Source organism: Pseudomonas spelaei (assembly GCF_009724245.1).
Lineage (GTDB): Bacteria > Pseudomonadota > Gammaproteobacteria > Pseudomonadales > Pseudomonadaceae > Aquipseudomonas > Aquipseudomonas spelaei.
The window spans coordinates 288,358-345,784 of the sequence record NZ_WNNK01000001.1; the positions used below are offsets into that span (position 1 = coordinate 288,358).

Here is a 57,427-nt window from a genome sequence, read left to right on the forward strand (position 1 = left end):
GCCGAGGACAGCTCGCGCCTCTACATCGAAATCAACAAGCTGATTCCGCGCCTTGAGCAACATATCGAGGAAGTGGAAGGCGTGGTGACCAAAGAAGGTCACTACTCCATCGACGAGAAGACCCGTCAGGTCGAACTCAACGAAGCCGGTCACCAGTTCGTCGAAGACATGCTGACCCAGATCGGCCTGCTGGCTGAAGGCGAGAGCCTGTACTCGGCGCACAACCTGGGCTTGCTGACCCACGTTTATTCCGGCCTGCGTGCCCACAAGCTGTTCCACCGCAACGTCGAATACATCGTCCAGGACGGCCAGGTCGTGCTGGTGGACGAACACACCGGTCGTACCATGCCCGGTCGCCGTTTGTCGGAAGGCCTGCACCAGGCGATCGAAGCCAAGGAAGCGCTGAACATCCAGGCCGAAAGCCAGACGTTGGCCTCGACCACCTTCCAGAACTACTTCCGTCTGTACAACAAACTGTCCGGCATGACCGGTACAGCCGACACCGAAGCGTTCGAATTCCACCAGATCTATGGTCTGTCGGTGATGGTTATCCCGCCGAACAAGCCGCTGGCGCGTAAAGACTTCAACGACCTGGTGTTCCTGACCGCCGACGAGAAATACGCAGCCATCGTCGCCGACATCAAGGAATGCATGACCCAGGGCCGTCCAGTGCTGGTGGGTACTGCCACCATCGAAACGTCCGAGCACATGTCGAACCTGCTGAACAAGGAAGGCATCGAGCACAAGGTCCTTAACGCCAAGTTCCACGAAAAAGAAGCCGAGATCATTGCCCAGGCCGGTCGCCCAGGCGCACTGACCATCGCCACCAACATGGCCGGTCGTGGTACCGATATCCTGTTGGGCGGTAACTGGGAAGTGGAAGTGGCTTCTCTGGACAACCCGACGCCTGAGCAGATTGCCCAGATCAAGGCCGACTGGCAGAAGCGTCACCAGCAAGTGCTGGAGTCCGGAGGCTTGCAGGTGATCGCCTCCGAGCGTCACGAATCGCGCCGTATCGACAACCAGCTGCGTGGCCGTGCCGGTCGTCAGGGTGACGCCGGTTCCAGCCGTTTCTACCTGTCGCTGGAAGACAGCCTGATGCGTATCTTCGCCTCGGACCGCGTGAAGAACTTCATGAAGGCCCTGGGCATGCAGTCCGGTGAAGCGATTGAGCACCGCATGGTGACCAACGCCATCGAAAAGGCCCAGCGCAAGGTTGAAGGTCGCAACTTCGATATCCGTAAGCAATTGCTGGAGTTCGATGACGTCAACAACGAACAGCGTAAAGTGATTTATCACATGCGTAACACGTTGCTGGCCGCCGACAACATTGGTGAAACCATCGCCGACTTCCGCCAGGACGTACTCAACGCAACGGTCAGTGCCCACATTCCACCACAATCGCTGCCTGAGCAGTGGGACGTGGCCGGTCTGGAAGCCGCGCTGAAGAGCGACTTCGGGGTCGACTTGCCGGTCCAGCAATGGCTCGACGAAGACGACCACCTGTACGAAGAAACCCTGCGCGAGAAATTGATGGTCGAGCTGTTGGCCGCGTACAACGAGAAAGAAGAGCAGGCGAGTGCCGAAGCACTGCGCACCTTCGAGAAACAAATCGTACTGCGCGTGTTGGACGACTTGTGGAAAGACCACCTGTCGACCATGGACCACCTGCGTCACGGTATCCACTTGCGTGGCTATGCCCAGAAGAACCCGAAGCAGGAGTACAAGCGCGAGTCGTTCACGCTGTTCTCCGAGTTGCTGGATTCGATCAAGCGCGATTCGATTCGTGTCCTGTCTCACGTACAGGTGCGCCGCGAAGACCCGATCGAAGAAGAGGCTCGCCTGCGTCAGGAGGCCGAATCCTTGGCTGCGCGCATGCAGTTCCAGCACGACGAGGCCCCAGGCCTTGAGCAGCCGGAAGTGTTGGGTGAAGAGGTCGATGTGGCCTTGGCTCAAACCCCGGTTCGCAATGAGCAGAAGCTGGGCCGCAACGAACTGTGCTGGTGCGGTTCGGGCAAGAAGTTCAAACACTGCCACGGCGAAATCAACTAAGATTTTCGCCTGACGCTGCAGCACCCCGCGCCGCGACCGGCATCAGCCGTCGCGGCGTTTTGCCATTTAATCACCGTCGATAACGACGGCGCAGACATCACATATTTTAAGGAGCGCATTCATGGCTGTTGGTCTTGGTCCTTTGCCCACGTTGCACCCGGTGGCCGGTTTTGAACTCGGTATCGCTTCGGCCGGCATCAAGCGTCCGGGGCGCAAGGATGTGGTAGTGATGCGCTGTGCCGAAGGCTCGACCGTTGCGGGTGTGTTTACCCTGAACGCGTTTTGCGCTGCGCCTGTGATCCTGGCCAAGCAGCGTGTGGAAGGCCAGGTGCGCTACCTGCTGACCAACACCGGCAATGCCAATGCCGGTACCGGTGAACCCGGCCTGGTCGCCGCCGCTCGCACCTGCGCCAAACTGGCGGAGTTGACCGGTGTTGATGCCAATCAAGTGCTGCCTTACTCCACCGGCGTGATCGGTGAACCGCTGCCCGTGGAAAAAATCGAAGGTGCGCTGCAAGCCGCACTGGATGACCTGTCCGTAGACAACTGGGCAGCAGCGGCCACCGGGATCATGACCACCGACACCTTGCCCAAGGGCGCGAGCCGCCAGTTTGTGTATGACGGCGTGACCATCACCGTGACCGGCATCAGCAAGGGCGCGGGGATGATTCGTCCGAACATGGCGACCATGCTCGGCTACATTGCCACCGACGCCAAAGTCTCCCGCGACGTGTTGCAAAACCTGATGCTGGACGGAGCCAACAAGTCGTTCAACCGCATTACTATCGACGGCGACACGTCGACCAACGATTGCTGCATGTTGATCGCTACCGGTAAGGCCGACTTGCCGGAAATCACTTCGTCCAACGGCCCGTTGTTCGCGGCGTTGAAGCAAGCAGTGTTCGAAGTGTGCATGGACGTGGCCCAGGCCATCGTGCGTGACGGCGAAGGCGCCACCAAGTTTGTGACCGTCGAAGTCAACGGCGGCGGCAATCACCAGGAATGCCTGGATGTGGGCTATACAGTGGCCCATTCGCCGCTGATCAAGACGGCGTTGTTTGCTTCCGATCCGAACTGGGGTCGCATTCTGGCCGCCGTTGGCCGGGCCGGTGTCCCGAACCTGGACGTGAGCAAGATCGACGTGTTCCTTGGTGACGTATGCATCGCCAGCCGTGGTGCGCGTGCCGAGACCTACACCGAGGCCCAGGGCTCGGCGGTGATGCAGCAGGCAGAAATCACCATCCGCATCGAACTGGGGCGCGGTGAGTGCAGTGAAACCATCTGGACCACCGACCTGTCCCACGAGTACGTGAAGATCAACGCGGAATACCGCACCTGATACGGCCGGTTTAGAGGAGGCAGTACGGTGAAACGAGTTCATGTAGCAGCAGCGGTCATCCGTGGCATCGACGGCAGGATTCTGCTGGCGCGCCGCGCGGATACCCAGCATCAGGGCGGGCTCTGGGAGTTTCCTGGCGGCAAGGTGGAGGCCGATGAGTCAGTGGCGACTGCGCTGGGCCGAGAGCTGCAGGAAGAGCTGGGCATTCAGGTCATCACAGCCCGGCCGTTGATCAAGGTGCAGCATGACTATCCAGACAAACAGGTGTTGCTGGATGTCTGGGAAGTCTCGGCCTTTACCGGCGAGCCTCATGGCGCAGAGGGGCAGCCCCTTGAGTGGGTGGCCCCACGGGATCTGGTGAACTACGAATTTCCGGCGGCCAATGCGCCGATCGTCTCGGCTGCACGTCTGCCGGGTGAATATCTGATTACGCCGGGCGAACTGGAAACGCCGACGTTGTTGCGTGGCATCCAGAAAGCCATTGCGGGCGGCATCAAGCTGGTCCAACTGCGGGCACCCAACGGTTATGACCCGAAGTACCGCGACCTGGCGGTGGACGCTGTGGGCCTGTGTGCCGGTAAGGCACAGCTGATGCTCAAGGGGCCTTTTGAATGGCTGGGGGATTTCCCATCGGCCGGCTGGCACATGACCTCGGCGCAACTGCGCAAATACGCCAGCAAAGGCCGGCCATTGCCCAAGGATCGTTGGTTGGCGGCGTCTTGCCACAATGCTGAAGAGCTGGCTCTGGCAGAGTTGATGGACGTGGATTTTGTCACCCTGTCGCCCGTGCAGCCGACGCAGACTCATCCCGATGCGCAGCCGTTGGGTTGGGAGCAGGCGGCGCAGTTGATTGCCGGCTTCAGCAAGCCGGTGTTTCTGTTGGGTGGGGTAGGGCCTGCTGAACGGGAACAGGCCTGGGAAGCTGGGGCTCAGGGTGTCGCGGGGATTCGGGCGTTCTGGCCTGAGGTCTGAGGTGTAATCAAGGGCCTCTTCGCGAGCAAGCCCGCTCCCACATTTGACCGAGTACCAGCGGTGGAATGCAGTCGAATGTGGGAGCGGGCTTGCTCGCGAAGAGGCCGGGTCAGGCACTGACTAATCTGCAGGTGATCAGTGCGGCTTGGCCGCCGCCTGCCACAAAACCTCCGCAACCCCCTGACGCTTGGCAATCACCCGCGCAGCCACAAACAGCAAGTCCGACAACCGGTTGATATACGCCAGCCCCACACCCTCCAGCGGCTCAACCGCATTCAAATGCTGGCACCGTCGTTCCGCGCTCCGCGCCAGGCTTCGACACACATGGGCCTGGGCAATCAGTGCCGAACCACCCGGCAGGATGAAGTTCTCCAGCGGCCCCACCTCTTCATTCCAGCGATCAATCGCCGCTTCCAGACGGTCGACTTCAGCCGCATTGAGCGCCTTGTACACCGGCATCGCCAACTCACCACCGAGGTCGAACAAGCGGTGTTGGCAAGGCGCGAGCACCTCGATCACATCCTTCAACCCTGGGTGCTGGCCGCTCTGTTCTTCCAGGCTTGCCAGCAGCAAACCCAGCTGGCTGTTCAGCGTATCGACTTCGCCAATCGCCTCCACGCGTGGATGATCCTTGGGCACACGACGTCCGTCTCCCAGGCCGGTTTCGCCCTTGTCGCCGGTACGGGTGTAAATCTTCGACAGGCGAAAGCCCATGGTTAGCGCTCCAGTTGAATGAGTTCGTTGGGTGGCAGCTGGCTGCCGGCCAGGGGTAAACGCAAGGTGAAGCAGGTGCCTTGGCCCTGTGTCGATTGCACTTCCATCTGGCCCTTGTGATTGTTGGTGATGATGAAGTAGGAGACCGACAGGCCAAGCCCGGTACCCTGGCCGATTTCCTTGGTGGTGAAGAATGGCTCGAAGGTGCGTTTGCGCACGTTTTCGCTCATGCCGATGCCATTGTCTTCCACCTGAATTTCGGCCCATGGCGGATTGAGTCGAGTGCGCAGGATGATGCGTCCCGGCTCACTGTCATCTGCACGCTGGTGAATGGCCTGGGCGGCGTTTTTCAGCAGGTTGAGCAACACCTGCTCCAGCTCATTGGCGGTACCGGGCACCGGGCCCAGGTGCGGATCGAACTGGCGGATGATTGCCTGGCCCTTGAAGTCGAAGCCGATGGCCAGGTCGAAGTCATTGCCGGCAATGTCCACTGCCTGGTCGATCAGCGCCGGCAAGTCGCACGGTGCCATCTGGCGGTTGCTGCGGCGGCTGAAGCTGAGCATATGGGTGACGATCTTCGCCGCCCGTGCACCGGCTTGTTGAATGCCGTCGAGCAGTTTCGGCACTTCGCGGCTTTGCAGGTAGCGGTTGACCATGTCCAGCTCGATGCCCGCCTGTTCGGCATGTTCGAGGTTTTTCGGCAGCTCCGGGGAGAGCCGGCGACGAATGTTCTGCACGTTATGCAGGATGGCGCCCAAGGGGTTGTTGATTTCGTGGGCCATTCCGGCCGCCAGGCCACCCACTGAAAGCATCTTCTCCGACTGCACCATCATTTCTTCCAGGGACAGGCGCTGGGTGATGTCATCGATACGAATCACCACCCCGCGGCCCGCGCCGCCCATCAGCGGGTAGAAGGTCAGTGCGTAATGCTTGGGTTCGTCGTCCTTGATCCAGGTGACTCGCTCGATCCGCTCAACGGTGTGTTGCTCCACCGTGGCCTTGAGTTGTGGCAGGAACGGCTTGAGCGGCTCGAAAGCGAGGAAGATCGGCTGGTTCAGGGCTTCGTCCAGGCGCGTACCGGAAAGCGCACTGGCCTCCTGGTTCCATTGGGTGACATACAGCTGTTCATCCAGGGCAATCAGGGCCGAAGGCATCGAGTCGATGATGCTGTTGAGGTAGTTCTGGAATCCGGTGAGTTTCTTCTCGATCTTGCTGCGCACCTGGACTTCCAGCTCCAGCTTACGGTTGGTATGGCGGGTTTCTTCGGCGAGGCCCTGGGCCTGATCGTAGGCGGCCTGGGAATCGTCCCGCGCCCGTTTCAGTTGCTGCTCACGGGCTTCAATGCGCGAGAGCATGGTGTTGAAGGCTTCCGCCAGGCTACCGATTTCGTCATGGTTGCCACGACTGGCGCGCAGGGCGTAGTTCTCTTCCCGCGTTACCTGGCGCGACAGCTCTTCCAACTGATGGATCGGTTGGGTGATCAGGCGTTTGATCTGTCGGGCGATGACCATCCACAGCAGTACGCTGAAAATCAGGATGCCCAGGCTGGCGGTCAGGGTCCCGGTGTAGAAGGCTCCCGGCAGTTCGCTGCTGGCCACTAACAGCAGATGCCCGGAGGGTTTGCCGGGGCGGGGCAGGGTGATGACCTGGTTGCTGCGAAACTCGGTGACGCGCCAGGCTTCGATATGTCGGTAGTGGTCCGGCAGGTGCAGGCGATCACCGTGTTGCATCTGCGCCAGGCGGTTCCCGTCACCGTCATACAGGGCCGCAGCCCGGAGCGGCGAGTAGCTGGTCAATTCGTTGAGCAGGCTTTCAGCCTTGATCGGCGAATCCAGGGCCTCAGCGGCCAGGGATGGGTTGGAGACCAGCCGGCCTATGGACTGCAGGGCCTGGGGTGCCATGCTTTCCTGGGAGATCCAGTAGGCAGCGCTGATAAAGGTCAGGTTGGCCACCAGCAATACGGTGGTCAGCAGCACCAGCAGGGCCGCCAGCAATTTCTGCCCAACCGGTAGATTTTCGAGACGCTGGCGCAGTGGCATCGAGGTTTTCGCAGGCAAGGAACAAGCAGGCAGGGTAGCGCGTGCCTCAGTCGCGGGGCAATCCGCGTGCGATCAGGTGGTTCACCAGGCGTGCCTGCAGTTGTTGAAGGTGCGGCAGGCTCAGTTGATGACGAGCGGCTGCCTGGCAAGCGTAACCCAGCAGATAGCTGATCTCGGTGCGCCGGGCGTTGGCCACATCCTGGTACATCGAGGAGTAATTGGCAGCCGTGGCCTGGATCACGCGTTCCACTTCGCTTTGCAGGTCTTGCGCCGCTGCCGGCTGGCCACAGCATTCCAGCAGCTCGGCCAGTTCGAGGCACAGGGTGGCGACTTCGCAATGATGGGTTTGCAGGTCGCCGTTGCGGCATTGGTGCAGCACGGTCAGCGGGTTGATGGCACAGTTGAGTGCCAGTTTGCGCCACAGCCGGGTGAGGATCTCGGTACTCCAGTCGTGGGGGATACCGGCGGCGTGCAGGTCGTCCAGCCAGAGCGGCGGTGTAGGTTGGCTCGTGTCTCCCAGCCAGGTAAAGCCATGGCCGGCGAACACCACACGCCAGTCACCCTCGCGAAACGCGCCTTCGGTGCTGGAGGCGAAGATGCAGCGGGCCAGAGGTAACTGGGCCGCCACGGCGTCCTGGCTGCCCAGGCCGTTTTGCAGCAGGACCAGTTCGGCGTCGGGTGACAGGCGGTGGGTCAGTTGCGCGACGGCGGCTTGGGCGTCGTAGGCTTTGCACGCTACCAGCAGTCGATGAATCGGTTCAGGGGTGTCGGGTGTTTCGCCGGTAACGGGGTAAGTGTGTGCCTGGCCTTGCTCGACCAATGTCAGTCCCGGCCCAGCTTGATAACTCGCCAGGCGGTCGTGGTCTCGCAGGATCAACCTGACCGGCAGCCCCGCACGGGCCAGGCGAGTGGCCCACAAGGTCCCGAGACTGCCAGCGCCGAGGACATGCCAGGTGGTCGACATCAGGTTTTTACTCCGCAAAAGCTCACAGTGAAGGAAGGAAAAGAACCGTTATAATGACCGCGCATTTTACCCCAGGCGTGCTCCATCTCCATTGAGCCGCGCCCCTTTTTACTGGAGAAATTACATGCCGTCGTTCGACGTGGTATCCGAACTGGACAAGCACGAACTCACCAACGCCGTCGAAAACGCCGTCAAGGAACTGGACCGTCGCTATGACTTGAAAGGCAAGGGCAGCTTTGAGTTCAAGGAAAAGGACCTGACCGTCAACCTGACCGCTGAAGCCGACTACCAGTTGGAAGCGATGATCGAGATCCTCAAGTTGTCGCTGGTCAAGCGCAAGATTGATGTGCAGTGCCTTGAAGTCAAGGATTCCTATGCTTCCGGCAAGCTGATGAAGCAGGAAGCCGTGCTCAAGGAAGGTATCGACAAGGAGCTGGCGAAGAAGATCGTGGCTCATGTCAAAGATGCCAAGCTCAAGGTTCAGGCCGCCATCCAGGGCGAACAGGTGCGCATCACCGGCAAAAAACGTGATGACCTGCAGGAAGCTATTGCCGCCTTGCGCGCCAAGACATTCGACATGCCGCTGCAATTCAACAATTTCCGCGATTGACCCCCACCCTTGGGGAACCTGTAGGCGTTTTCAACGTCCCACGCCCCAGAACTTGCAGAAACGATTGAGCCCCTCGGGGCTCGATTGCTGTGGGCACTATTTTTGAGCCGCACGTCCGGTAAACAGGAGAATAATGATGGACTTGAACGCTGAAGTGGATAGCTTGATCAAAGCTTCCCAATCCTGGATCCCGATGATCATGGAATACGGCAGCCGGGTATTGCTGGCCGTGATCACACTGGCTATTGGCTGGTGGTTGATCAACAAGCTGACCCACAAAGTGGGCCGCCTGCTGGCCATGCGTAACGCCGACATGGCGTTGCAGGGCTTTGTTACCAGCCTGGCAAACATCGTCCTCAAGATCATGCTGATGGTCAGCGTGGCCTCGATGATTGGTGTCGAAACCACCTCGTTCGTAGCGGCAATCGGCGCCGCAACCCTGGCCATCGGTCTGGCGTTGCAAGGCAGCCTGGCCAACTTTGCCGGTGGCGTACTGATTCTGTTGTTCCGTCCATTCCGCATCGGCGACTGGATCGAAGCTCAAGGCACGTCGGGTACCGTCGACAGCATCCAGATCTTCCACACAGTGATTCGTACCGGCGACAACAAGACCGTCATCGTGCCCAACGGCATTCTGTCCAACGGCATCATCACCAACACCAACCGCCAGCCGACTCGCAAAGTGGTATTTGACGTGGGTGTTGATTACGAAGCCGATCTGCAGAAGGCTCGTGAAGTGTTGCTGGAGCTGGCCAAGGATCCACGGGTACTGGTTGACCCGGCACCCGTTGCCGTGGTTTCGACCCTGGGTGATAGTTCGATTACTGTTTCCTTGCGGGTTTGGACCAAGACGGCGGATTATTGGGATGTGATGTTCTTGTTTAATGAACTGTCTCGAGATCGTTTAAAAGCGGCCGGGATTGATATTCCGTTTCCGCATCGGGTTATTCGTATCATGCAAGATACTTCCGCCCAGTAAGGACGAGGTTTGTGGCTGAACTTGGCTAGATGGTCAAGTTCTGTGTCGAAAGTAATCTCGTTAGTTAGCTAGCTTGCTAGTTATTTTGGTGATGGAATAAAACTGCAATAAAAAAGCCGCTCACTTGCGAACAAGTTGAGCGGCTTTTTATTTAGAGCCGGGGCTCTAGGTCATCTGTGTAATCAAACAGCTAATTACAGGATGTTCAGCGGGTATTGCGCGATCAGACGCAGTTCGTCGATCGACGCAGAACCGTAGTAAACACCATCGCTGGAGCGATAAGTGGCTTGGCGCACACGCAGGCTCAAGTCTTTGGCCGGACCGCTCTGGATCACGTACTTGGCTTCGATGTCGCGTTCCCACTCTTTGCCGTTTGATGTCGTGCCGGTGTTGGCACCGCTACCGCTGACATAACGAGTCATGAAGCTCAGGCCTGGCACGCCGAAGGTGGCCATGTTCAGGTCGTAGCGAGCTTGCCAGGATTTCTCGTCTTCAGCGTTGAAGTCGGAACGGGCAACGGAGTTGGCCAGGAAAATCGTGCCGCCGCCGTCTACGCCGTAGCCGTAGTCACCGTCACCGGTAACCTTCTGGTAGGCCAGGGTAAAGGTGTGAGCGTCGTAGGTGTACGCGCCCTGCAAGCTGAAGGCACGGTTGTCGAGCTTGGTGGTGTTGTCTTTCTCGGCGCGTTGCAAGCCCAGACCGTCGCTTTTGGTGTCGTAAATGTTGAAGTCGACTGCGAAGGATTGCTTGTCGCTCAGAGCGTGGGTGTAGTTGACGTTGGCGTAGATTTTGCGCCAGTAGTCTTCCACTTTCGAGTAGTACAGGCTACCGGTCAGCTCTGGAGTGAAGGCGTACACCGCGCCGGCGAAGTTGGCTTCCGGCAGGTGCAGACTGTCACGATAGCTTTGTGCTTGAGCGGTGATGCCGGTGAAGTGACCCGCTTCCAGTTTCAGCCCTTTGATTTCGTTGCTGACGATCGAGGTGCCTTGTGCAACCTCTGGCAACAGACGGCTGTCATCGGTCGCAAACACAGGGGCAGTGGTGTACTGGTCGCCAATCTTCAGCACGGTGTCGGAAATACGGAATTTAACTGCGCCGCCGCCTTTGGAGTACTGATCTTCCGAGCGACCGTCAGAACCTGTCGGGAACAGGCCGGTGCCGGAGCGGCCCTTGCCACTGTCAAGTTTGATACCCAGCAGACCGATAACGTCGACACCCACACCGACAGTGCCTTGGGTGAAACCCGACTGGTACAGGCCGTTGAAGCCCAAGCCGGTTTCGTTGACGCGGCTCTTGCCGGAGTCATTGTTACGGAAGTCGCGGCCAAAGTTCAGGAGGCGAGTGTTGATGCTGAAAGTACTGTCTTCAACAAAGCCCTTGGAATCGTCCTGGGAGGACGCCATTGCGAACTGCGAGGTGCCTGCTGAAACAGCCAGGGCGATCATGCTCCACTTCATCACGCGCATCGTGATTTGCTCCTTTGGTTTTAGGAAGAGTACTGCCGTCCCACCTGTATTTTTATCTGGGCGGCTCTTTCTTTTTTGTGTCGGCGCAAAGTTATATCACGCTGACAATATTGACGATACTTACCCATCTATCCTTTCAATTTCTTTACGGGCCTGTCGTAAATTGCTAGGTCCATGTCGCAAATTCACAGTCCGTTTGTAACCGGACTGACAACTTCAATGCTGTTTTTTTAACTCTAAGCATAGAAAAAATACGCCGCTTAAAGTTTAAACGCTTCCTTGAAAAGCACTGAGTCACTACTGTTTCCGGTAGTGAAACACCTGCTTCCCATCAGGTACCGTTGCCGACGATGTGGGTGTGAATGCAACAAGCGTGCTCAAACCGGTAACCGAATGTCATTTTTTCGTGAAAAGCTCCCGGGCAGTGTAAAAACCGCATAAGCACGGGCTTTTTAAGCCGTTTGGTTTGGCCTTGACGGCAAGGCTTTGCTCCTGTTCGGTGGCACATAAATCTTGCACCCGTGGAAAACGTTACCCGTTGACCCCGTGCAGTGAGTAATCGGCGGATGCGGCTTGCACGATGTGGGGCATAAACGGATCATTTTGGTGCGTGCCTGTTTGGCCGGATGCGCCCGGGTGTTTTCGCCGTGAAGCAGCGTTCATTCGCAGGTATGCTGAGCACCTGAAACCTGACCAGCCGAACGGAGTGACTGCGGTGTTCGCCTTAGATCCACGTCTTCAACATGACACGCTGCCCATCGGGGATTTCCCCTTGAGCCGGCTGCTGCTGTCCAATGACTCGAATTACCCTTGGTTTATCCTGGTGCCACGTATCGACGGTATCAGTGAAGTGTTTCAACTGGATGTCGCTGATCAGCAGCGTTTGTGGCAGGAAAGCACGGCCTTGGCGCAGTTGCTGAATGAAGGGTTTGCCGCCGATAAAATGAACATCGGTGCCTTGGGCAATGTTGTCAGCCAGTTGCATGTACATGTCATTGTGCGCAAACGGGATGATGTCGCGTGGCCTGCCCCTGTCTGGGGCAAGCATCCGGCGCGGCCTTACACTGAAGAGCAGGTAGCAGCCATACGTGTGCGTTTGCGCGCGCTGCTGCCCGCCGATTTCATCTTTACCCGGGACTGAACCATGGACCTGCAAGACCGTGTGATGGACCTTGAAAGCCGCCTGGCCTTCCAGGACGACACCATTGAGACGCTGAATGACATTCTGGTCACCCAGCAGCGGGCAGTTGAACGCCTGCAACTGCAAATGACGGCGTTGCTCAAGCGACAGGAAGAAATGGGCGGGCAGTTCGAGTCTTCCGAAGAAGAGGCGCCGCCGCCGCATTACTGATTGGCCCGATCAAATGAGGGGCAATAAAAAACCGCGATGCAGCATGGGCTGCATCGCGGTTTCTTTTTTCAGGGCTAGGGCTGGGATCAGCGACGCGGCAATGCGGCGATCACGTCTTCAGCTTGCAGGCCCTTGTCACGGTTCATCACGGAGAACTCCACGCGCTGGCCTTCGACCAGGACGCGATGGCCCTCGCCACGGATGGCTCGGAAGTGGACGAAGATATCGTCGCCCGAATCCCGGGAAATAAAGCCGAAGCCTTTGGAGGTGTTGAACCACTTGACGGTCCCGGTATCCCGGTTGGTCATGTCGTAGTTTTGCGACGAGGCCGCAGGGGACGAACGGTAGAAGCTGATGGCCAGATGAAGAACGATGGCGACCACAGCAATCACCAGGCTGAGCAGGATGGCCGGGTGGCCCCCGACTTCAGGCATCGGTGCCAAGAGGGTAAGGGTTTGTACAACAACAGTCAGTACCAGCAGCGCGCTGACCAGGTTTTGCAGTTGATGACGCGTGCCTTTGTTCCAGTAAGGGATCACTGGCGCCAGGGTCAGGTTAAGAAGGCCGAACAAGGCCAGGTAGAGAGCGTCGTGTTGTTCCAGGTAGGGAGGGCTTCCCTGTTGCAGGCTCGGGATAAAGGACAGCAGCAAAGCCGCAACGCCCGTTAGCAGGTGGACGATTTTCAACATTTTGATTAACTCACGTTAAGACGGATCACGAAGGAAGAGCTGACTGGCACGGTTCGCTTCTGAACAATGGGAGGCGTTGGGCACGTGCGCGGGTATCAGCCTATGTGGCTTGCCGTGAAAAATAACGGCAGCGACACGCTGCCTATTTAACAGCAAAGCCTGTGCCTTCTCAAATCAAGCATTTCGGACTGTTGCGACGGTCACGGCATTTCTGTGGCAAACACGTGTCCTAGACCGGTTCAGGGGCTTTTGGGCGTCACCCAGGTTTTTTTTTGTAACGCTCAAAGCCTTGCCTGCCGTTGGTATGCGTCTGTGCCGGGACGATTTGCCGCACGTCGTGAGGGGGCATCAGGCTGCACAGGGTCAGTACTCTTGCTAGAGTGGTTCTGCACCTGATCAATGAATTTTTATCAATTGAAGGGGATAAACATGGCAATCGATATTGGTATCAGTGAAGAAGATCGTAAATCAATCGTCGATGGACTTTCACGACTGCTTTCCGATACCTATGTACTTTACCTGAAGACCCACAACTTTCATTGGAATGTCACGGGGCCCATGTTTCGTACACTGCACTTGATGTTTGAAGAGCAATATAACGAACTGGCATTGGCTGTTGACTCAATCGCCGAACGTATTCGTGCACTGGGCTTTCCGGCGCCGGGTGCTTATTCGGTGTATGCCCGTCTTTCCTCCATCAAGGAAGAAGAGGGTGTACCCAGCGCGGAAGATATGATCAAGCAATTGGTCGAGGGGCAGGAAGCGGTTACCCGGACTGCACGCGGAATCTTCCCGTTGCTGGATAAAGTCAGTGATGAGCCGACAGCGGACTTGCTGACCCAGCGTATGCAAGTCCACGAAAAAACGGCGTGGATGTTGCGCTCCCTGCTCGAAAATAAGTAATCGTTATTGGCGAGTGGCGTCGACCTGGCGTCGCTCGCCTGCCGATGAGGACGGCTCCTCAGCCTGGCCCTGCACCTCACGACCTTCCCGATGCACGCGTTGGCTTGTCCTACGACGATCCACTCCACGTCTTCTGGCTGCACTTGTCTACTTGATGTTTTATAGGCTCAACGACCAATGAAATAAATTCATTGAGTGGTCGTCTGGCAATGGAGTGTCAAGTGTATGTCACGCGGAGTGGGTAGTGGAGTTATGGAGACTTCTGGTTTTCATAAGATAAAAGTTGACCCCTTTGTTAAAGGGTTCGATATGCAACTGGCCAAGCCATTGTCCCGATCAGTCAGGCTTAATGGTTTTTCGACGTGTTTGCGACTTGAAGAAGTCTATTGGAATATTCTCACGGAGATCGCCAGGATCAATGCCTGTTCAGTCAGTGCTTTATTATCTTACGTGGATCGGGAAGTGCATTTGCGTTATGGAGGTGTGAAGAACTTCAGTGGTCTTGTCCGGGTGGTATGTGTTGTCCATGCCCTGAAGGGGCGTATAACGGCACCTGATGGTCAGGTCGGCTTGGGCTGACCCGGGCGCCCGATGCCTGGCCCTGGGTCGGGTATCGGGGCAAATCCGGCGCCGGCCGTATCTATATAAAGAGCCGCGAGCCGCTACGGCTGCACAGCCTCGATTTACCAGATATAATCCCGCTCTTTGCTGTCGCCGGAGCTTTCAGGGGCCGGCGCGGCGCAGCAGTGATCTGATCGCCGAGACATTCCATGCCCATGTACGACTATCAATGTGCCTCCTGCGGTCATCAGTTGGAAGCCATTCAGAAGATCAGCGCCGCGCCGCTGGTCGATTGCCCTGCCTGCCAGGCGCCCGAGTTGAAGAAGATGCTGTCCATGCCAGGCTTTCGCTTGAGCGGCAGTGGCTGGTACGAGACCGACTTCAAGACCGGCTCGAAGAAGAATCTGGCTGGCGGCGACAAAGCAGACTGAGTTGAACTCCACGCGTGAGCTCTTGCATTATCCGACACCTGACTTAATGTGCGGTGACCCAGGCAAGACCTCCACCGAATTTCGAATTACGAGAAGCGAAACCACTACCATGATGCGCAGCCATTATTGCGGCCAACTGAACGAGACCCTGGAAGGTCAGGAAATCACCCTTTGCGGATGGGTTCACCGTCGCCGCGACCACGGCGGGGTGATCTTCCTCGACATCCGTGATCGTGATGGTCTGGCCCAGGTGGTGTTCGATCCGGACCGTGCCGAGAGCTTCGCCGCCGCCGATCGCGTGCGTAGCGAGTACGTCGTGAAAATCACCGGCAAGGTTCGCCTGCGTCCGGCGGGTGCCACCAACGCCAACATGGCGTCGGGCATGATTGAAGTCCTCGGCTACGAGCTGGAAGTGCTGAACGAGTCGGAAACCCCGCCGTTCCCACTGAACGAGTTCTCTGACGTCGGCGAAGAAACTCGCTTGCGCTATCGCTTCCTCGATCTGCGTCGTCCGGAAATGGCCGAGAAGTTGCGTCTGCGCTCGCGCATGACCACCAGCATCCGTCGCTTCCTGGACGAGAACGGCTTCCTCGATGTCGAGACGCCGATCCTGACCCGTGCTACTCCGGAAGGCGCGCGTGACTACCTGGTGCCTAGCCGTACCCACGCGGGTTCCTTCTTCGCGTTGCCGCAATCTCCACAGCTGTTCAAGCAACTGCTGATGGTGGCCGGCTTCGACCGTTACTATCAAATCGCCAAGTGCTTCCGTGACGAAGACCTGCGCGCCGACCGCCAGCCGGAATTCACCCAGATCGACATCGAGACCAGCTTCCTCGATGAAAAAGAGATCATGGGCCTCACCGAGCAAATGATCCGCAACCTGTTCAAGGAAGTGCTGGACCTGGAATTCGGCGAATTCCCACACATGACCTTCGAAGAAGCCATGCGCCGCTACGGTTCCGACAAACCAGACCTGCGTAACCCGCTGGAACTGGTTGACGTTGCCGACCAGCTCAAGGAAGTCGATTTCAAGGTGTTCAGCGGCCCGGCCAACGACCCGAAATGCCGCATCGCCGCGTTGCGTGTTCCAGGCGCCGCGAGCATGCCGCGCAAGCAGATCGACGACTACACCAAGTTCGTCGGCATCTACGGTGCCAAGGGCCTGGCGTACATCAAGGTCAACGAGCGCGCCAAGGGCGTTGAAGGCCTGCAGTCGCCAATCGTCAAGAACATCCCGGAAGCCAACCTCAACGTGATCCTCGATCGCGTTGGCGCGGTTGACGGCGATATCGTGTTCTTTGGCGCCGACAAGGCGAAGATCGTCAGCGAAGCTTTGGGTGCGCTGCGGATCAAGGTGGGTAACGACCTCGACCTGCTGACCTGCAAGTGGGCGCCAATGTGGGTCGTCGACTTCCCGATGTTCGAAGAAAACGACGACGGCAGCTTCAGTGCCTTGCACCACCCGTTCACCGCGCCGAAGTGCACGCCGCAAGAGCTGGAGGCCAACCCGGCCGGCGCTCTGTCCCGCGCCTACGACATGGTTCTGAACGGCACCGAGCTGGGTGGCGGTTCGATCCGTATCCATCGCAAGGAAATGCAGCAATCGGTATTCCGCCTGCTGGGCATCAACGAAGATGAGCAGCAAGAGAAGTTCGGCTTCCTGCTTGACGCACTGAAGTACGGTGCACCACCCCACGGTGGTTTGGCCTTCGGCCTTGACCGTCTGGTGATGCTGATGACCGGTGCCCAGTCGATCCGTGAAGTGATTGCCTTCCCGAAAACCCAGAGTGCTGCTGACGTGATGACGCAAGCTCCGGGTGTGGTGGATGCCAAGGCGCTGCGTGAACTGCACATCCGTCTGCGTGAAGCGCCAAAAGCTGAGTAAGGCTGCTGCGTGAAAGCGCGATAAGGTTTTACGCAGTCAAAAAGGCGCATCTTCGGATGCGCCTTTGCGTTAAAGAGCTAAATCCTGCCTGGGGCGGGATCGTTAAGGTTTCTAGAGAATTTCGGAGTTGTGTTATGGCTGGCCATTCCAAGTGGGCGAACATCAAGCACCGCAAAGAGCGTCAGGATGCCAAGAAAGGCAAGATCTTCACCAAGTGGATTCGCGAGCTGACCGTCGCTGCCCGCCAGGGCGGCGGTGACCCGGGCTCCAACCCGCGTCTGCGCTTGGCGCTGGACAAGGCCCTGGGCGCGAACATGAGCCGTGACATTATCGACCGCGCGGTCGCGCGTGGTGCTGGCGCGGCTGATACCGACGATATGGTCGAGCTGAGCTATGAAGGCTATGGCCCGGGCGGCGTGGCGGTGATGGTCGAGTGCATGACCGATAACCGTAACCGTACCGCCGCAGCGGTGCGCCATGCGTTCAGCAAGTGTGGTGGCAACCTCGGCACTGATGGCTCGGTGGCTTACCTGTTCGAGCGCAAAGGCCAGATCTCCTTTGCACCGGGTGTTGATGAAGACGCGCTGATGGAAGCTGCGATGGAGGCTGATGCCGACGACGTAGTGACCAACGACGACGGTTCCATTGATGTGTTCACCTCGTTCGCGGGTTTCTACTCGGTGCGTAACGCCTTGGACGCGGCGGGTTTCAAAGGCACTGATGCAGAAATCGTCATGTTGCCAACCACCAGTGCTGAACTGGACCTGGACGGTGCGCAGAAGGTGCTTAAGATGCTCGACATGCTTGAAGACCTGGATGACGTGCAGAACGTTTATTCCAATGCGGATATTCCAGAGTCGGTAGCCGAACAACTCGTCTGAGAGCACCCAAGATCCAATGTGGGAGCTGTCGAGCCCCAGCGAGGCTGCGATGGCATCGCCTCGGTGTTCCTGACACTGCGCGGTGCCTGCATCGCAGGCAAGCCAGCTCCCACCCTTGATCTTCGCTGTTTTGAGTTATTGTATTTTTTACCCAACCTGCAGGCGTTATGACTCTAATCCTAGGTATCGACCCCGGTTCGCGCATTACCGGCTTTGGCGTGGTGCAACATACCCCGCGAGGCTGTGTCTACGTTGCCTCGGGCTGTATCCGTACCGGTGCCGGCGAGCTGGCCGAGCGTTTGCAGATCGTTTACCGCGGCGTGCGTGAAGTGATCCAGACCTACGGCCCGGTGACCATGGGTATTGAAAAGGTCTTCATGGCCAAAAACGCCGACTCGGCCTTGAAACTCGGCCAGGCCCGTGGCGCCGCCATCGTTGCGGGTGCCGAAGAGGGCATGGAAATTGCCGAATACACCGCGACCCAGGTCAAACAAGCGGTGGTCGGCACCGGTGCGGCGAATAAAGAGCAGGTGCAGATGATGGTCATGCACATGCTCAAGCTCACCGCCAAACCGCAAATCGACGCCTCCGACGCCCTGGCCATTGCTATTTGCCATGCTCATACCCGTTCCAGTCTGCTGCCGCACGGGCTGGGTACGGCACGCAGTCGTGGCGGTCGCCTGCGTCTCTGATAGCATCAGCGCAATCATTCTGCGCGTAGCGTGTGAAAGGCCTGTGTTGTCGGCCGTCATGCCTGCGTTATTTCCGGTCAGGCCTGGATCTGACTCAAGCTTTAGGGATTTGAACCGTGATTGGACGTTTGCGCGGCACGTTGGCTGAGAAACAGCCGCCGCACCTGATTCTGGATGTAAACGGGCTGGGGTATGAGCTGGAAGTGCCCATGACTACCCTCTATCGCCTGCCCTCGATTGGTGAGCCGCTGACGTTGCACACGCATTTGGTGGTGCGCGAAGACGCGCAATTGCTCTATGGTTTCATCGGCAAGCGTGACCGCGACTTCTTTCGGGAGCTGATCCGCCTTAACGGCGTTGGGCCGAAGCTGGCGCTGGCCTTGATGTCGAGCCTTGAGGTCGATGAACTGGTGCGTTGTGTCTCTGCCCAGGACACCTCGGCCCTGACCAAGGTACCCGGTGTCGGCAAGAAAACCGCCGAGCGTTTGCTGGTAGAGCTCAAGGATCGCTTCAAGGCATGGGAAGTCGTGCCGAGTATGTTTGCCCTGGTGCCCAATCAGCCGGACGCTCCGGCTTCTCAAGTGGCCAGTGCCGAAAGTGATGCCGTCAGCGCGCTGATTTCCCTGGGCTACAAGCCTCAGGAGGCCAGCAAAGCTGTGTCGGCGATCAAGGACAAGAACCTGAGCAGCGAAGACATGATCCGCCGTGCCCTGAAGGGAATGATTTAAGTGATTGAAGCTGATCGTCTGATCGCGGCCACCGGCCCCCGGGACCGTGAAGAAGTCCAGGACCGGGCGATCCGCCCCCTGAGCCTGGCCGAATACATCGGCCAGCCCACCGTGCGCGAGCAGATGGAGTTGTTTATCCAGGCTGCACGCGGGCGCAGTGAGTCCCTGGACCATACGCTGATCTTCGGTCCTCCGGGCCTGGGTAAAACCACCCTGGCCAATATCATTGCCCAGGAAATGGGCGTGTCGATCAAAAGTACGTCGGGGCCGGTGCTGGAGCGACCGGGGGATCTGGCGGCGCTGCTGACCAACCTTGAGCCTCATGATGTGCTGTTCATCGATGAGATCCACCGGCTTTCGCCCATCGTCGAAGAAGTGCTGTACCCGGCCATGGAAGACTTCCAGCTGGATATTATGATCGGCGAAGGGCCTGCCGCGCGGTCGATCAAGCTCGACCTGCCACCGTTCACCCTGGTGGGCGCCACCACCCGTGCCGGGATGCTGACCAACCCGCTGCGAGACCGTTTCGGCATTGTTCAACGTCTAGAGTTCTATAGCACGGCGGATCTGGCCACGATCGTCGGTCGTTCAGCTGGGATTCTGGGTTTACCGCTCGACCCTGAAGGTGGCTTTGAAATCGCCCGCCGCGCCCGTGGTACGCCGCGGATTGCCAACCGCTTGTTGCGCCGGGTACGGGACTTTGCCGAAGTGCGGGCCAAGGGGCATATCACCAAGGCGGTAGCGGACCTTGCGTTGAACCTGCTGGATGTCGATGAGCATGGCTTCGACCATCAGGATCGACGCCTGCTCTTGACCATGATCGAGAAGTTCGACGGTGGCCCGGTGGGGGTGGACAGCCTGGCGGCAGCGATCAGTGAGGAGCGTCATACCATTGAGGACGTACTGGAGCCTTACCTGATCCAGCAGGGCTATATCATGCGTACGCCGCGGGGGCGCGTGGTGACGCGTCATGCTTACCTGCATTTTGGGTTAAACATTCCGTCACGATTGGGTGAGATGCCCGTGGTAGACGAATTCCTCGATGCAGTGGACGATTAAAAGGGCTTGGCCAGTCGATTTATTCGAGGTTTGTGCTGTCCTAGTGGCTGGCGTCGTCATTCTTTCATTAGAAATGTTTCAGCGAATGAAAAAACAGTTGCCTGGCCGGATTGGCAACCTGAGGAGTAAGCACTAGAGTATGCGCGCGCAAAACGGGGATCAGTCGTTCGCACATCGCTGTCGCGTTTATTACGAGGACACCGATGCTGGCGGCATCGTTTATTACGTCAACTATCTCAAGTTCATGGAGCGGGCTCGAACCGAGCGGCTACGGGAGCTGGGCTTTGCCCAATCCACGCTGGTAGGGGAGGACCTGTTGTTTGTCGTGCATTCCAGCGAGGCTCGTTATTACGCGCCGGCGCGGCTGGACGATGAACTGCTGGTCAGCGCAGAAATAACCGAATTGAACCGTGCCAGCCTGCGCTTTAAACAGCAGGTCAGGCGGGCTACGGATGCAACGCTGCTCTGTGAGGGGCAGTTCCTGGTGGCCTGTGTGCGCACCAACAGTTTGAAGCCTAGGGCCATTCCCGAAACTCTACGCGCGGCCTTTGCCGGCGTGAGCGGCGCGGGTAAACATTCAGAGCAGGAGATTTAGCGTGGAACCTACCGTCGTCGACCATTCCTCCATGTGGAGCCTGGTCAGCAATGCCAGTGTCGTGGTTCAACTGGTTATGCTGATCCTGGTAGCCGCATCGGTTACCTCTTGGGTCATGATTTTTCAGCGCAGCAACCTGCTGCGCGCCGGTCGACGTGCCCTGGAGAGCTTCGAGGAGCGCTTCTGGTCGGGTATCGACCTGTCCAAACTCTACCGTCAGGCCGGTAGCAACCCGGACCCGGATTCGGGCGTCGAGCAGATCTTCCGTGCCGGCTTCAAGGAGTTCTCCCGTCTGCGCCAGCAGCCAGGCGTTGATCCGGAAGCGGTCATGGAAGGCGTGGCCCGTGCCATGCGCGTCGCCATTTCCCGTGAAGAAGAGAAGCTGGAACAAAGCCTGCCATTCCTCGCAACCGTCGGTTCCGTCAGCCCGTACATCGGCCTGTTCGGTACCGTGTGGGGGATCATGAACTCCTTCCGTGGCCTGGCCCAGGCCCAGCAAGCGACCCTGGCCACTGTGGCCCCGGGTATCGCCGAAGCACTGATCGCTACCGCTATCGGTCTGTTCGCTGCCATTCCCGCAGTAATCGCTTACAACCGTTTTGCCGCACGTGGCGAAACCTTGATCAGCCGTTACTACACCTTCGCCGATGAATTCCAGGCGATCCTGCACCGTAAAGTGCACACCAGCGAAGAATAAGCAGGTAATTCCCAATGGCTTTAATCGCTCGAGCTCGCAAAAAGCGCAAGCCGGTCGCCGAGATGAACGTAGTGCCTTACATCGACGTGATGCTGGTACTGCTGGTTATCTTCATGGTGACCGCGCCGATGCTCAATCAGGGCGTGAAGGTTGATCTGCCCAAGGTTTCCAGCGAAGCCTTGCCGCAAGACAACAACACCCAGGTCCTGACCATTTCGATCAAGGCTGACAAGACCTATTACTGGAACCTTGGCAGCGAAGTCGATACCCAGAAACAGCAGGACAAGGCGATGACCTTGCCGCAGATGACTGACGCCGTGACCAAGATCATTCGCGCCGGCAACGAAGGTGGCAAGCACACCCAGGTGTTCATTCGCGGCGACAAGGTCGTTGATTATGGCTCCGTGATGGGTGCCATGGGCGGGCTGCAGAAGGCCGGGGTCGGTAATGTTGGCTTGATTACCGAGGCGCCCTGATGCACCAACAGCGAGAGCCGTCCGCCTCGGAAAGCTACTTCTGGCCTAGCGTCTGGGCAGTTGCCCTGCACGTCCTGGTATTTGGCATGCTGTTCGTCAGTTTTGCCATGACCCCGGACCTGCCGCCGGCCAAGCCGATCGTGCAGGCGACCCTGTATCAGCTGAAATCGAAAAGCCAGGCGACCACCCAGACCAATCAGAAGATTGCGGGTGAGGCCCAGAAGTCGGCTGCGCGCCAGACTGAAGTCGAGCAGATGGAACAGAAGAAGGTCGAGCAGGAAGCGGTGAAAGCGGCTGCGGAACAAAAGAAAGAAGAGGCGGCTCAAAAAGCCGAGGAATCGAAAAAGGCTGACGAGGCGAAGAAAGCTGACGAGGCGAAAAAGGCTGATGAAGCCAAGAAGTCCGAGAAAGCTGCCGAAGCCAAAAAGGCCGAAGAGAAACAATTGGCTGATATAGCCAAGAAGAAATCTGAAGAAGAAGCCAAGAAAGCTGCTGAAGAAGAGGCCAAGAAAAAGGCCGCTGAAGAAGCGAAGAAAAAGATAGTCGAAGACGCGAAGAAGAAAGCCGCGGACGACGCCAAGAAGAAAGCTGAAGCCGACGAGGCGAAGAAGAAAGTCGCCGACGACGCGAAGAAGAAAGCGGCTGCCGATGCCTCCAAGAAAAAGGCCCAGGAAGCGGCGCGTAAATCGACCGAAGAGAAAAAGGCCCAGGCCTTGGCCGATTTGCTTTCCGACACGCCGCAGCGTCAGCAGGCCTTGGCGGATGAGCGCGGTGATCAAGTCGCGGGCAGTTTCGACGATCTGATTCGGGCTCGGGCAGCAGAAGGGTGGGCACGTCCTCCTTCCGCACGTAAAGGTATGACAGTAGTGCTGCAGATCGGCATGTTGCCGGACGGTACGGTGACTTCGGTCAGCGTGGCCAAGTCCAGTGGTGATGGTTCGTTCGACAGTTCCGCGGTTGCAGCGGTCAAGAATATTGGCCGGTTGACCGAGATGCAGGGAATGAAACCAAGCGACTTCGCTCCCTACCGTTCATTCAAGATGACATTCACACCTGAGGATCTAGCCTTGTGAGAAACCTTCTTCGAGGAATGCTTGTCGTTATTTGCTGCATGGCAGGGATAGCGGCGGCGGATGAAAAGAACATCCTGGTCACCAGCGGCAGTGATCGGGCTACCCCGATCGCGGTTGTGCCGTTTGGCTGGCAGGGCGGCAGCGTACTGCCGGATGACATGGCTGAAATCATCGGTAATGACCTGCGTAACTCGGGTTACTACGCGCCGATTCCGAAACAGAACATGATCAGCCAGCCGACCCAGGCCAGCGAAGTCATCTACCGTGACTGGAAAGCCTTGGGCGCCCAGTACCTGATGGTGGGCAGCATTGTTCCGGCCGGCGGTCGCCTGCAGATTCAATACGCCCTGTTCAACGTCGCTACCGAGCAGCAAGTGCTGACCGGCAGCGTGTCGGGCACCGTGGATCAACTGCGTGACATGGCTCACTACATCTCCGATCAGTCGTTCGAAAAACTGACCGGTATCAAGGGAGCCTTCTCCACGCGTCTGCTTTACGTGACGGCTGAACGGTTCTCGGTGGACAACACTCGCTACACCTTGCAGCGCTCCGACTATGACGGCGCTCGGGCCGTGACCCTGTTGCAATCCCGTGAGCCGATCCTGTCGCCGCGTTTTGCGCCGGATGGCAAGCGTATCGCCTACGTATCCTTTGAGCAGCGTCGTCCACGGATCTTCGTTCAGCACATCGATACCGGTCGCCGTGAGCAGATCACCAACTTTGAAGGCCTCAACGGTGCACCTGCGTGGTCGCCGGATGGTTCGCGCCTGGCGTTCGTGCTGTCCAAGGACGGCAACCCTGATATCTACGTGATGAACATGGGTTCGCGCCAGATCTCCCGTGTGACCAGCGGCCCGGGTATCAACACCGAACCGTTCTGGGGCAAGGATGGTTCGACCATCTACTTCACCTCCGACCGGGGCGGCAAGCCGCAAATCTACAAAACCAGCGTTGGCGGTGGTGGTGCGGAACGTGTGACCTTTATTGGTAACTACAACGCCAACCCGAAGCTTTCTGCTGATGAAAAGACGTTGGTGATGATTCACCGTCAGGATGGTTTCACTAATTTCCGGGTTGCGGCCCAGGATTTGCAGCGCGGAACCGTAAAAATCCTTACAGATACCAACCTTGATGAGTCAGCCACTGTTGCGCCCAACGGCACCATGGTAATCTACGCCACCCGCCAGCAGGGCCGGGGAGTCTTGATGCTCGTGTCCATAAATGGACGCGTAAGGCTCCCGCTTCCTACCGCACAAGGCGAAGTCAGAGAACCGTCCTGGTCCCCTTACCTGAACTGACGCGGCGCTACACGTTTTACTTAACACACTGGGGTTCATTAGGAGTTTCACGATGGAAATGCTGAAGTTTGGTAAGTTTGCTGCTCTGGCTCTGGCTCTGTCCGTAGCCGTTGGTTGCTCCTCTAAAGGCGGCGACAATGCCGGTGAAGGCGCAGCTGTTGATCCAAACGCTGGTTACGGCGCTAACACGGGTGCAGTTGACGGCTCCCTGAGCGAAGAAGCTGCTCTGCGCGCGATCACCACTTTCTACTTCGAATACGACAGTTCTGACCTGAAGCCAGAAGCCATGCGCGCTCTGGACGTTCACGCCAAGGACCTGAAAGCTAACGGCGCTCGCGTTGTTCTGGAAGGTAACACTGACGAACGTGGTACTCGTGAGTACAACATGGCTCTGGGCGAGCGTCGTGCGAAAGCCGTTCAGCGCTACCTGGTACTGCAAGGTGTTGCTCCAGGCCAACTGGAACTGGTTTCCTACGGTAAAGAGCGTCCAGTTGCTACTGGCCACGACGAGCAGTCCTGGGCTCAAAACCGTCGCGTCGAACTGCGTAAGTAATTCGTCATGCGAACGTGCCGTCGTGTAGTAACCGTATTGACTCTCAGCCTGGCACCGCTTGCGGTGTGGGCTGCGGTTCCTGTGACTGATAGCAACTCTGGCTATAACAATAGCGGGAGCAGCTATCCGCCAGCAGGTTATGGCACGAACGGCGCCTATGCTGGGGGACCGGCTACTGCCGCTCCCTCAGCACAGGGCGAGCTGTTCAACCAGCTGCAACGCATGCAGGATCAATTGTCGCAGCAGCAAGGCACCATTGAGATTCTGCAAAACCAAGTGAACCAGCTGAAACAAGAAGGCCTGGAGCGATACCAGGATCTTGATCGGCGTATAGGAAACGGCGCTTCACCTGCCGCTACTCCTGATAATTCTTCTGCCGGTGGTGCCGCAAACGCCGCCGGTGGTGCAGTCGCAGGAGCCGCGGCTGCCAGCCAGGCCCCTGCTGCCAGCAGCGAACCGGGTGATCCGGCGAAGGAAAAGCTGTATTACGACGCAGCCTTCGACCTGATCAAAGCCAAGGATTTCGACAAGGCCAGCCAGGCCTTTACCGCATTCCTGCGCAAATACCCGAACAGTCAGTACGCGGGCAATGCCCAGTACTGGTTGGGTGAGGTGAACCTGGCCAAAGGTGATCTGCAAGGTGCAGGTCAGGCGTTTGCCAAGGTCAGCCAGCTCTACCCAAAGCACGCCAAGGTGCCTGATTCGCTGTACAAGCTTGCTGACGTAGAACGCCGCCTGGGTCATGCAGACAAGGTCAAAGGCATTTTGCAGCAGGTAGTGGCCCAATACCCGGGTACTTCCGCCGCTCAGTTGGCTCAGCGTGATTTGCAACGCATGTAAGCGTCGCTATTCCGTTTAGAAGAAACCCGCGCTTGTCGCGGGTTTTTTCGTTAGAATCCACGCCCTTTTATGAAACACGCTTCCTGGGGTTCACGCGTTGGCGGGATCTCTTGAAGTGCCTGACGGAGGCGGACAGCCTGTTTAGCTGTTACGCCCGTGGCGACTATGCAAGACACATTACGTATCACCGAAGTTTTTTACTCGTTGCAGGGTGAAACGCGCACTGCCGGCCTGCCGACTGTATTTGTGCGCCTCACCGGTTGCCCGTTGCGCTGCCAATACTGCGACAGTGCCTACGCCTTCAGTGGCGGAACCGTACGTACCCTGGACGACATCCTCCAGCAGGTGGCCGGCTACCGGCCGCGCTACGTCTGTGTGACGGGCGGCGAGCCCTTGGCACAGCCCAATGCCATTCCTTTGCTCAAGCGGCTCTGCGACGCCGGTTACGAGGTGTCGCTGGAAACCAGCGGCGCCCTGGATATTTCGGCGGTCGATCCTCGGGTCAGCCGGGTGGTCGACCTCAAGACCCCAGGCTCCAAGGAAGTGCAGCGCAACCGCTATGAGAACATCGACCTGCTGACGGCCAACGACCAGGTCAAGTTTGTCATCTGCTCCCGTGAAGACTACGAGTGGGCCAGCTCCAAGCTGATCCAGTACGGTCTCGACCGGCGTGCCGGCGAGGTGCTGTTCTCTCCAAGCCACCATGACCTGAATGCTCGCGACCTGGCGGACTGGGTGGTTGCGGACAACCTGCCAGTGCGCCTGCAACTGCAGTTGCACAAGTACCTTTGGAACGACGAGCCGGGCCGCTGAAAGGCTTCCAGGCGGCCAGAATTACTCACCCCGCGCGTTATTTCTGATTTATTTCAAATAAGGTGTTGAATAATCCTTAGAAATCAGTATTATACGCGCCACCACACAGCGGGTCGTTAGCTCAGTTGGTAGAGCAGTTGGCTTTTAACCAATTGGTCGTAGGTTCGAATCCCACACGACCCACCATTTTTGGCGGTTTAGAAAATCCGGAAGGCCCACGCAAGTGAGGATTTCCGGGTTTTTTTTTGCCTGAAAAATAGCGAATTCTTAGAATACAATGCCACCAATGGGAACGAGCAAACGCGCTCCCACCGGTGGCACTCCTACTTAGTTGATCTTCTGATCAATCCCAGCCTGCAACTCCTGGCTGTCACTGTGCCCGCCAGCCCGCAGCGGCCCAAGGTTGAAGGCTTGATCCTTGCGGGTGGCCTCGTCCTGTTTCTGGGTCAGCTCATCCTTGGCGCCCAGAACCAGGTTAACCGGCGACTTCGAGATGTTCAGCCCAACATCGGCGCGGTAGTCGCTACCCGCCAGGGTAGTGGCCGTGACGGTAGAGCCGCCGAGGTTGACCTTGCCGTCGCTGGCGCTGATCCGTGCGCCGGTCAATCGAGTATCGCCTCCTACCTGCAGATCGACGCCCCGGTTACCACTGATGCCCGATGCCTGGGTGACGCTGTCCTTGATGATATGGCTGACGTCCAGGTTCAAGGTCGGGGTGTAGGTGGTGTTGCCGCTCTTGTCGCCAAACAGCACGCTTTCTGCGGTATTGGCCACCGAGCTGCCGGTGGTGTTCTTGTCGCTGACGGTGTAACTGTCACTGGTTTTCGGCCAGAACTTATCCTTGACGCCGGACAGGCGAGTGCCCAGGGCATCCTTCTTGTCCGCCAGGTAGGTCTTGGCTTTGTCCACGCGAGTGCCGAAGGCGCCGCGTGGCTCTGGGTTGACGTCGTAGCTGCCACTGCGGGTGAGTTTCTCCCCCAGGCGCTCCTTGGCATTGCTGACGCTGTTGACCACGCTGTCTTTGGCTGAGGCCAAATGCTCGGTGCCCTTGTCGACGACGTTCTCCAGTTTCTCGCGGTGTTTGTCGAATGCACCCTCGGCCTTGGCTTGCACCTTGTCCTTGAGCGGGCCTGTGGTCTTGGCCAGTTTGTCGACCACGCCCGGTTGGTTTTTTTCGACGTCCAGCTTGGCATCCACATTGACCTGGGTGCTGCTGACCTGATCCTTGCGGCTCTCTATCACAAGGTCCCCGCCAATCTTGCCGCTGACTTGGTCGGCTTCAATCCGCGCGCCAGCCAGATGAGTATCCCCAGCGCTGTTGATGACCACGCTGTCGGCCTTGATCAGGCTGTCATGCTGGGTAGTGCCTTGCAGATGATCGACATCGACTTTCACTCGGGCATTGATGCCGTGCTGGGTCTTTGGCGTGTCATGTTCACCGGCATTGGCGAGGGTGGTTTTGCCACCACTGCCGCCGGCGCCCAAGCCTACGCCCCAGCTGTTATGAGCCTGGGTCGATTGCGCGGACTCTTGCAGGATGCCGCCTTTCTCTGCATCGAGGCTGACACTGCCGGCCTTGATATGGGTGCCTTGCAAGTGGATGGCATCCACCGTATCAGCGCCGCTGGCCAGGGCAACCTTACCGTTGCTGTGCAACTGCGCGACGGTGACACCCTGGTCGTTTTCCGCCACTTTGCCGATGTTGAAGTTGGCGCTCAGGCTGCCGGTCTTGCCACTGCTTTCGGCGCTGCTGGTCTTGCCAGCACCGATAGTCAGGCCGCCACCCAGGTTACTGCCATCGCTGACATGGGTGTTGGTCGCCGCTTGCAGGTCCAGCTTGCCACCGGCATTGAGGCTGATATCACCGGTCTTGGCGGTACTGCTGCCGATCTGGGTGCCTTGCAGGGTCAGGTCGCCGCCGCTGGTGAGCTGGATCGGTCCGTTGCCCTGGATCGTCGCGACGTGAGCCTGGCTGTCCTGGGTGTCCAGGCGCTTATGGTCCAGTTGCACGCCGGCACCGAGGTTGACGTTAGTGCCGCTGGTGCCCGGGGCGGTGCCCACGGTCAACGAACCATTGCCGCGCAGGGTGTTGCTGTTTTTGCTCTGGGTGTCGTTGGCCTGGTTCAGCGCCAGCTCACCACCAGCCTTGAGGTTGACTCCTGCCTGGCCGCCATTGAACTGGCTGCCTTCATAACGGGCATCGCCCTTGGTGTTGATGTTGACGCCCTGGGTCCCGGCGTAGCTGCCGACCACTGCCGTGCTGGTGGTTTCCCGCACATCGCTGCTGCCGCCCGTGCCGCTGCCGCGTACGTTCAGGTCTTCACCGGTGGTGGTGTAGACCCGCACGCCCACCTTGGCGTCTACGCCTTGCTCACTGCTGCTGTGGGTATTGGCCGCCGCCGTGGCAACGTGGCTGCCGGCATCGATCTTCAACCCGCCGTCAGTGGCACGGTATTGGGTGCCTTCATCCTGCAGTTTGCCCGCCACATTGACCTGCACCGTGCCGCCACTGAACTGGCTGACCACTGCAGTACTGTCCTGCTGGGTCCGGCTTTTGTTGGTGTGACCCACTTCCACATCGAGCCCGATATTGGGCTGCTCGAAGGCGTCCAGCAATCCTGGCTGATGGAACTTGGTCTGGGCCACGCCTTCGACGGCTTTTTCGATCGGCCGGGTGATGCCTTTGTATTCGACATTCGCGCCGACATCGGCGGTCCAGCCGTTTTCTTTGTGGGTGCTGGTTTCGCTGTTATGGGCCGCCTGGTTATCGACTTGGGCAGCGTTAACCTGCAACTCGGAGCCGGCCTTGACCTGGGCGCCCTGGCTGGTGAGGGTGTTGCCGGCATTGATGGTCAGCTTGCCTGTCGCTGCCACGTTGCTGGTTTGTGCGGTGGTTTTGCTGCGGGTGTCTTGGCTGCTCTGATGGCTGAATTCTGCGCCACTGCCGGCCTTGTCCAGGCCGCCGGTGTAGTAGACGCCGCCACCGATGGTGGTCTTGTCGGTTGCGTGGGTGGTGCTGTCGTGGGCCGCCAGCAGCTCGACGTTTTTGCCGCTCAAGGTTGCATCGCCGTCGGTGGCCTTGAGGTCGGAACCCTTGACGCTCAAGTCGCCCCCTGCCGTGACGGCCAGGGTGCCGCCGCTGAGGCTGGAGGCCTGTTGACGGGTGGTGTCGGTCTTGCTGGTTTGCTGCTGGTCTTCATAGCGCACACCCGCACGATATTGGCGGGTGCCGTCGGCGGTTTCCTTGGCGTAGCCGTCAAAACCTCGGGTGTGGGTGCTGGTGGTGTCGTGGGAGGTGTTTTCAGCTGAGGCGATCTTGATATCGCCCTTGGCATCCGCCTTCAGCTCGCCTGCCGCCGACACTTGGGAGCCGCTGACTTCGATGTCCTTGGCGCTTTGCAGCTTGAGGTTACTGTCCGAGCGCAGGTTACTGGCGACGACGGTGCTGTCCTTGAGGTTCTTGCGGCTCTCATCCTTGGAGATACCGAAAAACTTGCTGTCCTTGCTGTAGCTGTTGTCGTGGGAAAGATCGCGCACGCCGTCGATCACCAGCGAACCTTTATCACTGATCACACTGGCTTGTTTGCCGCCACGGGCCTGGCTGCCGCTGATGCGTACTTCGTCAGCCTTGACGATCAGCTTGCCGTCGGCGTTGACCTTACTGCCGGTGTTCAAGGTCTTGCCCTTGTCGCCATCGCCGTTTTTGCCGAAGAAGCTGCCGCCTACCAAGTCGCCGGAGTAGGAATTGTCGCTGTTGCTCTGGGTACGGCTGGCGCTGGTGATTTCCACTTGCCGGGCGGCCAGTTGAATGTCACCCGGGGTTTTCAACTCTGCGCCTTGCAGTTGCAGTTTTTGTTGGCTGCTCAGTTCCAGGTTCTTGCCGGCCTTGAGGCTGCTGGTGACGCTGCGTTGCTCGCTGCTGGACTTGTCCCAGTTGGCTTTCCACAGGTGCTTGCGGTGGTTGCCCTGGTCACGGGTTTCGTGGGTCTCTGTGGCGGCACTCAGGCGCAGATCGTCGCCACTCTTGATGTTCAGCGTGTCGCCTGCTTCAACGCTGCTGGCCTTGATTTCGGTCTTGGCGCCGGAAGACAGCGCGGCATTCCGCTGGGCCACGACCTTGTTACCGTGCTGGCGCGAGTCCTTGTCGGTGGTGGTGGCGTCATAGGTTTCGTAGGTGAACAGAAAGTTGCTGTTTTCCCACTTATCACGATCTTGCTGGAGTTTGTGGCTTTCCAGGCTGCTCAGGGTCAGGTTGCGGCTGGCGTCGAGCTTGACGTTACGCCCGCTCACATCGGTGGCGGCCAGGTTCAAGTCCTTGCTGCTGTGCAGGCTGACATCGCCCTGGCGGCTTTGCACGCCGGCACGAGTGGCTTCAAGGCTATTAGCGTGCACTTGGCCGCTGATATCGAGGTCACCGGCAGAGCTGATTTTTACGCCGTCGCGGCCATTCACCTGCACCGCGCCGACCCGAACACCTGCGCCTTCGGCGGTGCTGATGATGTTGATACGTCCGGCCTGCATTGCGCCGAACAGGCTGGCGTCGATGCGCTGGTCCTGGGTCTTGCTGGCCGGATCGACCTTGCGCACTTCGCCGCTGGCGAAGTCGACCTGGTTGCGGCCGACGGTAAGGTTCAATTGGTCCCGGGCATCGAGGTGGCCCTGGCTGTCGATGCGCGGGGCGATCAGGTTGATTGAGCCACCGCGGTTTTGCAGGCCCTGGCCTTGCACCGTCAATTGCCCGCGAGCATCGCGGGTGCTCAAGGCTTGCAGCTTGCCGTCAGTGAGCTCGGGACGGCCTACCACCAGGTTGGCGTTGGGGGTGTTGATGAAGCTGCCGCCGTTGACCGAGATCCCGTTAGGGTTAGCCAGTACATAGTCGGCTGCCCGGCCGAAAATCTCCTGGGCGCCATTGAGGGTCGAGGCATTGCGGCTGATCACTTCGTTGAGGATCACGCTGGCCGCCTGGCCCTGGAATTGCGGGTTGGCCGCCAGATGCCCGGCGAGCTGGGATTGCCCGGCCTGCAGAGCGTTGTTCAGCACCACGCCCTGGCGGTCGACGTTGTAGTCCAGAAATTGGTTATGGGACAGGCCGCCGGCATTCGGCGCGACGATATTGACGATCGGCACACCCCCCTGATTTTGCAATTGCGGGGTCCCGCCGGGGCCTTCGACTACCGTAAGGCCAGCGGCCAATACCAGTTGAGGCACCAGGAACAGACTGGCGATGGCCCAGCGCAGTTTGCCACTGGGGGAGAGGTGAAAGCGGTGTGTGTCATTCGGCATAAAAAGTCTCGCTCTATGTTGTCTGATCCGGTCAGTGCGCCGTTCGGTGCGACGCTGCTGTGGGCCAGGTACATCGTTTATGTCAGGCTAATCGCGCATCGGCTTATCTGTGCAAGCTCATATCTGCACGCTCAGGCGCGTGAGCCAGACTTCCGGCTCCTGGCCAAAACCTGCGGGGGTGTTCAGGTTGCGTTGGTAGTCGAAGTCGAGCTGCACGTTCTTCCAGCTCAGGTTGAGTCCGGCGCTGGCCCCGCTCAGGCGTTGGCCCTGGGCGCCGTGCTCACGCTTGACCCAACCGTTGTCCAGGCCCACGCGTGGGGTGATCTTGATCGGCAGGTCGCTGTTGAGCGGCAAGCGCAGGGTGTTGCGCCAGACTGCGCCGATCGCACCGGAAGCACTGTTCTCGCGATAGCCGCGCACCGCCGAATCGTCGGTGGCCAGCAGTTGTTCGATGGCGGGTAATGAATCGGGGCTGTACTGCGCCGACAGTTGGCTTTGCCACTGCCACGGTTGGCCGTTGAGCTGGCCATTGCGCCATTGGGTGAGGTTGGCGCGGTACTTGTGGAACTGCGCCTGGGGCAGGTTCTTTTGCACTTGGTCGGCATCTCGGTCAGCACCGAACCAGGTCAGGCCCTGGGCGTAATTGACGTCCAGGTTCCACACTGCGCTGTTGAGCCAGAACAGATTCAACCCTGCCTCGGCCACGGTCAGCGTCGGGCTCTGGATCCCCAGGCGAACCTTTTGCAGGTAGCTGTCAACGTCCTTATAGGCCAACGACAGATTGGCACTCAGCTGATGGCCCTGGTCGCGCCACAACACGCGGTCGGTACGCAGGCTGACCTGATCGGTGCGACCGCTGTTATAGAACGTGGTGCTGCTGAGTTTGAACGGAGAGCGGTATTCGGCGTGGCTGGCGAACAGGCTGTAGGTCCAGTAACCGTAAGGGATGGAATAAAACAGGCTGTTACTGCGGCTGTAACGCGGGCCGTGGTTGAGGGTGTCGCTGAAGCTTAAGTTGAGCGAGTCGTTGAGCTGCAGCGGGCTGTCGAGGCTCAAGCTGATGGCGTTGCGATCACGCCCGGTGCCGGCGCTGCCGAGGTTATCCACCCCAAGGCCAAGGCCCCAGCGCGAGGCACTGCTGCGCGAGCGTAGGATGATCCGCGAAGCGCCTGGCTCGCTGCCGGGTGCGATATCGGCAGTGAGGTCCACCGAACGCAAGCGATTGAGCTGGTCCAGGCCCTGCTCCAGGTCCCGCAGGTTCAAGGGTTTGCCAAGCATTCCGGGGAAGGCGCCGCGCAACGACACCGGCAGGCTCTGGTCGGCCAGCTCGATGGCTTCGATGTAGCCTTCCTCGACGCGGATATCCAGGGTCTGCCCGGCGGCCGGTGTGCTGATCAGGTATGGACGGCTGGCGATATAGCCGGCCTCGACGTACAGGCGGGTGATCTCGGCCAGCAGTCGGTTGATCTGGGTGACGCCCATGCACGCGGCCACATAGGGTTCGATGTGTGTGTTGAGCTCAGTCTTGCTGAACAGCGTGACCCCGGCCAGGCGCGTACCGCTCAGGGGCCAGCAGCGTTCATCTTTCACGGTGTCTGCAGGCATTGCTGGCGCTGCCGGTTGGGGGCCGAAACTGCCTCGCTGCATCTGGCGCTGGCGTTGTTCCAATTGCAGTTGTTGTAAATCGCGCTGCTGCTGTTGCTGCAAACGCAGGGCTTCCTGGCCAGCCTGCGGCCCATCGGCAGCGGCCACCGGTAACGAGCCCAGGCAGAGCAGGGAAACCATCAGGTTGCGGGTAAGACGGCGACGCTCGGTTGAGGGCTGATTCGGCACTCGACATCCTTAACGTAGAAATACGGACGATCCACGCCCCTTGAGCCAGGTGGTGAACCCAGGGGGCTTGCCATAGTTGAGCCATCATTAAACGGATTGTTACATCGGTGTAGGATTTATTACATAAAACGTGGGGAATGCCGCGTTCTTCAGTAAAAAAACGCACTGAGGTGGTGCGAAGGTGGCAGGGGAAGGCGAGAGTGGTGTAGATTTTTCGGGGTTTGGCTGTAGGAGATGTCGCGAATGGATTTTTGATTGTTGCGATAGAAGCAGTTAATCGTTTTGTTTTTCCATGGGTGAGAGCCTACCGGCCCGGACTCAGCAAGAGGCCGGAGCCAGCAGGTTTCAGATCAGTTTTGCCCGCGTACCAGAATCGATTCGTCGATCTGGCCAATCGACGTCACCCCTGTCAGCGTCATTGCCACGCGCATTTCCTTGGCGAAAATATCCAGCATGTTCTCCACGCCTTGCTGGCCTGCGGCCGCCAATGAGTACGCGGTGGCGCGCCCAAGCAGTACGCCTCTGGCACCCAGGGCAAGCATACGCACCACGTCCAGCCCGGAACGAACGCCGGAGTCCACCAGCACCGTCAGATCACTGCCAACAGCTTGCGCGATTGACGGCAAGGCCTTGGCCGTGGACAGCACACCGTCCAATTGTCGACCGCCGTGGTTAGAGACGACGATGCCGTCAGCGCCGAAGCTCACGGCGTCCTTGGCGTCCTGTGGGTCGAGGATGCCTTTGATGATCATCGGGCCTTTCCAGAACTCGCGGATCCACTCCAGGTCCTTCCAACTGATGGAGGGGTCAAAGTTGTTGGCCAGCCAACCGATGTAGTCCTCAAGGTGGGTGGGCTTACCGAGGTATTTAGAGATGTTGCCCAAGTCGTGAGGGCGTCCCATCAAGCCGACGTCAAAGGCCCAGGCCGGTTTGGTCATGGCTTGCAGCATTCGCCTTGGGGCTGCATACGGCCCGGACATCCCCGAGTGCGCATCGCGATAACGGGCGCCCGGGGTGGGCATGTCGACGGTAAAGACCAGGGTCTTCACCCCGGCTGCCTGGGCACGTTCCAGGGCGTTCTTCATGAAGCCGCGATCTTTCAGCACATAGAGTTGAAACCAGATCGACTGGGCACTTTGCGAGGCCACCTCTTCGATCGGGCAAACGGAAACGGTCGACAGGCAGAAGGGAATGCCTTTGTTCTGCGCCGCCTTGGCCGCCTGGACCTCCCCGCGCCGGGCGAACATGCCAGTCAGCCCCACCGGGCTGAGAATGATCGGCATGGCCAGTGGTTGATCGAACAGCGTGGTCTCCAGGCTCAGGTTCTCGACGTTTCTCAGGACCCGCTGGCGCAGGCTGATGTCGGACAGGTCCGAGCTGTTGGCGCGTAGGGTGTGCTCGGCGTAAGCGCCGCCGTCGATGTAGTCGAACAGGAAGCGTGGCAGCTTTCGGCGTGCGGCTTCGCGGTAATCCGATGCGGACGAGATGATCATGAAGAGGGGGCCCCGGAATGAAGAAAGCGGTGGGCGTTAGAGTAGACAATGGTGAATCATGATAAAAACAACTTTTCCAACTTTAACCAAGTCGTAAACGGAATACTCATGAACCTTCGAACGTTGCGGGCCTTTGTCGAAGTCGTGCGCCAGGGCAGCTTCTCCCAGGCGGCCGAGGTGGTGTCCCTCACACAGTCGACGGTCAGCAAGGCGGTCAAGACGTTGGAGGATGAGCTGGGGACACCGTTGTTCAGCCGTATTGGTCATCGCAGTGAACTGACGGCTGCCGGGCAGATTGCCTACCGTCGGGCGTTGGTTTTGCTGGCCGAGCGCAGCGACCTGATTGCCGAGATCAATGAGTTGCGCGGGCTCAAACGCGGGGTACTACGGATCGGTCTGCCGCCAGTGGGCAGCGGCGTGCTATTTGCGGCGATGTTTGCCCTGTATCGGCGGCGCTATCCCGAGATTGATATCGAGTTGATCGAGCACGGCAGCAAAAAACTGCAGGAGTGCCTCCAGGCTGGTGAAGTGGACCTTGCGGCGCTGTTGGTGCCGGTTGAGGGGGAGTTCGAGTATCAGGATGTACGGGTCGAGCCGCTGATGGTGGTGATGCCGGTGGACCACCCGCTGGCAGGGCGTAAGCAAGTGAACTTCACGGATCTCGCCGACCATCCGTTCATTTTGTTCGAGTCCGGTTTTGCCCTGAACCGCATCATCCTCAGCGCCTGTGAGCGCAAGGGTGTGGTGCCACGGGTGACGGCCCGCAGCGCGCAAATCGACTTCATCGTCGACCTGGTTTCAGCGGGCCTGGGCGTCGCCTTTTTGCCTCGGATGCTCGCCCATAAACACAAACATGCCGGTATCGCGCTAATCCCTTTGGACGAACCCCAGACCGATTGGCACATTGCCTTGGCCTGGCGGCATCAGGCCCATTTACCGCCGGCAGCGCGAGCGTGGCTGGACCTGGCGAAAGAGATGGGCAACGTTCCGGCGGGGCTCCCAGATTAGGCTTTTGAATCCAATCGATATTCTGTAGCCTTGCGCAGCTTCACCGTGCTTGATGAACACAATCACTTCGTCCGGCGGTACCCTCAAGGGGGCCAGAGCCGGTGGTACACTCGACTTTCGCGCAACTGCGCCTGCAGGTCTTGCGAACATGACGCAAATTTCCGAACGCCTTCTGGTTCAAGCCCACCTCGATGCCAAGCAGCCCAAGGTGCTCAGTGCTGAAGAGGAAGCGGGTTTACGTTCCGCCATCGCTGCCGAGCTCAAGGCTCAGGATGCGGTGCTGGTGGCTCACTTCTACTGCGATCCGGTGATCCAGGCCCTGGCCGAAGAAACCGGTGGCTGTGTCTCCGATTCCCTGGAAATGGCCCGCTTCGGCGCGGCGCACCCGGCCAAGACCGTGTTGGTCGCCGGCGTGCGCTTCATGGGCGAGACCGCAAAAATCCTCACCCCTGAAAAACGCATCCTGATGCCCACCCTGGAAGCCACTTGCTCCCTGGACCTGGGCTGCCCAGTGGATGAGTTTTCCGCGTTTTGCGATCAACACCCTGAGCGCACCGTGGTGGTCTATGCCAACACCTCGGCAGCGGTAAAAGCCCGCGCCGATTGGGTGGTGACCTCCAGTTGCGCGCTGGAAATCGTCGAAAGCCTGATGGACAACGGCGAGACCATCATCTGGGGCCCGGACAAGCACCTGGGCACCTACATCCAGCGCCAGACGGGTGCCGACATGCTGTTGTGGGACGGTGCGTGCATCGTCCACGAAGAGTTCAAGTCCAAGCAGTTGGAAGACATGAAGGCGTTGTACCCGGACGCGGCGATTCTGGTGCACCCGGAATCACCGACGTCGGTGATCGAATTGGCCGATGCGGTAGGGTCCACCAGTCAATTGATCGCTGCTGCGCAGCGTCTGCCAAACAAGACTTTTATTGTTGCTACCGACCGCGGCATTTTCTACAAGATGCAGCAGTTGTGTCCGGACAAGGTCTTCGTTGAGGCGCCTACTGCCGGTAACGGTGCAGCATGTCGCAGTTGTGCGCATTGCCCGTGGATGGCGATGAACACCCTGGAGCGCACGCTGCAGTGTCTGCGTGAGGGGAGTAACGAGATTTTCGTTGAGCCTTCGGTGATTCCGCAGGCGGTGCGGCCGCTCAAACGCATGCTGGATTTCACTCAAGCGGCACGGTTGAAACTGGCCGGCAATGCCTGATCCAAAGTAGGCACGGTCAAAATATGGGAGCTGGCTTGTCGGGTCGCCGCATCGCTGCGATAGCATCGCCTCGGTACTTCAGATAGACCGACTCGTCTGCATCGCAGGCAAGCCAGCTCCCACACTCGATTTACATCGTTTGGGGTCTATTTCTTCTGTTTCGGAACCCGCACCAACTGCGTATCCGAATAGATGTCATGCCAGCTGCGTTTCTTCTTGTCGAACAGCGACCAGATAAACCCTAGCCCCACGCACAGCCACGATGCAATCGACACCACAAATCGCAACAGCGCCTGCCACAGGCTGATCCGCGAACCGTCGGCGTTTTGCACCCGTACGCCCCACACCTGCATACCCAACGTCTGCCCGGAATGGGTCCAGAACTTGGCAAAAAAACCAAACAGAACAAAAAACAGAATCGTCGACAGCAGCGGGTCACCGTCCAGCGCGCCGGACTCAGAGAGCGCACGCAGTTTGGCCTCACCGACAAAGACCATCCACACCAGCTTGTAGATGAACGCCGTGACGATCAGCAGGGCGGTGCACAACAGGAAGTCATAGAACATCGCTGCCAGACGACGGCCCAGGCCAACAGCGGGGAACGCGCCTTGGGGGCTCAGCAGGTGTTTCGACATGGCATGACTCTCTGGGGAAAAAAGCCATTTTACGGAATAACGCACATAAAAAAGCCCCTGATGTCACCATCAGGGGCTTTTTGTCGCAGAAGGGATCAACCCTCGGCTTGTACTTCGTCAGCCTGCATGCCTTTCTGGCCTTGCACGGCGATGAAAGTCACTTTCTGGCCTTCTTTCAGGCTCTTGAAGCCGTTGCCCTGAATAGCGCGGAAGTGGACGAACAGATCCGGACCGCTTTCTGGAGTGATAAAACCAAACCCTTTCTCGTCGTTAAACCACTTGACGGTACCGCTCTGACGATCAGCCATTTTCTTCTTTCCTTTGACGCTAAAAATTAATGACAGCCCCTTTCAGATGAAAGAGTACTGGGCTGGATTGCAGGAAAGTAAGAGACATCGAACGGGTTGTAGCAAACTTTGGCTACTGCCCAGGTCCAGGTTCAAAGCGACCCATGCAAACACAGTGGGCAAACTCTACGCCAACTAAGACAGAAAAAACAAGCCCTCCGCAAGCCACGGATTTCCTCGGGTTTATGACACTTCGGTCAACAACGGGGAACCGACTTATTCGATAGAGTTGGTCACTTGTTATAGGTTAATCCGCATAACATTGACTATCGTCAATGCACTGTTTTATGGCGGTTGCGTTACAGTTTAGTGCGCGCTAACGCAACCGCGTTACTTATAGAAACAGTCAATCAGCCACGGTAGTAACGTTGTGGCACGAATGGCATTTTACTTACACGAAGTGGCACCTTTTTCCCACGCACCAATGCTGAGACTTCGGTATCCAGTGCAATAAATGCATTGTCGAGGTAACCCATGGCCAGCGGGGCACCGAGGCTTGGGCCGAAACCACCACTGCACACACTGCCGATCACGGTGCCGTGCTCGTCGACGATTTCTGCGCCTTCGCGCACCGGCGTGCGCTCTTGCGGCAGCAGGCCTACACGTTTGCGGCTGACACCGGCTTGTTGCTGGGTGAAGATTCGGTCGGCGCCCGGGAAGCCACCGGCGCGAGCACCGTCAGCGCGGCGCGCCTTGGAGATGGCCCACAACAGACTGGCTTCAATCGGGGTGGTATCGGTGTTCATGTCATGGCCATAGAGGCACAGGCCAGCTTCCAGGCGCAGGGAGTCCCGTGCGCCTAAGCCGATGGCCTGCACTTCGGTTTCTGCCAGCAGGCTGCGGGCCAGGCTTTCGGCGCTGGCGGCGGGGACGGAGATTTCGAAGCCGTCTTCGCCGGTGTAGCCGGAGCGGCTGACGTAGCAGTCCACACCCAGCAAGCGCAGGGAGGCGAATTGCATGAAGGTCATTTTCGTGACCTCAGGCGCCAGGCGCGCCAGTACCTTCACGGCTGCCGGACCTTGCAGGGCGAGCAGGGCACGTTCTTCAAACAACGGCTCGATCGTGCACTGGTCACTAAGGTGCTGGCGCAGGTGGGCCAGGTCCTGATCCTTGCAGGCGGCGTTGACCACCAGGAACAGTTCGTCGTTACCCAGGTTGGCCACCATCAGGTCGTCGAGGATGCCGCCGTGGTCATTGGTGAACATGGCGTAGCGTTGCATGCCCACTGGCAGGTCAACGATGTCTACCGGCACCAGGGTTTCCAGGGCCTTGGCGGCATTGACGCTGGTCAGGCGGATCTGGCCCATGTGAGACACATCGAACAACCCGGCCTGTTCACGGGTGTGCAGATGTTCCTTCATCACGCCCAGCGGGTATTGCACCGGCATGTCGTAGCCGGCGAACGGCACCATGCGCGCGCCCAGTTCAATGTGCAGGGCGTGCAACGGGGTTTTCAACAGGGTTTCGGTGGACATATTCAGCTCCTGAAAAACGTGCGGACGCGCTTGTAGGCGTCAGCACTCGATAATGTTGACCGCCAAACCGCCACGGGCGGTTTCCTTGTATTTGCTTTTCATGTCGGCGCCGGTCTGGCGCATGGTGCGGATGACCTTGTCGAGGGACACGAAGTGTTGCCCGTCGCCGCGCAAGGCCATGCGCACCGCATTGATGGCCTTGACTGAACCCATGGCATTGCGTTCGATGCAGGGCACCTGCACCAGCCCGCCAATGGGGTCGCACGTCAGGCCGAGGTTGTGTTCCATGCCAATCTCGGCGGCGTTTTCCACTTGGGAAACCGTACCGCCCAACACTTCACACAGAGCACCGGCGGCCATGGAGCAGGCGACACCGACTTCACCCTGGCAACCGACTTCGGCGCCGGAGATCGAGGCGTTTTCCTTGTAGAGAATGCCGATGGCGGCGGCAGTGAGCAGGAAACGCACCACGCCGTCTTCGCTCGCGCCGGGGATAAAGCGCATGTAGTAGTGCAACACCGCCGGCACAATCCCGGCCGCACCGTTGGTAGGCGCAGTGACCACGCGCCCGCCGTTGGCGTTTTCTTCGTTGACCGCCAGGGCGTACAGGTTGACCCAGTCGAGCACCGACAACGGGTCGCGCAGTGAAGATTCCGGGTTCTTGCACAACTGGCGATGCAACGCGGCAGCCCGTCGTTTGACCTTCAGGCCACCCGGCAAAATACCTTCGTTGCGACAGCCCGCGTCCACGCAGTCTTGCATCACCTGCCAGATCTTCAGCAGGCCGCTGCGGGTTTCCGCTTCCGGGCGCCAGGCGCTTTCATTGGTCAGCATTACCTGGCTGATGGACAGCCCGTAGGTGGCGCAATGGCTGAGCAAGTCCTTGGCGCTTTTGAACGGGAAGGTCAGGGGCGTGGCATCCTCGACAATCCGGTCGTGACCGGCTGCATCTTCATCCACCACAAATCCGCCGCCGACCGAGTAGTACTCGCGGCTGCGAACCTGCAAGCCGGCCGCATCAAAGGCACGGAAGATCATGCCGTTGGGGTGATAGGGCAGGGGTTTGCGAATCATCGCCAGGTGTTCTTTCTCATTGAACGTAATGCTGTGTTCGCCGAGCAGGTTCAAGCGTGCGTTGCCACGAATTTCCAATAGCCGTGCGGCAACGGTTTCGGTATTCACGGTGTCGGGGTGTTCGCCTTCCAGTCCCAGCAACACGGCCTTGTCACTGCCGTGGCCTTTGCCGGTGGCGCCGAGTGAGCCGTAGAGTTCCACCTTGACGCAGGTGGTCGCGTTCAGCAGGTTGTCACGCTTGAGGCCCTCGACGAATCGAGCTGCCGCACGCATCGGGCCGACGGTGTGGGAACTGGAGGGGCCGATGCCAATCTTGAACAGGTCGAACACGCTTAAAGACATTGTTGTTCTCCGGTTTCTTGTTATTGGATGCCAGTCTGCCTGTGGAATGCGATCGATGTGGGAGCCGGGCTTGCCCGCGATGCAGGCACCTCGGTACGTCAGATACACCGAGGTGATGCTATCGCAGGCAAGCCAGCTCCCACACAAGCCAGCTCCCATATTGACCGCGTTCAGCCAGTCAGATCAGGCGTAGCTCTCGATCGACGGGCACGCACACACCAGGTTGCGATCGCCAAACACGTTGTCGACCCGGCCAACCGGCGGCCAGTACTTGCCTTCGATCAACGACGCCACTGGGTACACCGCCTGCTCGCGGCTATAGGGGTGGCTCCATTCGCCCACCAGTTCCGCTGCGGTGTGCGGGGCGTTTTTCAGCGGGTTGTCGTCCTTGTCCAGCGTGCCGTTTTCCACCGCGCGGATTTCTTCGCGGATGGCGATCATGGCGTTGCAGAAGCGGTCCAGCTCTTCCTTGGATTCACTTTCGGTCGGCTCGATCATCAAGGTGCCGGCCACCGGGAACGACATGGTCGGTGCGTGGAAACCAAAGTCGATCAGACGCTTGGCCACGTCGTCCACACTGATGCCGCTGCTGTCTTTCAACGGGCGCAGGTCGAGGATGCATTCGTGGGCCACCAGGCCGTTGCTGCCGGTGTAGAGGACTGGGTAGTGCTCTTCCAGGCGGCGGGAGATGTAGTTGGCATTGAGGATCGCCAATTGCGAAGCACGCTTGAGGCCGGCGCCGCCCATCATGCTGATGTACATCCAGGTGATCGGCAGGATGCTCGCGCTGCCGAACGGTGCCGCGCAGACCGCGCCTTCCTTGCGCTCCAGGGCGCCGTGGCCGGGCAGGAACGGCGTCAGGTGCGACTTCACACCAATCGGGCCAACGCCCGGGCCGCCACCGCCGTGGGGAATGCAGAAGGTCTTGTGCAGGTTCAGGTGGGACACGTCGCCGCCGAATTTGCCCGGCGCGCAGAGGCCGACCATGGCGTTCATGTTGGCGCCGTCGATGTACACCTGGCCGCCGTTGTCATGAATGATCCCGCAGATTTCGCGGATGCCTTCTTCGAACACACCGTGGGTGGACGGGTAGGTGATCATCAGCGCGGCGAGGTGTTCGCGGTGCTCGATGGCCTTGGCGCGCAGGTCTTCGATGTCGACGTTGCCACGGGCGTCGCACGCGGTGACGACCACGCGCATACCGGCCATGTTGGCGGTGGCCGGGTTGGTACCGTGGGCCGACGACGGGATCAGGCAGATGTCGCGGCGCTCTTCACCACGGCTCTGGTGGTAGGCACGGATCGCCAGCAGGCCTGCGTACTCGCCCTGGGAACCGGCGTTCGGTTGCAGGGAGATGGCGTCGTAACCGGTGGCCGCGCAGAGCATGGCTTCCAGTTCATCGGTCAGTTGCTGGTAGCCGGCGCTTTGCGAGGCCGGAGCGAACGGGTGCAGGGCACCGAATTCAGCCCAGGTCACCGGGATCATTTCGCTGGCGGCGTTGAGTTTCATGGTGCAGGAACCCAGCGGGATCATGGTGCGATCCAGGGCCAGGTCCTTGTCGGCGAGCTTGCGCAGGTAGCGCATCAACTCGGTTTCGGAGTGATAACGGTTGAACACCGGGTGGCTGAGGATCGGCGACTGGCGCAGCAGCGCGGCCGGCAGGGTGCTTTCAACCTTCGCAGCCAAGGCGGCGAAGCCGGGCAGGGCCTTGCCACCTGCGAACACGCTCCACAGGGTTTCGATATCGGCCTGTGTGGTGGTTTCGTCCACCGACAGGCCCAGGCGTTCGCTGTCCACTGCACGCAGGTTGATGCGCTGGGCGCGGGCCTGGTCGTGCAGCGCGGCGGTGTTGGCGCCGGTGGCCAGGGTCAGGGTGTCGAAGAAGTGGGCTTGCTCGACCTTCAGGCCCAGTGCGCTCAAGCCTTCGGCGAGAATCGCGGCCAGGTGATGGATGCGGTTGGCGATCTGGGTCAGGCCTTTCGGGCCGTGGTACACGGCGTACATGCTGGCGATGTTGGCCAACAGGACCTGGGCGGTGCAGATGTTGCTGGTGGCTTTCTCGCGGCGGATATGTTGCTCGCGGGTCTGCATGGCCAGGCGCAGGGCCGGCTTGCCGAAACGGTCGACAGAGACGCCTACCAGACGGCCCGGCATGTCGCGTTTGAACGCATCCTTGGTGGAGAAGTAAGCGGCATGTGGGCCACCGAAGCCCAGCGGCACGCCGAAGCGTTGTGCACTGCCGATGGCCACGTCAGCGCCGAACTCGCCCGGCGGGGCCAGCAGCGTCAGGGCCAGGAGGTCAGCGGCCACTGCTACCAGTGCATGGGCGGCGTGGAAGCGTTCGGTCAGTTCGCGGTAATCGAATACGTCACCGTTGCTGGCCGGGTACTGCAGCAAGGCGCCGAAGAACGGGCTGACGTCAGTCAGTTTGCGTTCGTCGCCCACCACCACGTCAATGCCCAGTGGCTCGGCACGGGTACGCAGCACGTCGAGGGTTTGCGGATGGCTGTGGATCGAGGCAAAGAAGGCATTGCTGCCTTTGTTCTTGCTCAGCCGTTTGCAGAAGGTCATGGCTTCGGCAGCGGCGGTGGCTTCATCCAGCAGCGAGGCGTTGGCAATCGGCAGGCCGGTGAGGTCGCTGATCAGCGTCTGGAAGTTCAGCAGCGCTTCGAGGCGGCCCTGGGAAATTTCTGGCTGGTACGGGGTGTAGGCGGTGTACCAGGCTGGGTTTTCCAAGAGGTTACGCAGGATCGGCGACGGTGTATGGCAGTTGTAGTAGCCCTGGCCGATGTAGGTCTTGAACAGCTCGTTCTTGGCGGCGATGGCTTTGATCGACGCGAGGGCGGCAGATTCGCTCAGGCCGTCGCTCAGGCCCAGCACGCTGGTGTCCTTGATGCTTTCCGGGATCACGCTGGCACTGAGGGCTTCCAGGGAGTCAAAGCCCAGAGTGGCGAGCATTTGCTGCTCGTCGTCCTGGCGCGGGCCGATGTGGCGGGCGATGAATTCGTTGGCGGTATTCAATTGAACAGTCATGACGCGCTCCTCAGGCTTCAGCGTTGGCTTTGATCAGGCGGTCATACGCATCCTGATCCAATAGCTTAGCTACTGCATCGGCATCAGCCGGTTTAAAGCGGAAGAACCAGCCTTCGCCCATCGGGTCTTCGTTGACCAGCTCAGGGCTGCCATCGAGCTTGTCGTTCACTTCGAGGACTTCACCGTCCAGGGGCATGTACACCCCGCTGGCCGCCTTGACCGATTCCACGGTGGAGGCTTCTGCACCCTTGTCGTAGGACTGCAACTCAGGCAGTTGCACGAAAACCACATCACCCAGCGCGTTCTGCGCGAAAGCGGTAATACCCACGGTAACGCTGCCGTCGGCTTCGGCGCGCAGCCATTCGTGATCTTCAGTAAAGCGCAACTCGCTCATGGAAACTCCTCAGGGCCAGATTCGTCTGGTGGACGGGATTGGAATAATGGGGAGTTGCTTAGCAAAATCGCGGCCAATGTTTTTTAGTCGTTAAAAATCAATAAGTTATTGATTGTGGAGGGCATGACTTGAAATGCAGCTGTAGCGATATCGCTACAGCCAGAGAGGCGAAAAAAAGCCTATGAGGATCAAAGCCTTGCATAGCGATGGCTTAGAGAGGTTGTATCGATATCGTTCCACTGTAGCGCTTTCAGTACAGCTGGAGGTCGTTTTTGAACGTGAGGTAGGAATGCAATCAATGTGGGAGCTGGCTTGCCTGCGATAGCGGTGTATAAGCCAACATTTTTGGTGCTGACCCACCGCTATCGCAGGCAAGCCAGCTCCCACATTTTTGACCGCGTGTTTTCAGGGCTTATTGGGGATGCCGTATTTGCGCAAACGATGGGCGATGGCGGTGTGGGAGGTTTGCAGGCGGCTCGCCAACTGCCGCGTCGAGGGGTAGCTGGCATACAACTTCTCCAGCAGCGTGCGCTCAAAATCCTCCACCGCCTGCTCCAGGCTGTCGACTTCACCATCACTTTGGCGCGCCACCGAGGTGCCGGCAATGTCGAGATCGCCAATGTCCACCAGGCTGCTTTCGCAAATGGCAGCTGCGCGAAAGATCACGTTCTGCAGCTGGCGCACGTTACCCGGCCAGCGGTTGCCCAGCAGCGCCGGATAGGTGCCGGGCGCCAGGCGGCAGACCGGGCGCTGGATCTGCGCGCAGGCTTGCTGCATGAAGTAGCGGGCCAGCAGCAGGATGTCCTGGCCACGCTCGCGCAGCGGCGGGACTTCAACGTTGAGCACGTTCAGGCGGTAGAACAAGTCCTCGCGGAAGGTGCCTTCGCTGACCATCTTTTCCAGGTCACGATGGGTGGCGCTGAGGATGCGTACGTTGACCTTGACCTCACGGTCGCCGCCCACCCGGCGAAAGCTGCCGTCATTCAGGAATCGCAGCAGTTTGGCTTGCAAATACGGCGACATCTCGCCGATTTCATCGAGAAACACCGTGCCCTGGTTGGCCAGCTCCATCAGCCCCGGCTTGCCGCCGCGCTGGGCCCCGGTAAAGGCGCCGGGGGCGTAGCCGAACAGCTCACTTTCGGCCAGGTTCTCCGGCAACGCTGCGCAGTTCAGGGCGAGAAACGGTGAGCTGTGCCGCGCGCTGATGGCGTGGCAGGCACGGGCCACCAGTTCCTTGCCGGTGCCGGTTTCGCCCTGGATCAACAACGGTGCATCAAGGGCCGCCACACGCTGGGCGCGGGCCTTGAGAGTGCGGATCGCGGGGGACTCGCCCAACAAGGCATCGAAACCTTCGGCATGGTCATGGTGCAGCGCCGACAGTTGCTCACCGATACGGTTAGGTGGGTACAGGGTCAGCAGGGCGCCAGCGTCGGTGATCGGGGTGGCGCCCAGTAACAGGGTTTGGCCGTTGACGCTGATTTCCCGCAGAGGCAGGCGAAAGCCGTGCTCCAGCAAGGTGGTCAGCAGCATTGGGTCGTCGAACAGCGCGTTGATGCTTTCACCGGCGGGCTCGCGGCCATACAGCGCAATGAGTGCCGGGTTGGCCAGCAGGATCTTGCCGGCACTGTCCAGGGCCAATACCGGGTCGGTCATCGCGGCGAGCAAGGCGTCGAGTTGCAGGTGCCGGCGTTGGCCCGGGAGGATATCCACCACCGTCACGGCCTGTACGCCGTGGACGCTGAACAGCGCGTCACGCAGTTCTTCCAGGACCTCGGCGCTCAGGGTCGGGGCGTCGATGTAGACGTTGGGCGGAACCATTTCCACCGCATCCAGGTTGAGATTGCGCCCACCGAGCAGGGCCAGGACTTCCTGGGTAATGCCAACGCGGTCGATGAAGCTGACGTGGATACGCATGGGGCGGTTTTGGGTTCTGGCGTGCGAGAGGTGGCAAGTATGCCTGACAGGTGATGGAGATCAAAAATGTGGGAGCTGGCTTGCCTGCGATGGCGCTGTAGCCGCTGCCGAGGTACGAGGCTGCGATGGGTTGCGCAGCGACCCTCTGGGCAGTCCTGCGGACACGCATCGCAGCCTCGTACCTCGGCTACAGCAAGCAGTGGGAGCGGGTTACTCCAGGTGTTCGGGCTTCACCGGATCCCCCGGCTTCACATCCAACTGATGCCTTACATCCTCAAACATCAAATCGTACTGCTTGTGCATCGAACCATTGAGCACCGCAATCTTCGGCATGCCGTACTTCTGTGCAATGTTCATCGCGTGTCGGGCGAAGTCATAGGCCTGGTCCTTGGGCAGGAAAAACTCCTCCTTGAGGTCCTTGCCCTGCACCGAACCGTGCAGCTTGAACAGCATCCCCTTGCCTTCCTTGGGGTCCTGGCTGACTTCATAGTCGATGCACAGGTTGTAGCTGTAGTCGTCCTTGTTCAGCGCGTGGCGTTCGATGTGCAAGTGACCGGGTTCAAAGGTGGCCATAGGCATTTCTCCTCTACTTTATAGGTAGGTGATCCCAGGTTTCGCCGTACTGATACGCGTGCCGGCACTGCCCTGGACGATAGCTTCGATGTCCGACAGTGAACCGATCACTGCGGTTTTGCCAGTCTGGCGGGCGAACTCGCACGCGGCCTGAACCTTGGGCCCCATGGAGCCGGCGGCGAAGCCGAGTTTTTCCATTTCGTCAGGATGGGCCTGGCCGATGGCTTTCTGGCTGGGTTTGCCATAGTCGATAAAAGCGGCGTTGACGTCGGTGGCGATCACCAGCAAGTCGGCGCCCAGTTGCCCGGCCAGCAAGGAGGAGCAGAGGTCTTTGTCGATCACCGCTTCAATGCCTTTGAGCTTGCCGTCGTCGCCGTACAGGGTTGGAATCCCGCCGCCGCCGGCGCAAATCACGATGCTGCCTTTTTCCAGCAGCCAGGTAATCGGACGGATTTCAAAGATGCGTTTTGGCCGGGGGCTGGCGACCACGCGGCGATACTTGTCGCCATCGGGGGCGATAGCCCAGCCTTTTTCAGCGGCGAGCTTTTCGGCTTCGGCTTTGGAGTAGACCGGGCCGATAGGCTTGCTTGGGTTCTGGAACGCGGGGTCCTTGGCGTCCACTTCCACTTGGGTCAACAGCGTGGCGAACGGTACTTCGAAGTCCAGCAGGTTGCCCAGTTCCTGTTCAATGATATAGCCGATCATGCCTTCGGTTTCAGCGCCCAGCACGTCCAGTGGATAAGGCGAGACTTGGGTGTAGGCCGCGGCTTGCAGCGACAGCAGGCCCACTTGCGGGCCATTGCCGTGGGCAATCACCAGTTCGTTGCCGGCATGGATCTTGGCGATCTGTTCGGTGGCGATTCGGATGTTGGCGCGTTGGTTGTCCGCCGTCATGGGTTCACCACGGCGGAGCAGGGCGTTACCGCCCAGTGCTACGACGATACGCATAGTGCAGTCCTTCTAGAATGAACGCAGGTCAAAATGTGGAAGCTGGCTTGTGTGGGAGCCGGGCTTGCCCGCGATTGCATCACCTCGGTATATCTGAGAGACCGAGGTGTCTGCATCGCAGGCAAGCCAGCTCCCACACTGACTGTGTTCCGACAGTGAGAGTTAGATATCCGCCAACGCCGACACCAGGATCGCCTTGATGGTATGCATGCGGTTTTCCGCCTGCTCAAAGGCGATATTGGCCGGGGATTCAAACACTTCTTCGGTCACTTCCACGCCATTGGCCAGGTTCGGATACCGTGCGGCGATGTCCTTGCCGACCTTGGTTTCGCTGTTATGGAACGCCGGCAGGCAGTGCATGAACTTCACCCGAGGGTTGCCCGAGGCTTTCATCATCTTGGCGTTGACCTGGTACGGCAGCAGTTGCTCGATACGTTCGTCCCACGCTTCCACCGGCTCACCCATGGACACCCAGATATCGGTGTGGATGAAGTCCACGCCTTTAACGGCCTCTTTCGGGTCTTCGGTGATGGTGATGCGCGCGCCGCTTTCCTCGGCGAAGGCCTGGCACTGCTTGATGAAGTCTTCATGGGGCCACAGGGCTTTTGGCGCGCCGATGCGCACGTCCATGCCCAGCTTGGCGCCGATCATCAACAGTGAGTTGCCCATGTTGTAGCGGGCGTCACCGAGGTAGGCGTAGCTGATGTCATGCAGCGGCTTGTCGCTGTGTTCGCGCATGGTCAGGGTGTCGGCGATCATTTGGGTCGGGTGGAACTCGGCGGTCAAGCCGTTGAACACTGGCACACCGGCGAACTTGGCCAACTCTTCGACGATTTCCTGTTCGAAGCCACGGTACTCAATCGCATCGAACATGCGACCGAGGACGCGGGCGGTGTCTTTCATGCTTTCTTTGTGGCCGATCTGCGATGACACCGGGTCGATGTAGGTGACGTGGGCGCCTTGATCATGTGCCGCTACTTCGAACGCACAGCGGGTGCGGGTCGAGGTTTTTTCGAAGATCAGCGCGATGTTTTTGCCTTGCAAATGCGGGCGTTCAGTGCCGGTGTATTTGGCGCGCTTGAGGTCGCGGGACAGGTCCAGCAGGTAGTGCAGCTCGCGAGTGGTGTGGTGCATCAGCGAGAGCAGGCTGCGGTTGCGCATATTAAAAGCCATGGTGGACTCCTTCTGTTTAGGTTATCCCCTTGGCCGGCGCCTTATGAGCGGCGGCCAAGGTTTGAATGTCAGTAGTCGATAGGGTCGCGAATGATCGGGCAGGTCATGCAGTGGCCGCCGCCGCGACCCCGGCCCAGTTCGCCGGCGCTGATGGTGATGACTTCCACACCGGCCTTGCGCAGCAGGGTGTTGGTGTAGGTGTTGCGGTCATAACCGATCACCACGCCAGGCTCCACGGCCACCACGTTGTTGCCGTCATCCCATTGCTCGCGCTCGGCGGCGAAGCTGTTGCCGCCGGTCTCGACCACTCGCAGGGTTTTCAGGTTCAGCGCAGCCGCCACGGTATCGAGGAAGCTGGTTTTCTCGCGCTGGATATCGATGCCACCGGGCTTGCTCTCGTCGGGGCGCAAGCTGAAGGCGACAATCTGGCTGACCACTTCCGGGAAGATCGTGACCAGGTCGCGGTCGCAGAAACTGAACACGGTATCGAGGTGCATCGCGGCACGGGATTTCGGCAGGCCGGCGACGATCACGCGCTCCACGGCTTTGTGCTTGAACAGATTGAGAGCAAGCTGGCCGATGGCCTGGCGCGACGAACGTTCGCCCATGCCGATCAACACCACACCGTTACCGATTGGCATCACGTCACCGCCTTCCAGCGTCGCGTTGCCGTGTTCCTGATCCGGGTCGCCGTACCAGACCTGAAAGTCGGCGTTGGTGAACTCAGGGTGGAATTTGTAGATGGCGCTGGCCAGCAAGGTTTCCTGGCGTCGCGCCGGCCAGTACATCGGGTTCAGCGTCACGCCGCCGAAGATCCAGCATGTGGTGTCGCGGGTGAACTGGGTGTTGGGCAGCGGCGGCAGAATGAAGCTCGAATGCCCGAGGAAGTCGCGGAACATCTCGATGGTCTTGCCACCGAAGCTGCTCGGCAGGTCATCGGCTGACACGCCGCCAATCAAAAACTCGGCAACCTTGCGCGGCTCCAGGCTGCGCAGCCACGAGCTGACCTCATTGACCAGGCCGAGGCCAACCTGGTTGGCGGTGATCTTGCGTTCCAGGATCCAGTCCAGCGCTTCGGGGATGGCGACGATGTCGGTCAGCAGGTTGTGCATTTCCAGCACATCGATGTCCCGCTCGCGCATCTTGGTCACGAAGTCGAAATGGTCGCGCTTGGCCTGGGCCACCCACAGCACGTCATCGAACAGCAGTTCATCGCAGTTGTTGGGGGTCAGCCGCTGGTGGGCCAAACCTGGGGAGCACACCATGACTTTGCGCAGTTTGCCGGCTTCGGAATGTACGCCGTACTTAACTTTTTCGGTGGTCATTACAGATCCTCAAGTGAACGAAAGTTATAGAGTCAGGAAACCGTCGTAGAGCCCATAGCCCGCCACCAGGGCGCCTATGACTACGGCAGCGAAAATCAGCTTCTCGACGTGGGTGAAAATCGGCTTGCCCAGTTCACGCTTGGCCATGGCGAACAGGATCACGCCGGGGAAATAGAGCAGCGCGGACAGCAGCAGGTACTTGGTGCCACCGGCGTACAGCAGCCAGACCGCATAGAGCAGGGCGATGGCGCCGATAAACAGGTCTTTCCTGCGTTCACCCGGGGCGTTTTCGTAGGTCTCGCCGCGCACTGCCAGCAGCAGTCCATAGGCCGCCGACCAGAGGTACGGCACCAGGATCATCGAGGTGGCGAGGTAGATCAGCTTCAGGTAGGTGCTGGCGGAGAACAGGGTGATCACGAGGAAAATCTGCACCATGGCGTTGGTCAACCACAGGGCGTTGGCCGGCACATGGTTGGCGTTTTCGCGGCGCAAAAACTCCGGCATGGTGTGGTCTTTGGCGGCGGCGAACATGATCTCCGCACACAGCAACACCCATGACAGCAATGCTCCCAACAGCGAGATGATCAAGCCGACGCTGATCAGCACCGCGCCCCAGTGACCCACTACGTGCTCAAGTACGGCGGCCATCGACGGGTTCTGCAGCTTGGCAAGTGCAGGCTGGGTCATGATCCCCAGGGACAGCACGTTCACCAGCATCAGGAACAGCAGCACGGTGATAAAACCGATCACGGTGGCCTTACCGACGTCGGAGCGTTTCTCGGCACGGGACGAGAAGATGCTCGCGCCTTCGATGCCGATGAAAACCCAAACGGTGACCAGCATCATGTTGCGCACCTGGTTCATCACACTGCCCAGGTCGGGGTTTTTCACGCCCCAGATGTCAGCGGTGAAGATGTCCAGTTTGAACGCGAAGAGGGCGATCAACACGAACAGCAGCAGCGGCACCACCTTGGCGACGGTGGTCACCAGGTTGATGAAGGCTGCCTCCTTGATCCCGCGCAGGACCAGGAAATGCACGGCCCACAGCAGCACCGAAGCACCGATCACGGCTGCCGGGGTGTTGCCTTCGCCGAAGATCGGAAAGAAGTAACCGAGGGTGCTGAACAGCAGCACGAAGTAGCCCACATTTCCCAGCCAGGCACTGATCCAGTAACCCCAGGCGGACGAAAAGCCCATGTAGTCGCCGAAACCGGCCTTGGCGTAGGCATACACCCCGCCGTCCAGATCAGGCTTGCGGTTGGCCAGGGTCTGGAAGACAAACGCGAGGGTCAACATACCGATGGCGGTAATGACCCAGCCGATCAACACTGCGCCGACATCGGCACTGGCGGCCATGTTTTGTGGAAGTGAGAAGATCCCGCCACCAATCATCGAGCCCACGACAAGTGCAACCAGGGCACCGAGGCGAAGTTTTCCGGGAGTTTCAGACATTGCATGACTCCAATGCAGGAGAAGAGAGACCACAGAATAAAACCGTGCGCTAATCAAACAGCTGACTCAGATCACTTAATTGGCACATTCCATTGTGAATTAATGACTTATGATGAAAGATCGCAGGCAATATGATCTCTCAGGAGAGGCTTGTTCCAGAGCCTTTCTCCGTTTCAGATGACAGTATTTCTCATATATGTGAGCGTTTGAAGCTAGCCCGTTTTCCCAGATGTGCAAACTTTTTTGGGAGGGTTTGCCAAGTAGCCTGCAGCCCGGAAAGTTCAAGTGTTATTTAAATTATAAATTTGCCTGAACGCTATTTCTTGCCATGCCTTTAAGTTATTAAGCGTGGTGTTTTATTCGCTATCTCTAATAAACACTGAACGTGCTGTGCAAATTAACCGCCTGCACAGTGGTTGGCTCAAAGACTGTTTTTTCTATTGGGAGTCCCCATGTCTCAACCGGCGCACAAGCTTCGACTCAGCGCATTGATCGCCCTGGTAGTGGGTTCGATGATTGGCGGCGGAATCTTCTCGTTGCCACAGAACATGGCGGCGCGGGCGGAGGTCGGGGCGGTGTTGATCGGCTGGGCGATCACCGCTGTCGGCATGCTGACTCTGGCGTTCGTGTTCCAGACCCTGGCCAATCGCAAGCCTGAGCTGGACTCCGGGGTATACGCCTATGCCAAGGCGGGTTTTGGCGACTACATGGGTTTTTCGTCCGCCTGGGGTTACTGGATCAGTGCCTGGATGGGCAATGTGGGTTACTTCGTGTTGCTGTTCAGTACGCTAGGCTACTTCTTCCCGGTGTTCGGCCAGGGCAATACCCCGATTGCCATCGCCTGCGCCTCGCTGTTGCTGTGGGCGGTTCACTTCCTGGTGATGCGTGGGATCAAGGAGGCGGCCTTTATCAATCAGATCACCACCGTGGCCAAGCTCGTGCCGCTGCTGATGTTTATCGTCATTGCCGCCGTGGCGTTCAAGGCCGATATCTTTACCCGTGATATCTGGGGCCTGGGCAACCCGAACTTCGGCAGTGTGGTGGACCAGGTGCGCAACATGATGCTGGTCACCGTGTTCGTGTTTATCGGCATCGAGGGCGCCAGTGTCTATTCGGCGCGGGCCGAGAAACGTTCGGACGTGGGCCGGGCCACGGTGATCGGTTTTCTTGGGGTGCTGGCACTGCTGGTGCTGGTGAACGTGTTGTCCCTGGGGATCATGAGTCAACCGGAATTGGCCACCTTGCAGAACCCGTCCCTGGCGGGTGTGCTGGAGCATATCGTCGGCCCGTGGGGGGCGCTGTTGATCAGTATCGGCCTGGCGGTTTCGTTGCTGGGCGCACTGTTGTCCTGGGCGTTGCTGTGCGCCGAAATTCTCTACGCCACGGCTCAGGACAAGACCATGCCGGCGTTCCTGAAAAAGGAAAATGCCAATCATGTGCCGGTCAATGCGTTGTGGCTGACCAATGTGATGATCCAGATTTTTCTGGTGATCACCCTGTTCTCGGCCAGCACCTATACCAACCTGATCTACCTGGCGTCGTCGATGATTCTGGTGCCGTACTTGTGGTCGGCGGCCTATGCGGTGTTGTTGAGCGGGCGCGGAGAAACCTATGAAGGCGCCCACGGTGAGCGGATGAAGGATCTGCTGATCGGTGTGATCGCCCTGGGCTATGCGCTCTGGCTGCTCTACGCCGGTGGCTTGAAGTATTTGCTGCTGTCGGCGCTGCTGTATGCACCGGGGGTGATTCTGTTTGCCCAGGCCAAGCGTGAACAGGGCCAGCCCTTGTTTACCCGTGTGGAAAAAGGCATTTTCGGCTGCGTGATCGTCGGGGCGAGCCTGGCGGCGTATGGGCTATACAGCGGGGTGTTGTCATTGTGAAGGTGCAGTTGGCGTATCAAGCACCCTATGACTGGGAGGCGATGCTGGGTTTTTTGGCGGTACGGGCGATCAGCGGGTTGGAGGCGGTGGCGGCGGGCGTGTATACGCGCAGCATCAGCATCGATGGCCAGCATGGTTGGATCAGCGTTGCGTCGGGCGAGGGGGATTGGCTTGAGGTGACGGTCGACTTCGCTGAGCCGGATGCCTTGCCGGAGATTGTCCGGCGTCTGCGCGCGATGTTTGATCTGGACGCTGACGTGCAAGGCATCAATCAACAACTGGCGGTCGATCCCTTGATGGCGCGGCTGGTGGCGGCGCGTCCGGGCCTGCGGGTGCCAGGCACCTGGGATGGCCTGGAGGTGGCGATTCGGGCGGTGTTGGGGCAGCAGATTACGGTGGTCGCGGCGATTCGCCTGGCGGGCAAACTGGTTGCGCAATATGGCGAGCCGCTGGTGACGCCACAGGTGGGTGTGACGCATATCTTTCCAGCGGCCGAGGTGTTGGCAGCAGCGGATTTGGCCAGCCTGGGTATGCCGAAAAGTCGGGGCCGAACCTTGTCGGGCGTGGCCCAGGCGTTGTTGGATGATCCACAGATTTTCCAGCCCAAGGCCAGTCTCAAGGACGCAGTAGCGCGGTTGGTCGAGTTGCCGGGGATTGGCGACTGGACCGCGCAGTACATCGCCATGCGCCAGATGCGCGAGCCGGATGCATTTGCGTCGGGGGATATCGGGTTGATCAATGCATTGGCGGCACTGGAAGGCGGCCCCGTGACCGCGCGTCAGTTACTGGCGCGGGCCGAGGCCTGGCGGCCGCTGAGAGCGTATGCGGCGCAGCATTTGTGGACGTCATTAAGCCGGGCAGATTGATGGAGTCAGTGAGGGCCTCATCGCAGGCAAGCCAGCTCCCACACTTCTGGCAACTCGGTCAAATGTGGGAGCTGGCTTGCCTGCGATAGCGATCGGAAGGTCACCATTGTGGCCGATGCGACCCCAATTCCCCCGCCGGCAAATCCCACTGCAACGGCGTGCCGCTGATGGTCAGCGGCGCCAGCAACCGATGGGCCGGCCCCCAGGCCGTTTGCTCCACCACCAGCCCCTGATCGGCAGGTTCTTCGGCGCGCAGCGCGGGTTGTTCGGTGGTTAGCCCAGCCTCCACCAATAACTTCGCCGTGCGCGCCAGTGACAGCAGCGCCGAACCGCCCCGACCGGATTTCAGCCGCTCACTCAGTGCCCGGACCGCGCTGGCCGCCATCAAGTAGCCGGTGGCATGGTCCAACGCCTGCAACGGCAGTGGTACCGGCTTGTTGGCCTGTCTCCACTGCATGCCGGCCTGAGCAATGCCGCTGCTCATCTGCACCAGGCTGTCGAAGCCTCGGCGATTGCGCCATGGGCCGCTCCAGCCATAGGCGTTGAGGCTGACGTCGATCAGGCCCGGAGCGAGTAGCTGCAACTCGACCGCTCCGTATCCCAGTTGCTCCAGGGCATCGGCGCGGTAGCCATGGAACAGAACATCGGCGTCCTTGAGCAGGTCTTCGAAGATCTGCCGGTCGCCAGGGCTTTTCAGGTCCAGGCGGGCACAGCGTTTGCCCAAGGTCATTTCCGGTACTACGCCCGCTTCATTCCAGTCAGGAGAGTCGATGCGCAACACATTGGCGCCTAACCCTGCGAGAAAGCGGCTGGCCACTGGGCCTGCCAGCACGCGAGTCAGGTCGAGCACCTTGATGCCTGCCAAGGGGCGTGCCACTGAGCCGAGCCAGGGTTTTTCGCTGACGGCATCGAAGGTTTGATGTTGGATCAGTGGTTCCTGATTGACCGCCAGGCCTTGGGGATGAGCCTGCCAGTCTTGCCATGAACGCATCTGCGCCGCGCAGCCACCCTCGTCGACGATGGCTTGTTCCAGTTCGGCGGCGTTCCATTGGGCGACCTTGAGCGCCATGGCCTCACGATCAGCCACTTGCCCCAGCACCCGCTCGGCGGCGGCACGGTGATGGGGGGCGTTGGTGTGCAGGCGGATCCAGCCATCGGCGCTGGCGTAGTCTCCGGCAATCGGGTCCCACAGCGGCGGTACGGTCCAGCCGACGGGGCGTAGCGACGCAGAGAACCAGAATGAGGCAAGGCGCTGGTCCACGGAAACCGTGGGCAAACGCCCGGTTTGTTGTTGCAGCAACTCGGCAACGGCCTGGCCGGCTGCGCCGACAGTAGCGCTGGCCAACTCAGTGACGGCAAAGGTTGAAGGCAGGGCGCCGGCCTCGGTGAAGGTCAGCGGGGTACGCGGCAGATCGAGTGCAGCTTGGATGGATGTGAGCAGATCAGTCATCAAAGGCCCTCCACAAGAGAAGGGCCAGCATAGAACAACCTTAGGGTTGTACTGCAACCCCCGGCTCCAACGGCAAGTCGAGGCTGGCGATAAATCCGCCTTCAGGGTGATTGGCCAGGATCAGGCTGCCGCCATGGCGTTCGGCGGCGCGGCGGGCGATGGCCAGGCCCAGTCCATGGCCCTGGGCGGTTTGCCCGGGGGCACGGTAAAACGGTTCGCCCAGTTGGCTCAGGTGTTCGGCATCCACACCTGGGCCGTGATCGCGCACGCTGATCACAATGCGTTCGCCCTGGCGTTGAGCATGCATTTCAATTGGCCGCCCGGGTGGGTTGAAGCGTTGGGCGTTGCGCAGCAGGTTGTCCAGTGCGCGCTCGATCATCGTCGGCCAGCCCTTGAGCTGCAGCCCTGCTTGGGCTTTGAGTTGCACGGGTTGGTCCGGCGCGCCGAGCAGGGCATCTTTTTGCAGGGTCTTGAGCAGCGGATTGAGTTCGATGTCTTCGGCGCTGGCGTTGTCGGCATCAACGCGGGCCAGTACCAGGATCTCGCTGATCAAGGCTTCCAGCCGGTCGCATTCGCGGGTCAGGCGTGGCCAGAGTTTTTCTCGGGCTTCGGGGGTGGCGCGTTCCGCCAGGGCCAGGGCGATCCGCAGGCGAGCCAGGGGCGAGCGCAGTTCGTGGGACACGTCCCGCAGCAGTTGGCGTTGGCTGCTGATCAGGCTTTGCAGGCGTGCGCCCATACGGTTGAAGTCGGTGGCCAGCACGCCAAATTCATCACGGCGGTTAGCCAGTTGCGCCAGGCTGTTTTGCTGGTAGGTGGCCTGGCCCAGGTCATGTACTGCGCCGCGCAGGCGGCTGAGGGGGCGGGTGATGGAGAGCGTCACCAACAGGCTGAACAGGGTCAGTACCACCAGGGCAATGGCCAACGCACTGAAGGGCCACAGCAGGCTGCTGCGGTGCCAGGCGTCCAGCTCCGGGTGGGGAATGCGGTAGATCAACAGGTAGGTGTCGCCCGTTTTCGCGCTGGTGTATTCGGCGGTCAGCCGACGCCAGGGCAGGTGGCGGT

49 protein-coding genes and 1 tRNA gene (2 of these 50 running past the window's edge) are annotated in these 57,427 nt (G+C 59.4%); 28 read left to right on the forward strand and 22 right to left on the reverse strand.

Features of this window, described 5'->3' with window-relative positions:
* The 3 genes from secA to GNF76_RS01310 all read left to right on the forward strand — a co-directional run.
* Nucleotides 1-2,052 carry the 3' portion of a preprotein translocase subunit SecA gene (gene secA, locus GNF76_RS01300; protein ID WP_155581370.1) on the forward strand. Its footprint begins 684 nt before the window's first position, so the window shows 2,052 of its 2,736 coding nt (coding positions 685-2,736); its start codon lies beyond the left edge, outside the window; it ends in the stop codon at nt 2,050-2,052.
* Between the two features lie 121 nt (nt 2,053-2,173).
* Nucleotides 2,174-3,391 carry a bifunctional glutamate N-acetyltransferase/amino-acid acetyltransferase ArgJ gene (gene argJ, locus GNF76_RS01305; RefSeq protein WP_155581371.1) on the forward strand — a complete coding sequence of 406 codons (1,218 nt, stop codon included), beginning with the start codon at nt 2,174-2,176 and terminating at the stop codon, nt 3,389-3,391.
* A 27-nt stretch (nt 3,392-3,418) separates the two neighbouring features.
* Nucleotides 3,419-4,363: a Nudix family hydrolase gene (locus GNF76_RS01310; RefSeq protein WP_178123126.1), complete on the forward strand. Its 945-nt coding sequence runs from the start codon at nt 3,419-3,421 to the stop codon at nt 4,361-4,363.
* Between the two features lie 135 nt (nt 4,364-4,498).
* On the opposite strand, the gene GNF76_RS01315 is transcribed toward GNF76_RS01310, so the two are convergent.
* The 3 genes from GNF76_RS01315 to GNF76_RS01325 are packed head-to-tail and all read right to left on the reverse strand — an operon-like array spanning nt 4,499 to nt 8,080.
* Complete coding sequence (locus tag GNF76_RS01315) at nt 4,499-5,077, reverse strand: cob(I)yrinic acid a,c-diamide adenosyltransferase (RefSeq protein ID WP_155581372.1); 579 nt, start codon at nt 5,075-5,077, stop codon at nt 4,499-4,501.
* 2 nt (nt 5,078-5,079) lie between these two features.
* Entirely contained in the window at nt 5,080-7,116 is a 2,037-nt protein-coding gene (locus tag GNF76_RS01320) for a sensor histidine kinase (protein ID WP_155581373.1), read from the reverse strand.
* Nucleotides 7,117-7,162: 46 nt separating this feature from the next.
* Nucleotides 7,163-8,080 carry a putative 2-dehydropantoate 2-reductase gene (locus tag GNF76_RS01325; RefSeq protein ID WP_155581374.1) on the reverse strand — a complete coding sequence of 306 codons (918 nt, stop codon included), beginning with the start codon at nt 8,078-8,080 and terminating at the stop codon, nt 7,163-7,165.
* Between the two features lie 124 nt (nt 8,081-8,204).
* Here GNF76_RS01325 and GNF76_RS01330 point away from each other — a divergent pair, with 124 nt between their 5' ends.
* Nucleotides 8,205-8,690 (forward strand): YajQ family cyclic di-GMP-binding protein, encoded by a 486-nt coding sequence (locus tag GNF76_RS01330; RefSeq protein ID WP_155581375.1) that lies wholly within the window; start codon nt 8,205-8,207, stop codon nt 8,688-8,690.
* Nucleotides 8,691-8,826: 136 nt separating this feature from the next.
* Nucleotides 8,827-9,669, forward strand: a complete 843-nt coding sequence (locus GNF76_RS01335) for a mechanosensitive ion channel family protein (RefSeq protein ID WP_155581376.1) — start codon at nt 8,827-8,829, stop codon at nt 9,667-9,669.
* A gap of 194 nt (nt 9,670-9,863) precedes the next feature.
* Here GNF76_RS01335 and GNF76_RS01340 read toward each other — a convergent pair whose 3' ends face one another.
* Nucleotides 9,864-11,135 (reverse strand): OprD family porin, encoded by a 1,272-nt coding sequence (locus tag GNF76_RS01340; protein WP_155581377.1) that lies wholly within the window; start codon nt 11,133-11,135, stop codon nt 9,864-9,866.
* A 715-nt stretch (nt 11,136-11,850) separates the two neighbouring features.
* Between GNF76_RS01340 and GNF76_RS01345 the strand changes: the two genes are divergently transcribed.
* Both GNF76_RS01345 and GNF76_RS01350 read left to right on the forward strand, forming a co-directional pair.
* The gene (locus tag GNF76_RS01345; RefSeq protein ID WP_178123127.1) at nt 11,851-12,276 is read left to right on the forward strand and encodes an HIT domain-containing protein; all 426 of its coding nucleotides are present in this window, start codon (nt 11,851-11,853) and stop codon (nt 12,274-12,276) included.
* Nucleotides 12,277-12,279: 3 nt separating this feature from the next.
* Entirely contained in the window at nt 12,280-12,486 is a 207-nt protein-coding gene (locus GNF76_RS01350) for a SlyX family protein (RefSeq protein WP_155581378.1), read from the forward strand.
* A gap of 86 nt (nt 12,487-12,572) precedes the next feature.
* Here the strand turns inward: GNF76_RS01350 and GNF76_RS29750 are convergent, their stop codons facing one another.
* Nucleotides 12,573-13,175 (reverse strand): cold-shock protein, encoded by a 603-nt coding sequence (locus GNF76_RS29750; protein ID WP_122489014.1) that lies wholly within the window; start codon nt 13,173-13,175, stop codon nt 12,573-12,575.
* Between the two features lie 429 nt (nt 13,176-13,604).
* Between GNF76_RS29750 and GNF76_RS01360 the strand changes: the two genes are divergently transcribed.
* The 17 genes from GNF76_RS01360 (at nt 13,605) to GNF76_RS01440 (ending at nt 26,846) form a co-directional block, all read left to right on the forward strand.
* A complete protein-coding gene (locus GNF76_RS01360) occupies nt 13,605-14,078 on the forward strand; it encodes a Dps family protein (RefSeq protein ID WP_003209800.1) in 474 nt (157 codons plus the stop codon).
* Between the two features lie 225 nt (nt 14,079-14,303).
* Nucleotides 14,304-14,657, forward strand: coding sequence for a ribbon-helix-helix domain-containing protein (locus GNF76_RS01365; protein ID WP_155581379.1), 354 nt, complete (start codon nt 14,304-14,306; stop codon nt 14,655-14,657).
* A gap of 191 nt (nt 14,658-14,848) precedes the next feature.
* Nucleotides 14,849-15,070 carry an FmdB family zinc ribbon protein gene (locus GNF76_RS01370; RefSeq protein WP_010208103.1) on the forward strand — a complete coding sequence of 74 codons (222 nt, stop codon included), beginning with the start codon at nt 14,849-14,851 and terminating at the stop codon, nt 15,068-15,070.
* Between the two features lie 109 nt (nt 15,071-15,179).
* Complete coding sequence (gene aspS / locus GNF76_RS01375; protein ID WP_155581380.1) at nt 15,180-16,955, forward strand: aspartate--tRNA ligase; 1,776 nt, start codon at nt 15,180-15,182, stop codon at nt 16,953-16,955.
* Between the two features lie 134 nt (nt 16,956-17,089).
* Nucleotides 17,090-17,836: a YebC/PmpR family DNA-binding transcriptional regulator gene (locus GNF76_RS01380; protein ID WP_155581381.1), complete on the forward strand. Its 747-nt coding sequence runs from the start codon at nt 17,090-17,092 to the stop codon at nt 17,834-17,836.
* Between the two features lie 167 nt (nt 17,837-18,003).
* Nucleotides 18,004-18,528, forward strand: a complete 525-nt coding sequence (ruvC, locus tag GNF76_RS01385) for a crossover junction endodeoxyribonuclease RuvC (protein WP_155581382.1) — start codon at nt 18,004-18,006, stop codon at nt 18,526-18,528.
* Nucleotides 18,529-18,644: 116 nt separating this feature from the next.
* Nucleotides 18,645-19,256: a Holliday junction branch migration protein RuvA gene (gene ruvA, locus GNF76_RS01390; RefSeq protein ID WP_178123128.1), complete on the forward strand. Its 612-nt coding sequence runs from the start codon at nt 18,645-18,647 to the stop codon at nt 19,254-19,256.
* Nucleotides 19,257-20,315 (forward strand): Holliday junction branch migration DNA helicase RuvB, encoded by a 1,059-nt coding sequence (gene ruvB, locus GNF76_RS01395; RefSeq protein WP_178123129.1) that lies wholly within the window; start codon nt 19,257-19,259, stop codon nt 20,313-20,315. It abuts the gene before it with no gap.
* Nucleotides 20,316-20,454: 139 nt separating this feature from the next.
* The gene (gene ybgC / locus GNF76_RS01400; protein ID WP_155581383.1) at nt 20,455-20,910 is read left to right on the forward strand and encodes a tol-pal system-associated acyl-CoA thioesterase; all 456 of its coding nucleotides are present in this window, start codon (nt 20,455-20,457) and stop codon (nt 20,908-20,910) included.
* Between the two features lies 1 nt (nt 20,911).
* Nucleotides 20,912-21,607 carry a protein TolQ gene (tolQ, locus tag GNF76_RS01405; RefSeq protein ID WP_048727035.1) on the forward strand — a complete coding sequence of 232 codons (696 nt, stop codon included), beginning with the start codon at nt 20,912-20,914 and terminating at the stop codon, nt 21,605-21,607.
* Between the two features lie 23 nt (nt 21,608-21,630).
* On the forward strand, nt 21,631-22,083 hold the full coding sequence (gene tolR / locus GNF76_RS01410) for a protein TolR (protein ID WP_161635741.1): 453 nt from the start codon (nt 21,631-21,633) through the stop codon (nt 22,081-22,083).
* Nucleotides 22,083-23,156, forward strand: coding sequence for a cell envelope integrity protein TolA (gene tolA, locus GNF76_RS01415; RefSeq protein ID WP_155581384.1), 1,074 nt, complete (start codon nt 22,083-22,085; stop codon nt 23,154-23,156). Before tolR ends, tolA begins: the two co-directional genes overlap by 1 nt.
* 17 nt (nt 23,157-23,173) lie before the next feature.
* Nucleotides 23,174-24,454: a Tol-Pal system beta propeller repeat protein TolB gene (gene tolB, locus GNF76_RS01420; protein ID WP_155581540.1), complete on the forward strand. Its 1,281-nt coding sequence runs from the start codon at nt 23,174-23,176 to the stop codon at nt 24,452-24,454.
* Between the two features lie 52 nt (nt 24,455-24,506).
* A complete protein-coding gene (gene pal / locus GNF76_RS01425; RefSeq protein ID WP_003209827.1) occupies nt 24,507-25,007 on the forward strand; it encodes a peptidoglycan-associated lipoprotein Pal in 501 nt (166 codons plus the stop codon).
* Nucleotides 25,008-25,013: 6 nt separating this feature from the next.
* Complete coding sequence (ybgF, locus tag GNF76_RS01430; protein WP_155581385.1) at nt 25,014-25,847, forward strand: tol-pal system protein YbgF; 834 nt, start codon at nt 25,014-25,016, stop codon at nt 25,845-25,847.
* A gap of 165 nt (nt 25,848-26,012) precedes the next feature.
* Nucleotides 26,013-26,660, forward strand: a complete 648-nt coding sequence (queE, locus tag GNF76_RS01435; protein ID WP_155581386.1) for a 7-carboxy-7-deazaguanine synthase QueE — start codon at nt 26,013-26,015, stop codon at nt 26,658-26,660.
* Nucleotides 26,661-26,770: 110 nt separating this feature from the next.
* A tRNA-Lys gene (locus GNF76_RS01440) sits at nt 26,771-26,846 on the forward strand.
* A 141-nt stretch (nt 26,847-26,987) separates the two neighbouring features.
* Here the strand turns inward: GNF76_RS01440 and GNF76_RS01445 are convergent.
* The 3 genes from GNF76_RS01445 to lldD form a co-directional block, all read right to left on the reverse strand.
* On the reverse strand, nt 26,988-31,943 hold the full coding sequence (locus GNF76_RS01445; protein WP_155581387.1) for a hemagglutinin repeat-containing protein: 4,956 nt from the start codon (nt 31,941-31,943) through the stop codon (nt 26,988-26,990).
* A gap of 117 nt (nt 31,944-32,060) precedes the next feature.
* Complete coding sequence (locus tag GNF76_RS01450; protein ID WP_155581541.1) at nt 32,061-33,728, reverse strand: ShlB/FhaC/HecB family hemolysin secretion/activation protein; 1,668 nt, start codon at nt 33,726-33,728, stop codon at nt 32,061-32,063.
* Nucleotides 33,729-34,126: 398 nt separating this feature from the next.
* Nucleotides 34,127-35,269, reverse strand: a complete 1,143-nt coding sequence (gene lldD, locus GNF76_RS01455; RefSeq protein ID WP_155581388.1) for an FMN-dependent L-lactate dehydrogenase LldD — start codon at nt 35,267-35,269, stop codon at nt 34,127-34,129.
* 108 nt (nt 35,270-35,377) lie between these two features.
* Here lldD and GNF76_RS01460 point away from each other — a divergent pair, with 108 nt between their 5' ends.
* Both GNF76_RS01460 and nadA read left to right on the forward strand, forming a co-directional pair.
* Nucleotides 35,378-36,277, forward strand: coding sequence for a LysR family transcriptional regulator (locus GNF76_RS01460; protein WP_155581389.1), 900 nt, complete (start codon nt 35,378-35,380; stop codon nt 36,275-36,277).
* A gap of 148 nt (nt 36,278-36,425) precedes the next feature.
* Nucleotides 36,426-37,484, forward strand: coding sequence for a quinolinate synthase NadA (gene nadA, locus GNF76_RS01465; RefSeq protein WP_155581390.1), 1,059 nt, complete (start codon nt 36,426-36,428; stop codon nt 37,482-37,484).
* Nucleotides 37,485-37,630: 146 nt separating this feature from the next.
* Here the strand turns inward: nadA and GNF76_RS01470 are convergent, their stop codons facing one another.
* The 12 genes from GNF76_RS01470 to arcD (GNF76_RS01525) form a co-directional block, all read right to left on the reverse strand.
* The gene (locus GNF76_RS01470) at nt 37,631-38,119 is read right to left on the reverse strand and encodes an RDD family protein (protein ID WP_155581391.1); all 489 of its coding nucleotides are present in this window, start codon (nt 38,117-38,119) and stop codon (nt 37,631-37,633) included.
* A 95-nt stretch (nt 38,120-38,214) separates the two neighbouring features.
* Complete coding sequence (locus tag GNF76_RS01475; protein ID WP_003220045.1) at nt 38,215-38,427, reverse strand: cold-shock protein; 213 nt, start codon at nt 38,425-38,427, stop codon at nt 38,215-38,217.
* A 389-nt stretch (nt 38,428-38,816) separates the two neighbouring features.
* On the reverse strand, nt 38,817-39,941 hold the full coding sequence (gene gcvT, locus GNF76_RS01480; RefSeq protein WP_155581392.1) for a glycine cleavage system aminomethyltransferase GcvT: 1,125 nt from the start codon (nt 39,939-39,941) through the stop codon (nt 38,817-38,819).
* Between the two features lie 39 nt (nt 39,942-39,980).
* A complete protein-coding gene (locus tag GNF76_RS01485; protein WP_155581393.1) occupies nt 39,981-41,357 on the reverse strand; it encodes an L-serine ammonia-lyase in 1,377 nt (458 codons plus the stop codon).
* 183 nt (nt 41,358-41,540) lie between these two features.
* Nucleotides 41,541-44,390 carry an aminomethyl-transferring glycine dehydrogenase gene (gene gcvP / locus GNF76_RS01490; RefSeq protein ID WP_155581394.1) on the reverse strand — a complete coding sequence of 950 codons (2,850 nt, stop codon included), beginning with the start codon at nt 44,388-44,390 and terminating at the stop codon, nt 41,541-41,543.
* Nucleotides 44,391-44,400: 10 nt separating this feature from the next.
* The gene (gene gcvH / locus GNF76_RS01495) at nt 44,401-44,784 is read right to left on the reverse strand and encodes a glycine cleavage system protein GcvH (protein WP_003220049.1); all 384 of its coding nucleotides are present in this window, start codon (nt 44,782-44,784) and stop codon (nt 44,401-44,403) included.
* A gap of 405 nt (nt 44,785-45,189) precedes the next feature.
* Nucleotides 45,190-46,698, reverse strand: coding sequence for a sigma-54-dependent transcriptional regulator (locus tag GNF76_RS01500; protein ID WP_155581395.1), 1,509 nt, complete (start codon nt 46,696-46,698; stop codon nt 45,190-45,192).
* Between the two features lie 210 nt (nt 46,699-46,908).
* The gene (locus tag GNF76_RS01505) at nt 46,909-47,271 is read right to left on the reverse strand and encodes a DUF5064 family protein (RefSeq protein ID WP_155581396.1); all 363 of its coding nucleotides are present in this window, start codon (nt 47,269-47,271) and stop codon (nt 46,909-46,911) included.
* An 18-nt stretch (nt 47,272-47,289) separates the two neighbouring features.
* Entirely contained in the window at nt 47,290-48,219 is a 930-nt protein-coding gene (gene arcC, locus GNF76_RS01510; protein ID WP_155581397.1) for a carbamate kinase, read from the reverse strand.
* 162 nt (nt 48,220-48,381) lie between these two features.
* The gene (locus GNF76_RS01515) at nt 48,382-49,392 is read right to left on the reverse strand and encodes an ornithine carbamoyltransferase (protein ID WP_027605559.1); all 1,011 of its coding nucleotides are present in this window, start codon (nt 49,390-49,392) and stop codon (nt 48,382-48,384) included.
* Between the two features lie 68 nt (nt 49,393-49,460).
* Nucleotides 49,461-50,717 carry an arginine deiminase gene (gene arcA, locus GNF76_RS01520; protein ID WP_155581398.1) on the reverse strand — a complete coding sequence of 419 codons (1,257 nt, stop codon included), beginning with the start codon at nt 50,715-50,717 and terminating at the stop codon, nt 49,461-49,463.
* A gap of 24 nt (nt 50,718-50,741) precedes the next feature.
* Nucleotides 50,742-52,169 carry an arginine-ornithine antiporter gene (gene arcD, locus GNF76_RS01525; RefSeq protein WP_155581399.1) on the reverse strand — a complete coding sequence of 476 codons (1,428 nt, stop codon included), beginning with the start codon at nt 52,167-52,169 and terminating at the stop codon, nt 50,742-50,744.
* Nucleotides 52,170-52,621: 452 nt separating this feature from the next.
* Here arcD (GNF76_RS01525) and arcD (GNF76_RS01530) point away from each other — a divergent pair, with 452 nt between their 5' ends.
* The gene (arcD, locus tag GNF76_RS01530) at nt 52,622-54,049 is read left to right on the forward strand and encodes an arginine-ornithine antiporter (RefSeq protein ID WP_155581400.1); all 1,428 of its coding nucleotides are present in this window, start codon (nt 52,622-52,624) and stop codon (nt 54,047-54,049) included.
* A 2-nt stretch (nt 54,050-54,051) separates the two neighbouring features.
* The gene (locus tag GNF76_RS01535) at nt 54,052-54,915 is read left to right on the forward strand and encodes an AlkA N-terminal domain-containing protein (RefSeq protein WP_178123139.1); all 864 of its coding nucleotides are present in this window, start codon (nt 54,052-54,054) and stop codon (nt 54,913-54,915) included.
* A gap of 100 nt (nt 54,916-55,015) precedes the next feature.
* Here the strand turns inward: GNF76_RS01535 and GNF76_RS01540 are convergent, their stop codons facing one another.
* Nucleotides 55,016-56,365: a CoA transferase gene (locus tag GNF76_RS01540; RefSeq protein WP_155581401.1), complete on the reverse strand. Its 1,350-nt coding sequence runs from the start codon at nt 56,363-56,365 to the stop codon at nt 55,016-55,018.
* A gap of 40 nt (nt 56,366-56,405) precedes the next feature.
* Nucleotides 56,406-57,427, reverse strand: the 3' portion of a protein-coding gene (locus tag GNF76_RS01545; RefSeq protein ID WP_178123130.1) for an ATP-binding protein. Its footprint extends 322 nt past the window's final position; the window shows 1,022 of its 1,344 coding nt (coding positions 323-1,344); its start codon lies beyond the right edge, outside the window; its stop codon occupies nt 56,406-56,408.

What these genes read in the sequence shown, in the direction of transcription:
- GNF76_RS01365 (WP_155581379.1), top strand. Translation starts at nt 14,304, where the DNA reads ATGTCACGCGGAGTGGGTAGTGGAGTTATGGAGACTTCTGGTTTTCAT.
- pal (WP_003209827.1), top strand. Translation starts at nt 24,507, where the DNA reads ATGGAAATGCTGAAGTTTGGTAAGTTTGCTGCTCTGGCTCTGGCTCTG.
- gcvP (WP_155581394.1), bottom strand. Translation starts at nt 44,390, where the DNA reads ATGACTGTTCAATTGAATACCGCCAACGAATTCATCGCCCGCCACATC.
- GNF76_RS01475 (WP_003220045.1), bottom strand. Translation starts at nt 38,427, where the DNA reads ATGGCTGATCGTCAGAGCGGTACCGTCAAGTGGTTTAACGACGAGAAA.
- GNF76_RS01315 (WP_155581372.1), bottom strand. Translation starts at nt 5,077, where the DNA reads ATGGGCTTTCGCCTGTCGAAGATTTACACCCGTACCGGCGACAAGGGC.
- GNF76_RS01370 (WP_010208103.1), top strand. Translation starts at nt 14,849, where the DNA reads ATGCCCATGTACGACTATCAATGTGCCTCCTGCGGTCATCAGTTGGAA.
- tolB (WP_155581540.1), top strand. Translation starts at nt 23,174, where the DNA reads ATGCTTGTCGTTATTTGCTGCATGGCAGGGATAGCGGCGGCGGATGAA.
- GNF76_RS01450 (WP_155581541.1), bottom strand. Translation starts at nt 33,728, where the DNA reads ATGGTTTCCCTGCTCTGCCTGGGCTCGTTACCGGTGGCCGCTGCCGAT.
- queE (WP_155581386.1), top strand. Translation starts at nt 26,013, where the DNA reads ATGCAAGACACATTACGTATCACCGAAGTTTTTTACTCGTTGCAGGGT.
- GNF76_RS01540 (WP_155581401.1), bottom strand. Translation starts at nt 56,365, where the DNA reads ATGACTGATCTGCTCACATCCATCCAAGCTGCACTCGATCTGCCGCGT.
- GNF76_RS01460 (WP_155581389.1), top strand. Translation starts at nt 35,378, where the DNA reads ATGAACCTTCGAACGTTGCGGGCCTTTGTCGAAGTCGTGCGCCAGGGC.
- arcD (WP_155581399.1), bottom strand. Translation starts at nt 52,169, where the DNA reads ATGTCTGAAACTCCCGGAAAACTTCGCCTCGGTGCCCTGGTTGCACTT.
- GNF76_RS01330 (WP_155581375.1), top strand. Translation starts at nt 8,205, where the DNA reads ATGCCGTCGTTCGACGTGGTATCCGAACTGGACAAGCACGAACTCACC.
- ruvC (WP_155581382.1), top strand. Translation starts at nt 18,004, where the DNA reads ATGACTCTAATCCTAGGTATCGACCCCGGTTCGCGCATTACCGGCTTT.
- argJ (WP_155581371.1), top strand. Translation starts at nt 2,174, where the DNA reads ATGGCTGTTGGTCTTGGTCCTTTGCCCACGTTGCACCCGGTGGCCGGT.
- nadA (WP_155581390.1), top strand. Translation starts at nt 36,426, where the DNA reads ATGACGCAAATTTCCGAACGCCTTCTGGTTCAAGCCCACCTCGATGCC.
- gcvT (WP_155581392.1), bottom strand. Translation starts at nt 39,941, where the DNA reads ATGTCCACCGAAACCCTGTTGAAAACCCCGTTGCACGCCCTGCACATT.
- GNF76_RS01350 (WP_155581378.1), top strand. Translation starts at nt 12,280, where the DNA reads ATGGACCTGCAAGACCGTGTGATGGACCTTGAAAGCCGCCTGGCCTTC.
- GNF76_RS01340 (WP_155581377.1), bottom strand. Translation starts at nt 11,135, where the DNA reads ATGCGCGTGATGAAGTGGAGCATGATCGCCCTGGCTGTTTCAGCAGGC.
- ybgC (WP_155581383.1), top strand. Translation starts at nt 20,455, where the DNA reads ATGCGCGCGCAAAACGGGGATCAGTCGTTCGCACATCGCTGTCGCGTT.
- GNF76_RS29750 (WP_122489014.1), bottom strand. Translation starts at nt 13,175, where the DNA reads ATGTTGAAAATCGTCCACCTGCTAACGGGCGTTGCGGCTTTGCTGCTG.
- tolA (WP_155581384.1), top strand. Translation starts at nt 22,083, where the DNA reads ATGCACCAACAGCGAGAGCCGTCCGCCTCGGAAAGCTACTTCTGGCCT.
- GNF76_RS01505 (WP_155581396.1), bottom strand. Translation starts at nt 47,271, where the DNA reads ATGGCCACCTTTGAACCCGGTCACTTGCACATCGAACGCCACGCGCTG.
- aspS (WP_155581380.1), top strand. Translation starts at nt 15,180, where the DNA reads ATGATGCGCAGCCATTATTGCGGCCAACTGAACGAGACCCTGGAAGGT.
- GNF76_RS01360 (WP_003209800.1), top strand. Translation starts at nt 13,605, where the DNA reads ATGGCAATCGATATTGGTATCAGTGAAGAAGATCGTAAATCAATCGTC.
- GNF76_RS01500 (WP_155581395.1), bottom strand. Translation starts at nt 46,698, where the DNA reads ATGCGTATCCACGTCAGCTTCATCGACCGCGTTGGCATTACCCAGGAA.
- GNF76_RS01445 (WP_155581387.1), bottom strand. Translation starts at nt 31,943, where the DNA reads ATGCCGAATGACACACACCGCTTTCACCTCTCCCCCAGTGGCAAACTG.
- GNF76_RS01515 (WP_027605559.1), bottom strand. Translation starts at nt 49,392, where the DNA reads ATGGCTTTTAATATGCGCAACCGCAGCCTGCTCTCGCTGATGCACCAC.
- ybgF (WP_155581385.1), top strand. Translation starts at nt 25,014, where the DNA reads ATGCGAACGTGCCGTCGTGTAGTAACCGTATTGACTCTCAGCCTGGCA.
- arcC (WP_155581397.1), bottom strand. Translation starts at nt 48,219, where the DNA reads ATGCGTATCGTCGTAGCACTGGGCGGTAACGCCCTGCTCCGCCGTGGT.
- GNF76_RS01380 (WP_155581381.1), top strand. Translation starts at nt 17,090, where the DNA reads ATGGCTGGCCATTCCAAGTGGGCGAACATCAAGCACCGCAAAGAGCGT.
- GNF76_RS01325 (WP_155581374.1), bottom strand. Translation starts at nt 8,080, where the DNA reads ATGTCGACCACCTGGCATGTCCTCGGCGCTGGCAGTCTCGGGACCTTG.
- GNF76_RS01485 (WP_155581393.1), bottom strand. Translation starts at nt 41,357, where the DNA reads ATGTCTTTAAGCGTGTTCGACCTGTTCAAGATTGGCATCGGCCCCTCC.
- GNF76_RS01335 (WP_155581376.1), top strand. Translation starts at nt 8,827, where the DNA reads ATGGACTTGAACGCTGAAGTGGATAGCTTGATCAAAGCTTCCCAATCC.
- GNF76_RS01320 (WP_155581373.1), bottom strand. Translation starts at nt 7,116, where the DNA reads ATGCCACTGCGCCAGCGTCTCGAAAATCTACCGGTTGGGCAGAAATTG.
- lldD (WP_155581388.1), bottom strand. Translation starts at nt 35,269, where the DNA reads ATGATCATCTCGTCCGCATCGGATTACCGCGAAGCCGCACGCCGAAAG.
- gcvH (WP_003220049.1), bottom strand. Translation starts at nt 44,784, where the DNA reads ATGAGCGAGTTGCGCTTTACTGAAGATCACGAATGGCTGCGCGCCGAA.
- arcA (WP_155581398.1), bottom strand. Translation starts at nt 50,717, where the DNA reads ATGACCACCGAAAAAGTTAAGTACGGCGTACATTCCGAAGCCGGCAAA.
- arcD (WP_155581400.1), top strand. Translation starts at nt 52,622, where the DNA reads ATGTCTCAACCGGCGCACAAGCTTCGACTCAGCGCATTGATCGCCCTG.
- GNF76_RS01470 (WP_155581391.1), bottom strand. Translation starts at nt 38,119, where the DNA reads ATGTCGAAACACCTGCTGAGCCCCCAAGGCGCGTTCCCCGCTGTTGGC.